The sequence below is a fragment of the Paraburkholderia phymatum genome, from assembly GCF_038900715.1.
GTDB classification, from domain to species: Bacteria; Pseudomonadota; Gammaproteobacteria; order Burkholderiales; family Burkholderiaceae; genus Paraburkholderia; species Paraburkholderia phymatum_A.
Window position 1 is genome coordinate 114,096 of record NZ_JAYMRZ010000006.1, and the last position, 57,671, is coordinate 171,766.

The 57,671-nt window shown below is 62.3% G+C and carries 45 protein-coding genes and 2 riboswitches (2 of these 47 cut by a window edge); of the genes, 33 read left to right on the forward strand and 12 right to left on the reverse strand.

The genetic code is table 11. The features are described from left to right. The 26 genes from VSR68_RS13600 to VSR68_RS13725 form a co-directional block, all read left to right on the forward strand. Positions 1–1,085, forward strand: partial view of a choline dehydrogenase gene (locus VSR68_RS13600; protein ID WP_342940345.1) — the 3' portion only. Its footprint begins 640 nt before the window's first position; 1,085 of the gene's 1,725 nt are visible here — the last part of the coding sequence; the start codon falls outside the window, past its left edge; the stop codon is at positions 1,083–1,085. A gap of 246 nt (positions 1,086–1,331) precedes the next feature. Next, the gene (locus VSR68_RS13605; RefSeq protein ID WP_342940346.1) at positions 1,332–2,111 is read left to right on the forward strand and encodes an ABC transporter ATP-binding protein; all 780 of its coding nucleotides are present in this window, start codon (positions 1,332–1,334) and stop codon (positions 2,109–2,111) included. Continuing rightward, complete coding sequence (locus VSR68_RS13610) at positions 2,108–2,863, forward strand: ABC transporter ATP-binding protein (protein ID WP_342940347.1); 756 nt, start codon at positions 2,108–2,110, stop codon at positions 2,861–2,863. Before VSR68_RS13605 ends, VSR68_RS13610 begins: the two co-directional genes overlap by 4 nt. Positions 2,864–2,911: 48 nt before the next feature. After that, the gene (locus tag VSR68_RS13615) at positions 2,912–4,126 is read left to right on the forward strand and encodes an ABC transporter substrate-binding protein (RefSeq protein ID WP_342940348.1); all 1,215 of its coding nucleotides are present in this window, start codon (positions 2,912–2,914) and stop codon (positions 4,124–4,126) included. A 130-nt stretch (positions 4,127–4,256) separates the two neighbouring features. Beyond that, entirely contained in the window at positions 4,257–5,141 is an 885-nt protein-coding gene (locus VSR68_RS13620; RefSeq protein ID WP_342940349.1) for a branched-chain amino acid ABC transporter permease, read from the forward strand. Then, the gene (locus VSR68_RS13625) at positions 5,141–6,112 is read left to right on the forward strand and encodes a branched-chain amino acid ABC transporter permease (RefSeq protein WP_342940525.1); all 972 of its coding nucleotides are present in this window, start codon (positions 5,141–5,143) and stop codon (positions 6,110–6,112) included. Before VSR68_RS13620 ends, VSR68_RS13625 begins: the two co-directional genes overlap by 1 nt. 508 nt (positions 6,113–6,620) lie before the next feature. Continuing rightward, complete coding sequence (locus VSR68_RS13630) at positions 6,621–7,787, forward strand: ABC transporter substrate-binding protein (RefSeq protein WP_342940350.1); 1,167 nt, start codon at positions 6,621–6,623, stop codon at positions 7,785–7,787. 268 nt (positions 7,788–8,055) lie between these two features. Then, the gene (locus VSR68_RS13635; RefSeq protein WP_342940351.1) at positions 8,056–9,216 is read left to right on the forward strand and encodes an ABC transporter substrate-binding protein; all 1,161 of its coding nucleotides are present in this window, start codon (positions 8,056–8,058) and stop codon (positions 9,214–9,216) included. Positions 9,217–9,436: 220 nt separating this feature from the next. Beyond that, complete coding sequence (locus VSR68_RS13640) at positions 9,437–10,492, forward strand: branched-chain amino acid ABC transporter permease (protein WP_342940352.1); 1,056 nt, start codon at positions 9,437–9,439, stop codon at positions 10,490–10,492. A 4-nt stretch (positions 10,493–10,496) separates the two neighbouring features. Then, complete coding sequence (locus VSR68_RS13645) at positions 10,497–12,281, forward strand: branched-chain amino acid ABC transporter ATP-binding protein/permease (RefSeq protein ID WP_342940353.1); 1,785 nt, start codon at positions 10,497–10,499, stop codon at positions 12,279–12,281. Then, positions 12,281–13,054, forward strand: a complete 774-nt coding sequence (locus VSR68_RS13650) for an ABC transporter ATP-binding protein (RefSeq protein ID WP_342940354.1) — start codon at positions 12,281–12,283, stop codon at positions 13,052–13,054. The genes VSR68_RS13645 and VSR68_RS13650 overlap by 1 nt, the downstream gene beginning before the upstream one ends. A gap of 175 nt (positions 13,055–13,229) precedes the next feature. After that, on the forward strand, positions 13,230–15,188 hold the full coding sequence (mnmG, locus tag VSR68_RS13655) for a tRNA uridine-5-carboxymethylaminomethyl(34) synthesis enzyme MnmG (RefSeq protein ID WP_342940355.1): 1,959 nt from the start codon (positions 13,230–13,232) through the stop codon (positions 15,186–15,188). Next, complete coding sequence (gene rsmG, locus VSR68_RS13660) at positions 15,185–15,862, forward strand: 16S rRNA (guanine(527)-N(7))-methyltransferase RsmG (protein ID WP_342940356.1); 678 nt, start codon at positions 15,185–15,187, stop codon at positions 15,860–15,862. Before mnmG ends, rsmG begins: the two co-directional genes overlap by 4 nt. A gap of 48 nt (positions 15,863–15,910) precedes the next feature. Further along, positions 15,911–16,681 (forward strand): ParA family protein, encoded by a 771-nt coding sequence (locus tag VSR68_RS13665; protein ID WP_342940357.1) that lies wholly within the window; start codon positions 15,911–15,913, stop codon positions 16,679–16,681. A gap of 38 nt (positions 16,682–16,719) precedes the next feature. Beyond that, the gene (locus tag VSR68_RS13670; RefSeq protein WP_342940358.1) at positions 16,720–17,610 is read left to right on the forward strand and encodes a ParB/RepB/Spo0J family partition protein; all 891 of its coding nucleotides are present in this window, start codon (positions 16,720–16,722) and stop codon (positions 17,608–17,610) included. 11 nt (positions 17,611–17,621) lie between these two features. Next, positions 17,622–18,770, forward strand: a complete 1,149-nt coding sequence (locus VSR68_RS13675; protein WP_342940359.1) for a sodium:proton antiporter — start codon at positions 17,622–17,624, stop codon at positions 18,768–18,770. 281 nt (positions 18,771–19,051) lie between these two features. Continuing rightward, the gene (locus VSR68_RS13680; protein ID WP_342935330.1) at positions 19,052–19,597 is read left to right on the forward strand and encodes an ATP synthase subunit I; all 546 of its coding nucleotides are present in this window, start codon (positions 19,052–19,054) and stop codon (positions 19,595–19,597) included. A 145-nt stretch (positions 19,598–19,742) separates the two neighbouring features. Next, positions 19,743–20,594: a F0F1 ATP synthase subunit A gene (gene atpB, locus VSR68_RS13685; protein ID WP_342940360.1), complete on the forward strand. Its 852-nt coding sequence runs from the start codon at positions 19,743–19,745 to the stop codon at positions 20,592–20,594. 79 nt (positions 20,595–20,673) lie between these two features. Continuing rightward, positions 20,674–20,943 carry a F0F1 ATP synthase subunit C gene (gene atpE / locus VSR68_RS13690; RefSeq protein ID WP_007180033.1) on the forward strand — a complete coding sequence of 90 codons (270 nt, stop codon included), beginning with the start codon at positions 20,674–20,676 and terminating at the stop codon, positions 20,941–20,943. 137 nt (positions 20,944–21,080) lie between these two features. Next, the gene (locus tag VSR68_RS13695; protein ID WP_342940361.1) at positions 21,081–21,551 is read left to right on the forward strand and encodes a F0F1 ATP synthase subunit B; all 471 of its coding nucleotides are present in this window, start codon (positions 21,081–21,083) and stop codon (positions 21,549–21,551) included. Between the two features lie 2 nt (positions 21,552–21,553). Beyond that, positions 21,554–22,093, forward strand: a complete 540-nt coding sequence (locus VSR68_RS13700) for a F0F1 ATP synthase subunit delta (protein ID WP_342940362.1) — start codon at positions 21,554–21,556, stop codon at positions 22,091–22,093. Between the two features lie 58 nt (positions 22,094–22,151). After that, entirely contained in the window at positions 22,152–23,693 is a 1,542-nt protein-coding gene (gene atpA / locus VSR68_RS13705; RefSeq protein WP_090870614.1) for a F0F1 ATP synthase subunit alpha, read from the forward strand. A 91-nt stretch (positions 23,694–23,784) separates the two neighbouring features. Beyond that, positions 23,785–24,672, forward strand: coding sequence for a F0F1 ATP synthase subunit gamma (gene atpG / locus VSR68_RS13710; RefSeq protein ID WP_342940363.1), 888 nt, complete (start codon positions 23,785–23,787; stop codon positions 24,670–24,672). Between the two features lie 92 nt (positions 24,673–24,764). Next, complete coding sequence (atpD, locus tag VSR68_RS13715) at positions 24,765–26,159, forward strand: F0F1 ATP synthase subunit beta (protein WP_090870610.1); 1,395 nt, start codon at positions 24,765–24,767, stop codon at positions 26,157–26,159. A gap of 161 nt (positions 26,160–26,320) precedes the next feature. After that, positions 26,321–26,746, forward strand: coding sequence for a F0F1 ATP synthase subunit epsilon (locus VSR68_RS13720; RefSeq protein WP_075155344.1), 426 nt, complete (start codon positions 26,321–26,323; stop codon positions 26,744–26,746). 203 nt (positions 26,747–26,949) lie between these two features. Continuing rightward, positions 26,950–28,680, forward strand: coding sequence for an AMP-binding protein (locus tag VSR68_RS13725; protein ID WP_342940364.1), 1,731 nt, complete (start codon positions 26,950–26,952; stop codon positions 28,678–28,680). A 792-nt stretch (positions 28,681–29,472) separates the two neighbouring features. Here VSR68_RS13725 and VSR68_RS13730 read toward each other — a convergent pair. Next, the gene (locus VSR68_RS13730; protein ID WP_342940365.1) at positions 29,473–30,264 is read right to left on the reverse strand and encodes a transporter substrate-binding domain-containing protein; all 792 of its coding nucleotides are present in this window, start codon (positions 30,262–30,264) and stop codon (positions 29,473–29,475) included. A gap of 172 nt (positions 30,265–30,436) precedes the next feature. Between VSR68_RS13730 and hemE the strand changes: the two genes are divergently transcribed. The 4 genes from hemE to VSR68_RS13750 all read left to right on the forward strand — a co-directional run bounded on the left by hemE (position 30,437) and on the right by VSR68_RS13750 (position 36,087). Next, the gene (gene hemE, locus VSR68_RS13735; protein ID WP_342940366.1) at positions 30,437–31,540 is read left to right on the forward strand and encodes a uroporphyrinogen decarboxylase; all 1,104 of its coding nucleotides are present in this window, start codon (positions 30,437–30,439) and stop codon (positions 31,538–31,540) included. Between the two features lie 444 nt (positions 31,541–31,984). Next, the gene (locus VSR68_RS13740) at positions 31,985–34,243 is read left to right on the forward strand and encodes a primosomal protein N' (protein ID WP_342940367.1); all 2,259 of its coding nucleotides are present in this window, start codon (positions 31,985–31,987) and stop codon (positions 34,241–34,243) included. 180 nt (positions 34,244–34,423) lie between these two features. Continuing rightward, a complete protein-coding gene (locus tag VSR68_RS13745) occupies positions 34,424–35,848 on the forward strand; it encodes a YeiH family protein (RefSeq protein WP_342940368.1) in 1,425 nt (474 codons plus the stop codon). Beyond that, positions 35,845–36,087 carry a hypothetical protein gene (locus tag VSR68_RS13750; RefSeq protein ID WP_342940369.1) on the forward strand — a complete coding sequence of 81 codons (243 nt, stop codon included), beginning with the start codon at positions 35,845–35,847 and terminating at the stop codon, positions 36,085–36,087. Before VSR68_RS13745 ends, VSR68_RS13750 begins: the two co-directional genes overlap by 4 nt. Positions 36,088–36,167: 80 nt before the next feature. Here the strand turns inward: VSR68_RS13750 and VSR68_RS13755 are convergent, their stop codons facing one another. Continuing rightward, complete coding sequence (locus VSR68_RS13755; protein ID WP_342940370.1) at positions 36,168–36,329, reverse strand: hypothetical protein; 162 nt, start codon at positions 36,327–36,329, stop codon at positions 36,168–36,170. Positions 36,330–36,638: 309 nt separating this feature from the next. On the opposite strand from VSR68_RS13755, the gene putA reads away from it, so the two are divergent. Both putA and VSR68_RS13765 read left to right on the forward strand, forming a co-directional pair. Beyond that, positions 36,639–40,613 (forward strand): trifunctional transcriptional regulator/proline dehydrogenase/L-glutamate gamma-semialdehyde dehydrogenase, encoded by a 3,975-nt coding sequence (gene putA, locus VSR68_RS13760; protein WP_342940371.1) that lies wholly within the window; start codon positions 36,639–36,641, stop codon positions 40,611–40,613. 88 nt (positions 40,614–40,701) lie between these two features. Next, positions 40,702–41,850, forward strand: a complete 1,149-nt coding sequence (locus VSR68_RS13765; protein WP_342940372.1) for a branched-chain amino acid ABC transporter substrate-binding protein — start codon at positions 40,702–40,704, stop codon at positions 41,848–41,850. Between the two features lie 174 nt (positions 41,851–42,024). On the opposite strand, the gene VSR68_RS13770 is transcribed toward VSR68_RS13765, so the two are convergent. The 9 genes from VSR68_RS13770 to VSR68_RS13810 form a co-directional block, all read right to left on the reverse strand. Beyond that, positions 42,025–43,725: a thiamine pyrophosphate-binding protein gene (locus tag VSR68_RS13770; RefSeq protein WP_342940373.1), complete on the reverse strand. Its 1,701-nt coding sequence runs from the start codon at positions 43,723–43,725 to the stop codon at positions 42,025–42,027. Positions 43,726–43,813: 88 nt separating this feature from the next. After that, entirely contained in the window at positions 43,814–45,202 is a 1,389-nt protein-coding gene (locus VSR68_RS13775) for an L-serine ammonia-lyase (RefSeq protein ID WP_342940374.1), read from the reverse strand. 97 nt (positions 45,203–45,299) lie between these two features. Continuing rightward, positions 45,300–46,343: an alginate lyase family protein gene (locus tag VSR68_RS13780; RefSeq protein ID WP_428983507.1), complete on the reverse strand. Its 1,044-nt coding sequence runs from the start codon at positions 46,341–46,343 to the stop codon at positions 45,300–45,302. 237 nt (positions 46,344–46,580) lie between these two features. Continuing rightward, the gene (gene gcvP / locus VSR68_RS13785) at positions 46,581–49,511 is read right to left on the reverse strand and encodes an aminomethyl-transferring glycine dehydrogenase (RefSeq protein WP_342940376.1); all 2,931 of its coding nucleotides are present in this window, start codon (positions 49,509–49,511) and stop codon (positions 46,581–46,583) included. Positions 49,512–49,575: 64 nt separating this feature from the next. Further along, positions 49,576–49,956: a glycine cleavage system protein GcvH gene (gene gcvH, locus VSR68_RS13790; protein WP_342940377.1), complete on the reverse strand. Its 381-nt coding sequence runs from the start codon at positions 49,954–49,956 to the stop codon at positions 49,576–49,578. A 112-nt stretch (positions 49,957–50,068) separates the two neighbouring features. Then, positions 50,069–51,187, reverse strand: coding sequence for a glycine cleavage system aminomethyltransferase GcvT (gcvT, locus tag VSR68_RS13795; RefSeq protein WP_342940378.1), 1,119 nt, complete (start codon positions 51,185–51,187; stop codon positions 50,069–50,071). Between the two features lie 89 nt (positions 51,188–51,276). After that, positions 51,277–51,420: riboswitch (glycine riboswitch) on the reverse strand. A 51-nt stretch (positions 51,421–51,471) separates the two neighbouring features. Then, positions 51,472–51,581, reverse strand: a riboswitch (glycine riboswitch). Positions 51,582–51,679: 98 nt separating this feature from the next. Continuing rightward, positions 51,680–52,783 (reverse strand): transposase, encoded by a 1,104-nt coding sequence (locus VSR68_RS13800; RefSeq protein WP_342940379.1) that lies wholly within the window; start codon positions 52,781–52,783, stop codon positions 51,680–51,682. A gap of 251 nt (positions 52,784–53,034) precedes the next feature. Beyond that, positions 53,035–53,391: a hypothetical protein gene (locus VSR68_RS13805; RefSeq protein ID WP_342940380.1), complete on the reverse strand. Its 357-nt coding sequence runs from the start codon at positions 53,389–53,391 to the stop codon at positions 53,035–53,037. Positions 53,392–53,641: 250 nt separating this feature from the next. Then, complete coding sequence (locus tag VSR68_RS13810; protein WP_342940381.1) at positions 53,642–54,691, reverse strand: oxidoreductase; 1,050 nt, start codon at positions 54,689–54,691, stop codon at positions 53,642–53,644. A 404-nt stretch (positions 54,692–55,095) separates the two neighbouring features. On the opposite strand from VSR68_RS13810, the gene VSR68_RS13815 reads away from it, so the two are divergent. Next, entirely contained in the window at positions 55,096–57,183 is a 2,088-nt protein-coding gene (locus VSR68_RS13815) for a UvrD-helicase domain-containing protein (RefSeq protein WP_342940382.1), read from the forward strand. A gap of 88 nt (positions 57,184–57,271) precedes the next feature. Here VSR68_RS13815 and VSR68_RS13820 read toward each other — a convergent pair whose 3' ends face one another. Further along, positions 57,272–57,671: the 3' end of a c-type cytochrome gene (locus tag VSR68_RS13820; RefSeq protein ID WP_342940383.1), read on the reverse strand. 533 nt of this gene lie beyond the right edge of the window; the window shows 400 of its 933 coding nt (coding positions 534–933); its start codon lies off the right edge, out of view; it ends in the stop codon at positions 57,272–57,274.

Consider the following 57,671-nt stretch of genomic DNA (forward strand, 5'->3'; position numbering starts at 1 on the left):
ACGCGTCGAAGGCGTTTTTGCGGCCTGCTATGAAACGGCCGAATCTCACCATCATCACAGGCGCGCATACGCAGCGCGTCGTGTTCGAAGGGAAGCGCTGCGTGGGTGTCGAATATCGCGGCGACAACGTCGAGTACATCGCGAAGGCGCGCATCGAAGTCGTCATGAGTTCGGGCGCGGTGAACTCGCCGCAACTGCTCGAGCTGTCGGGCATTGGTAACGGCGCGCGTTTGCAGAATCTGGGCATCGACGTCGTGAATGATCTGCGCGGCGTCGGCGAAAATCTTCAGGACCATTTGCAGTTGCGCATGGCCTACAAGGTTCACGGCGTGCGCACGTTGAACACGGCCTCGGCGCACTGGTGGGGCAAGATGATGATCGGCCTGCAATATCTGTTGATGCAGAGCGGGCCGATGTCGATGTCGCCGTCGCAACTCGGTGCGTTCGCGAAGTCCGATGTCGACGACGGATCGCTCACGCGTCCCGACCTCGAGTATCACGTGCAGCCGCTTTCGCTCGACAAGTTCGGCGAGCCGCTGCATCGCTTCAATGCGTTCACGGCATCCGTGTGTCATTTGCGGCCTACATCGCGTGGCAGCATTCACATCGAGTCGCGCGATCCGCATGCGCCACCGTTGATCGCGCCGAATTATCTGTCGACGGATTACGACCGTCATGTGGCTGCTAATGCATTGCGTCTCACGCGCCGTATCGCGGCCGCGCCTGCGTTGAAGCGATACAAGCCAGAAGAAATCCTGCCCGGCATTCAGTTTCAGACCGAGGAAGAATTGCAGACCGCCGCGGGCAATGTCGGCACGACCATCTTTCATCCTGTCGGCACGTGCCGCATGGGCACGGCCGATGATCCAGGCGCTGTAGTCGACAGCCGCTTGCGTGTGCTAGGTGTCGAAGGGCTGCGCATCGTGGATGCATCCGTGATGCCGACCATTACATCGGGCAACACGAACTCGCCGACGTTGATGATCGCCGAGCGCGCGAGCGACATGATTCGCGCTGACCGTCGCGCACGAAGAGACGCTGTCACGATCGAAACGCACACCGCGTCTACGATGTCCGTTGCATGACACGCAACGTTTAACGTTTCATTCGGCGAAGGTCGCATTAAACACTAAGTGCAAATCCCAATGATTGCGCTGCATCATTGGCGAGACAATGGCACCCATGCTGCGTGGTGCGGCATGGATCACCGTCCGCGTTGGTGCACCACGCCACGATTGGCTCGGGGATGTTTTCGCCAATCAACAGTCGCGCCGAATCCTCGCGCGAAATAAAACTCGTAGTGCTTCGCCTTACTTCGCATGGAAGGGAACATGATTCTCGGCGATACGATACTCGAAACGCGCGGGCTCACACGTGAGTTCAAGGGTTTTACCGCAGTCAACAGTGTGAACCTTCGCGTCAAGCGTGGTTCTATCCACGCGCTTATCGGGCCGAACGGTGCAGGCAAGACCACCTGCTTCAATCTGCTCACCAAATTTCTCGTGCCCACTGCGGGTCAGATCGTCTTTAACGGCGTCGACATCACGGGCGAGCGTCCGGCGCAGATCGCGCGCCGCGGCATCATCCGTTCATTCCAGATCTCCGCTGTATTTCCGCATCTGACGGCATTGCAGAATGTGCGCATCGGCTTGCAGCGTCAGTTGGGCACGGCATTTCATTTCTGGAAGAGCGAGCGCACGTTGAGTGAACTCGATGACCGCGCAATCGATTTGCTGACGCAGGTCGGTCTGACCGATTTCGCCGACGTGCGCACCGTCGAACTGTCGTATGGCCGCAAGCGCGCGCTCGAAATCGCGACGACGCTCGCGATGGAACCTGAACTGATGCTGCTCGATGAACCGACGCAAGGCATGGGTCACGAAGACGTCGACCGCGTGACTGCGCTGATCAAAAAAGTATCGAGCGGTCGCACGATCCTGATGGTCGAACACAACATGAATGTGATTGCCGGCATCTCCGACACGATTACCGTCCTGCAACGCGGCGAGGTGCTCGCCGAAGGCACGTACGCGGAAGTATCGAAGAATCCGCTCGTCATGCAAGCCTATATGGGCAGTGCGGACGCGGCGCTTGCCGGAGCGCATGCATGAGCACAGTGAGCGAACAGGAAAACACGGCAGTCAGCGCAGTGAACGGCGAACCGGCGCTGGAAATCGCCGGCCTGCAGGCGTGGTACGGGGAATCGCACATTCTGCACGGCGTCGATCTGACCGTGAGCCGCGGCGAAGTCGTCACGCTGCTCGGCCGCAATGGCGCCGGCCGCACCACGACGCTGCGCTCGATCATGGGCCTGACGGGGCGCCGCACGGGATCGATCCGTGTCGGCGGGCGCGAAACGATTTCGATGCCGACGCATCGAATCGCTCATTGCGGCGTCGGTTATTGCCCGGAAGAGCGCGGCATTTTTTCGAGCCTGTCGTGCGAGGAAAATCTGCTGCTGCCGCCACCCGTTGGCGACAAGTCGTTGATGATGTCCGTCGACGAGATATACCAGATGTTTCCCAATCTCCAGGAACGGCGGATGAGCCAGGGCACGCGTCTGTCGGGCGGCGAGCAACAGATGCTCGCTGTCGCGCGCATTCTGCGTACGGGCGCGAACCTGCTGTTGCTCGATGAAATCTCCGAGGGTCTTGCGCCTGTGATCGTGCAAGCCCTCGCCCGCATGATCGTGACGCTGAAAGCGCGCGGCTATACGATCGTCATGGTCGAACAGAACTTCCGCTTTGCGGCGCCGCTCGCCGATCGTTTCTATGTGATGGAGCATGGACGCATCGTCGAGCACTTCGGCGCCAAGGAGCTCGAAAGCAAAATGCCGGTGCTGCACGATCTTCTCGGGGTGTAAGCACCTGATTGCCTCTGACAACCACAACGCAGAAAGAAGGAGACAGTAATGAAAAGGAAGACACTCGCGCGACTCACGTCAATCTGTTTTGCGGCTGCCGCAAGCGTCGCATTGACGGCGGGCAGCGCGCGGGCTGCCGACGATGCAGTGAAGATCGGTTTCATCACCGACATGTCGGGTCTTTATGCCGACATCGACGGGCAGGGCGGTCTCGAAGCCATTCGCATGGCAGTGGCGGATTTCGGCGGCAAGGTGAACGGCAAGCCGATCCAGGTCGTGTATGCGGACCATCAGAACAAGGCTGACATCGCCGCTTCGCGCGCGCGTGAATGGTTCGACCGCGACGGCGTCGACATGCTGGTCGGCGGTACGAACTCGGCGACGGGTCTGTCGATGAACCAGGTCGCGGGCGAAAAGCACAAGGTGTACATCAGCGTCGGCGCGGGCGCCGATACGCTCACGAACGAGCAGTGCACGCCGTACACGATTCACTATGCGTACGACACGACGGCGCTCGCGAAGGGCACCGGCTCGGCGGTGACGAAGCAGGGCGGCAAGACGTGGTACTTCCTGACGGCTGACTACGCGTTTGGCAAGGCGCTCGAAAAGGCGACCAGCGACGTCGTCAAGGCCAATGGCGGCCAGGTGGTCGGCGCTGTGCGTCACCCGTTGTCGGCATCGGACTTCTCGTCGTTCCTGTTGCAGGCGCAAGCATCGAAGGCGCAGATCCTAGGCCTCGCGAACGCGGGCGGCGACACGATCAACGCGATCAAGGCCGCGAAGGAATTCGGCATCACGAAGTCGATGAAGCTCGCTGCGTTGCTGATCTTCATCAACGATATCCACAGCCTCGGCCTCGAAACGACGCAGGGCCTCGTGCTGACAGACAGCTGGTACTGGAACAAGGACGCCACCACGCGCAAGTGGGCGCAGCGCTACTTCGACAAGATGAAGAAGATGCCGTCGAGCCTGCAGGCGGCAGACTATTCGGCGACGATGACCTACCTGAAGGCCGTGCAGACGGTCGGTTCGACGGACGCCGACAAGGTGATGGCGCAACTAAAGAAGCAGAAGATCGACGACTTCTATGCAAAGGGCTACATCCGTCAGGACGGCAGCATGATCCACGACATGTACCTGATGCAGGTGAAGACGCCGGCCGAGTCGAAGGAGCCGTGGGATTACTACAAGATCACCGCCACGATTCCGGGGGAACAGGCCTTTACGACGAAGCAGGAAACGCGCTGCGCACTGTGGAAGTAAGCGGCGCCGAGGAGCGCCTGCCCGTCTCGTTCATGTAGACGAAGCAGGCGTCGATGTTCTGCGTGCTGGACGTGTCGGGCCTTCGCAGGCCTGACGCGTGCATGCCGCTTTCACTTTGACGACGGCTTCAATGGATATCTTTGGCATTCCGCTACCGGCGATGCTCAGCCAGCTGCTGCTCGGACTCGTGAACGGTTCGTTCTACGCGATCCTGAGTCTGGGACTGGCCGTGATCTTCGGTCTTCTCAACGTGATCAACTTCGCACACGGCGCGTTGTTCATGCTGGGCGCGATGCTCACGTGGATGGGCCTGTCGTATTTCAGTCTGCCGTACTGGGTGATGCTCGTCCTTGCGCCGCTGATCGTCGGGCTGTTCGGCGTGTTGATCGAACGCTCGATGCTGCGCTGGCTGTACAAGCTCGATCACCTCTATGGCCTTCTGCTCACGTTCGGTCTCACACTGGTCGTCGAAGGCGTGTTCCGGTCGATCTACGGTTCGTCGGGTCAGCCGTACGACGTGCCTTCGCTGCTTGCAGGCGCGACCAATCTCGGCTTCATGTTCCTGCCGAACTATCGCGCGTGGGTCGTGTTCGCGTCGTTGGTCGTGTGTTTCGCAACGTGGTTCGTGATCGAGAAGACTAGCCTCGGCGCGTACCTTCGCGCGGGCACGGAGAACCCGAAGCTCGTCGAGGCATTCGGCGTGAACGTGCCGGTGATGGTCACGCTGACGTACGGCTTCGGCGTCGCGCTGGCCGCGTTTGCAGGCGTGCTCGCTGCACCCGTGATCCAGGTCTCGCCGCTGATGGGCCAGCCGATGATCATCACCGTGTTCGCTGTCGTCGTTATCGGCGGGATGGGCTCGATCATGGGCTCGATTCTCACGGGCCTGCTGCTCGGTGTGATCGAAGGGTTCACGCGCGTGTTCTATCCGGAAGCGTCGGCGACCGTGGTCTTCGTGATCATGGCGCTCGTGTTGCTCGTGCGTCCGGCGGGTCTCTTCGGCAAGGAAAAATGATGCAGAGAAAAGCGCTCTATGGTTTGCTGCTGATCGCGCTCATCGTCGCGCCGTTTGCCGGCGCATATCCCGTGTTCGTGATGAAGGTGCTGTGCTTTGCGCTGTTCGCGGCCGCGTTCAATCTTCTGATCGGCTATACGGGCCTGCTGTCGTTCGGCCACGCGATGTTCCTGGCGACGGCCGGCTACATCACCGGCTACACGATCCAGACGGTCGGCCTGTCACCCGAACTCGGCGTGATTGCGGGTACGGCGGCGGCGACGCTGCTGGGTTTGGTCGTCGGCCTGTTCGCGATTCGTCGTCAGGGCATTTACTTCGCGATGGTGACGCTTGCGCTCGCGCAGATGGTGTACTTCGTGTTCCTGCAAGCGCCGTTCACGCACGGCGAAGACGGCCTGCAAGGCGTGCCGCGCGGCAAGCTGTTCGGCGCGCTGAGCCTTTCGTCGGACCTGACGCTGTACTTCATCGTGCTCGTCGTGATGGTGCTGGCGTTTCTGCTGATCGTGCGCATCGTGCATTCACCGTTCGGGCAGGTGCTGATCGCGATCAAGGAGAACGAGCCGCGTGCGATCTCATTGGGCTACGACACCAATCGCTTCAAGCTGCTCGCGTTCGTTCTGTCGGCGGGTCTGGCGGGTCTTGCCGGCGCGCTGAAGGTGCTCGTGCTCGGCTTCGAAACGCTCGGCGACGCATACTGGACGATGTCAGGCCTCGTCGTGCTGATGACGCTGGTCGGTGGCATGGGCACGCTGTTCGGGCCGCTGCTGGGCGCCGCGCTGATCGTCGCGCTCGAAGACCGGCTCGGCGATATCGGCGGTGCAATTGCGTCGGTGACGGGCGTCGACTGGTTTCATTCGCTCGGCGAGTCCGCGACGATCGTGATGGGCATCATCTTCATTCTCTGCGTGTTGGCGTTCAGGCGCGGCATCGTCGGCGAGATCGTTCAGCGCTTCAAACCGCTCCGGGCCTGAGCGGTGACTGAAATTGATTCGGGGTCCAGATCAATCGCAAATCAATCGTATAACTCGGCTGATTTGCGCCGAAAACGAAGCGAAACTACAGGAACGCGCCCCAATTTTGTGCGGCACTGCACCACTAGGGTAAATGCTAGTTGCCCGTGTAACCGTCCCCGTTTAATCTTCACACAGTTCTGATGCACCGAATTTTGCAGGTGGAGAACGAGGAGACAATGAGGCACTCAGTGCCCATACAAAAGCGCTGTTGGATCTAGTCCAACAGCGCTTTTTACTTTCCGCATCCGAAATCGATCGCTTTAATAGCGCATGCTCGGCCCTCGCGCCGCATTGTAATTCTGGCGCCCTCGCACGCGTTCTCCGCAGCATTTCCCCCAAAGATTCAAAGCCTTCAAACCGCTTGCCGCGCGTAGTATGCGTCCGCTACACTCGCCATTCGCTGACCATCGGGTCGGCATTTCAACGTATTCGAATCAACTCGAACATCGGGGCATAGAGGAGCGGAATGAAGTCGGCATTGCGTTGGATCAGCGCGGCACTGGTCGCGGCAGGCGTGTGCGCAACGTACAGCGGCGCGGCATGGGCGGACGTGAAAATCGGCATGACAGTGTCGGCAACGGGGCCGGCGGCCTCGCTCGGCATTCCGGAGAAGAACACCAGCGCGTTGCTGCCGAAGGAAATCGCGGGCCAGAAGATCGACTACATCGTGCTCGACGATGCAACCGATTCGACGCAAGCCGTCAAGAACGCCCGCAAGCTCACCAGTGAAGATCATGTCGACGCGCTGATCGGCTCGACCGTCGTGCCGAACTCGCTGGCGATGATCGACATCGCGAACGAAACGCAAACGCCGATGATCTCGATGGCAGCGGCGGCGACGATCGTCGAACCGATGGATGCAAAGCGCTCGTGGGTCTTCAAGACCCCGCAAAACGACATCCTGATGGCGACGGCCATTGCGCAGCATATGGCGAATCACGGCGTGAAGACGGTGGCCTTCATCGGCTTCTCGGATGCGTATGGCGAGAGCTGGTTCAAGGAATTCGGCAAGGCCGCCGACCTCGCGAAGATCAAGGTCGTCGCGAATGAACGTTTCGCGCGCAACGATGCGTCGGTGACGGGCCAGGTGCTCAAGATGATGTCGCAGAACCCGGATGCCGTGCTGATCGCCGGCGCGGGCACACCGGCCGCGCTACCGGAAAAGACGCTGCGCGAGCGCGGCTACAAGGGCAAGTACTATCAGACGCATGGCGTCGCGAACAACGATTTCCTGCGCGTATGCGGCAAGGACTGTGAGGGCACGTATCTGCCTGCGGGTCCGCTGCTGGTCGCCGATCAATTGCCCGATTCGAATCCTGTGAAGAAGGCATCGCTCGCATACAAGCACGCTTATGAAAGCGCGAATGGCGCGGGTTCGATTTCGACTTTCGGTGGCCATGCGTGGGACGCCGGCCTGCTGCTGCAACGTGCGATTCCCGTCGCGTTGAAGAAGGGCCAGCCGGGCACGCCGCAATTCCGTGAAGCACTGCGTGCCGCGCTCGAAAGCACGAAGGACATGCCGGGCTCGCACGGCATCTTCAACATGAGCGCGAGCGATCACGCGGGTCTCGATCAGCGGGCGCGCGTGATGGTGCAAATCGTCGACGGCAAATGGAAGCTTGCTTCCGACTGAGCGAGGCGAATTAACGAATTCGAATTCATTCAAAAAGACGCGGGCAGTTGACGCGTCTTTTTTATTGCACGCGAGATGAATCGAATAAAGCAGTGCAGCTTCACTCTGATTGACAGGGGAGACAACTAAAGCGGTAAAGCCTGGCTTTGACGCAATTGCAACGAGCAGGGAAAACCATGCTTGGCAGGCTTATACCCGATAACTAGATTCAGTTACCCGGTTCTCGAACTGGATTACGACACGCATTTAAAGCGTTTGGAGACATGCAATGAAAACGACAAAGAAGTGGGTCCGTTCCGCGATTGCAATGGCGCTCGTTTGCGGCGCGACGGGAGCGATGGCGCAAGTGAAGATCGGCGTCACGCTGTCGACGACGGGACCGGCCGCATCGCTCGGCATACCGGAGAAGAACACGATTGCGTTGCTGCCGAAGGAGATCGCAGGCAAGAGCGTGCAATACATCGTGCTCGACGACGCATCGGATACGAGCCGCGCAGTGCAGAACACGCGCAAGCTGATCGACGAAGATCACGTCGATGCGATCATCGGCTCGACGGTGACGCCGAATTCGCTCGCGATGCTCGACCCGATCGCCGAAGGCAAGACGCCGATGATCTCGCTCGCGGCATCGGCTGCCATCATTTCGCCGATGGACGGGAAGCGCACATGGGCATTCAAGACGCCGCAAAACGATGGCTTGATGGCCGATGCAATCGCCGACTACATGGAAAAGCACGGCGTGAAGTCGGTTGCGTTCATCGGCTTCGCGGATGCGTATGGCGAGAACTGGTACACGGTGTTCAGCCAGGCAGCGAATGCACATCATCTGAAGCTCGTGGCAAACGAGCGCTATAACCGCACCGATGCGTCGGTGACGGGGCAGGTGCTGAAAATCGTTGCATCGAATGCGGATGCCGTGCTGATCGCGGGTTCGGGCACGCCGTCGGCACTGCCGGCGAAGGCGCTGAAAGAGCGCGGCTACAAGGGCAAGATCTATCAGACGCACGGCGTCGCGAACAACGACTTCCTGCGCGTGTGCGGCAAGGATTGCGAGGGCGAATTGCTGCCCGCAGGCCCGATTCTCGTCGCGGATCAGCTGCCCGATTCGAACCCGGTGAAGAAGTCGTCGGAAGCGTACAAGAATGCCTATGAGAAGGCGTATGGCGCGGGCTCCGTCGCGACGTTCGGCGGTCATGCGTGGGATGCGGGCCAGATGCTCCAGCGCGCGATTCCCGAAGCGCTGAAGAAGGGCCAGCCGGGCACGGAAGCATTCCGCGTAGCGCTGCGCGATGCGCTCGAGAACGTCAAGGATCTGCCACTCGCGCACGGCATCATGAACACGACCGCCACCGACCACAACGGTCTCGACAAGCGCGCACGCGTGATCGTCGAAATCTCCGATGGCAAGTGGAAACTTCAGAACGACTAAGAAGGCGCGCATCTCTCGCAACGCGTGGCAATGAGGCAGCACGACGTCTCTTAAGTCACGCGGCCATTTCTGGTCGATAACAATGGCAAGCTCTGCCGCGTCGTTTTCTCAGGCGCGGCAGTTGTTTTATGAACTGCGGCTTCGCTTCACGGTTAGTGAGTCGCTCAGCCGATTCTCTCTGTTTCTCAGTTTCGATTTCGACGTTCCAGGACGAGGAAGTATGGATCTATCAATTGCGGCGATCCTCGCGCAGGACGGCATCACGACGGGCGCGATCTACGCATTGCTCGCGCTCGCGTTGGTGCTGGTGTTTTCCGTGACGCGCGCCATTTTCATCCCGCAAGGGGAGTTCGTTTCGTACGGTGCGCTGACGCTCGCCGCGTTGCAGACGCAGAAGTTTCCGGCGACCTGCTGGCTGCTGATGGCGATGGGGCTTGCATGCTTCGTCGTCGAAGTGACGGGCATGGCGCGGCATGCAGAGCGGCGGCGTCACGCGGCGCGCACGCTCGTGACGTTGGTGGGCAAATATCTGCTGTTCCCTGTCGCCGTCTATGCGATCACGCGCGGCGCATTCATGCAGCCGTTGCCGATGATCGCGCAGATCGCATTGACGCTGCTGATCGTCGTGCCGATGGGGCCCTTCGTCTATCGCCTCGCCTACGAGCCCGTTGCCGAAGCGACGACGCTGCTGCTGCTGATCGTGTCGGTGGCCGTGCATTTCGCGATGGTCGGCCTCGGGCTCGTGATGTTCGGCGCGGAAGGCTCCCGCACCAACGCGTTCACAGATGCCACGTTCAACGTCGGCAGCATGTCGATCTCAGGGCAGAGCGTGTGGGTGGTCGGCGTGGCCGTCGTGCTGATCGGTGTGCTGTACGTGTACTTCGACCGCTCGATCTCGGGCAAGGCGCTGCGCGCGACGTCGGTGAACCGGCTCGGCGCGCGGCTCGTCGGCATCGGCACGACGCAGGCCGGGCGCCTCGCGTTCACGCTTGCGGCAGGCCTCGGCGTGCTGTGCGGGATTCTCGTCGCGCCGCTCACGACGATCTACTACGACTCGGGCTTCCTGATCGGTTTGAAGGGCTTTGTCGGGGCGATTATCGGCGGGCTCGTCAGTTATCCGCTGGCTGCGGCAGGTTCGATACTCGTCGGGTTGCTGGAGTCGTATTCGTCGTTCTGGGCCAGCTCGTACAAGGAAGTGATCGTGTTCACGCTGATCATTCCGGTGCTGCTCTGGCGGAGTCTCGCCAGCCCGCACGCGGAAGAAGAGGAGGAGTGACGCGATGAAACGCATCATGCAAAGCAAGTTCTTCTGGCTGTTCCTCGTGGTGATGTTCGCGTTGCCCGTGCTGCCGCAGCCGATCCGCGTGCCTGAGTACTGGGTGACGCTGCTGAACTACATCGGTTTGTATTCGATCGTCGCGATCGGTCTCGTGCTGCTGACGGGAATCGGCGGGATGACGAGCTTTGGGCAGGCGGCGTTCGTCGGCGTCGGCGCCTACACGACCGCGTATCTGACGACGCAGTTCGGCGTCTCGCCGTGGCTTGCGCTGATCGCCGGCGTCGTTCTGACGGCGTTGATCGCGCTGCTGCTCGGGGCCGTGACGATGCGGCTGTCGGGGCATTTTCTGCCGCTAGGGACGATCGCGTGGGGCCTCGCGCTGTTCTTCCTGTTCGGCAACATGGAGATGCTCGGCAAATACGACGGGATCAACGGAATTCCGGTGCTGAATGTGCTCGGCATCAACCTCGAATCCGGCCGGCATATCTACTACCTGATCTGGATCGTCGTGCTCGGCGCGGTCGTGTCCGTTCAGAATCTGCTTAATAGCCGTCCCGGGCGGGCGATCCGTGCGCTGCGTGGCGGCGGGCTGATGGCGGAGGCGATGGGCGTCAATACGGCGTGGATGCGGGTCGTGATCTTCGTCTATGCGGCGGTGCTGGCGGCAATCTCGGGCTTTCTGTACGCGCATTTGCAGCGCGCGGTGAACCCGACGCCGTTCGGTCTCAACCACGGCATCGAGTTTCTGTTCATGGCGGTGGTGGGCGGCGTCGCGCACGTCTGGGGCGCAGTGCTAGGCGCTGCCATTCTGACCGTGCTCCAGGATTACCTGCAGACGCTGCTGCCCAAGCTGCTCGGCGAGAACGGTAACTTCGAGATCATTGTCTTCGGCATTCTGATGGTGCTGCTGCTTCAGTACGCTCGCCGGGGCGTGTGGCCGTTCGTCGCGCGGATCTTTCCTCGCGGCCCGCACGCGCATGTGCCCGATCACGCGGATGCGTTGCCGCAGCGCAGCAAGCCGGCGACGGGCGAAGCGCTGCTCGTCGTCGACAAGGCGCGCAAGCAGTTCGGTGGTCTGGTCGCCGTGAACGATGTCAGCTTCGATGTGAAGGCGGGGCAGATCATCGGTCTGATCGGCCCGAATGGCGCGGGCAAGTCGACGACGTTCAATCTGGTCACGGGCGTGCTGCAAGCGACGAGCGGCGCGATCACGTTCCGCGGCGAACGTATCGACCGGCTGAATTCACGTGAAATCGTCAAGCGCGGCATCGGACGGACGTTTCAGCACGTGAAGCTGCTGCCGGGTATGACCGTGCTGGAGAATGTCGCAATCGGCGCGCACCTGCGCGGACATGCCGGCGTCTGGCGCAGCGTGGCGCGCCTGAACGCCGCAGAGGAGGCTCGTCTGATGGCGGAAGCCGCCCGGCAGATCCGTCGCGTCGGCCTGGAAGAGCATATGTACGACGAAGCGGGCAGTCTCGCCCTCGGCAAGCAGCGGATTCTGGAGATTGCACGTGCGCTTTGCTGCGACCCGACGCTTCTGTTGCTCGATGAGCCTGCGGCGGGCCTGCGTTACCAGGAAAAGCAACAACTGGCGACGTTGCTGCGCAAGCTGCGCGAGGAGGGCATGAGCGTGCTGCTCGTCGAGCACGATATGGACTTCGTGATGAATCTCACTGACCGACTGGTGGTGATGGAATTTGGGACGCGGATCGCGGAAGGACTTCCGCAGGATGTGCAGAACGATCCGGCCGTGCTGGAAGCCTATCTGGGCGGGGTGGAGTGATGGAGAATCAAACGACGAATCAAGCCGCGACGCAGCCGATTCTCGAAGTGGGCGGCCTGTCGGTCCGCTACGGGAAGGTCGAAGCGCTGCACAACGCGAGGATTGCGGTGCATCCCGGTCAGATCGTTACCGTGATCGGTCCGAACGGCGCGGGAAAGTCGACGCTGCTCAACGCGATCATGGGCGCGCTGCCGCTGACAGGGCACGCAAAGGGCGCAATCACTTATCACGGCGAAGACGTGAGCGCTGTGCCTGTCGAAAAACGCGTGGCGCGCGGCATGTGTCTCGTGCCGGAGAAGCGCGAGTTGTTCGCGACGATGACAGTCGAAGACAATCTCGTGCTTGGCGCGTATCGTCGCAAGCGCGCCGGCGATCGCAACTATCTGGATCAGCTTGAACCCGTGTTCGAGCTTTTCCCGCGCTTGAAGGAACGCCGCAAGCAGGCGGCGGGAACGCTGTCAGGCGGAGAGCGGCAGATGCTGGCGGTCGGTCGCGCGCTGATGGGTAAGCCAGACTTGTTGATGCTGGACGAGCCGAGTCTCGGCTTGGCGCCGCTGATTGTGAAGGAGATTTTCCACATCATCAGCGCGTTGCGACAGACTGGCGTCGCGACGCTTCTGATCGAGCAGAATGCACGCGCTGCACTGCAAATTTCGGACTACGGCTACGTACTGGAAACGGGCGAGCTGGCTCTGGAAGGCGAGGCCGAAGCGCTGGCGCAAAATCCGCGTGTGATCGAAACGTATCTGGGGCTTACGAAAAAGGTAGCGTAGCCGCAGGAATTTTTGGCAGTTTCGCTGTCAAACGAACGGCGTGTTTCACGTGAAACACGCCGTTTTTTATTCCTATGCCCATTGGACGAAATTCGTGTCAAAAGCGAACCCGCTATAATTTCGCCCATATATTTTTTTCTTGAAGGCTCACGGCGGGTCCGGCGTGAGATCTGCGATGCTTTATCCCACAGAGTTTGACGTAATCGTCGTCGGCGGCGGCCACGCCGGCACGGAAGCCGCTTTGGCGTCCGCACGCATGGGCAATAAGACGCTCCTGCTGACGCACAACATCGAGACGCTCGGTCAAATGAGCTGCAATCCGTCGATTGGCGGCATTGGAAAGGGCCATTTGGTGAAAGAGGTCGACGCGCTCGGCGGCGCGATGGCGGCAGCAACCGACGAAGGCGGCATCCAGTTCCGCATTCTCAACTCATCGAAAGGTCCGGCAGTCCGCGCTACTCGTGCGCAGGCTGACCGCGTGCTATACAAGGCGGCGATCCGTCGACGGCTCGAAAATCAGCCGAATCTTTGGCTTTTCCAGCAATCCGTCGATGATCTGATGGTCGAAGGCGATCGCGTCGTGGGCGCGGTGACGCAGGTTGGCGTCCGTTTCCGCTCGCGTGCGGTGGTTTTGACGGCCGGCACGTTTTTGGATGGGAAGATTCATGTCGGGCTCAATAACTACACGGGTGGACGGGCCGGCGATCCCGCTGCAGTGTCGCTCTCGGCGCGTCTGAAAGAGCTGAAGCTGCCACAAGGCCGCCTAAAGACGGGCACACCGCCGCGTATCGACGGCCGCACCATCGATTTTTCGAAGCTCGAAGAGCAGCCGGGCGATCTCGATCCGATTCCCGTTTTCTCGTTCCTCGGACGCGTCGAGCAGCACCCGCGCCAAGTGCCGTGCTGGGTCACGCATACGAACGCTCAGACTCACGACATCATTCGCAGTGGCTTGGACCGTTCGCCGATGTACACCGGCGTAATCGAAGGCGTTGGTCCGCGCTATTGTCCGTCGATTGAGGACAAGATTCATCGGTTTGCTTCCAAGGAATCGCACCAGATCTTCCTGGAGCCGGAAGGGCTGACTACGAATGAGTTTTACCCGAATGGCATCTCAACGAGCCTTCCGTTCGACGTCCAGCTCGAGCTCGTTCGCTCGATGGTCGGTCTCGAGCACGCGCACATCCTTCGTCCCGGCTATGCAATCGAATACGACTACTTCGATCCGCGCGGGCTGAAGGCGTCGCTGGAAACGAAAGTGATCAACGGCCTGTTCTTCGCCGGTCAGATCAACGGCACGACGGGCTATGAGGAAGCCGCCGCGCAAGGGCTGTTGGCGGGTATTAACGCTGGCTTGTACGTCCAGGGCAGGGAGGCGTGGACGCCGCGTCGCGATCAGGCTTATCTGGGCGTGCTGGTCGACGATCTGGTGACGCGCGGTGTTTCCGAGCCGTATCGGATGTTCACGAGCCGTGCGGAGTATCGCTTGAGCCTGCGTGAAGACAACGCGGACATGCGTCTGACGGAGATCGGGCGCGAACTGGGTGTCGTTGATGATGCCCGCTGGGACGCTTTCAGCCGCAAGCGCGACGCTGTTTCACGTGAAACAGAGCGGCTGCGGACAACGTGGGTCAACCCGAAGACGCTTTCGTCTGAGGAAGCGACTGCGCTGCTCGGCAAGCCGATTGACCATGAATACAGCCTCGCCGACCTTTTGCGTCGTCCGGGCGTCTCGTACGACGGCGTTTGCGGTCTGCGGGAAGGCACCTGCGGCCCGGTCGAGCCGCTTGCCGACGACGAAGTGCTGCTCGCGCAGATCAAGGAACAGATCGAGATCGGCGTGAAATATCAGGGCTACATCGAGCGGCAAGCAGGTGAGATCGAGCGAAACGAAGCACAGGAAAACACGCGATTGCCAGAGAACCTCGATTACGCCGAAGTCCGGGGGCTGTCGTTCGAAGTGCGTCAGAAGCTGATGCAGTTCCGTCCTGAAACGATTGGTCAGGCTTCGCGTATTTCGGGGGTTACACCGGCCGCCATTTCGCTGCTGATGGTCCATCTTAAGCGCGGTCTCGGCCGCCGCTCGCAAAAGCCCGCCGACGCTGGCACCGACAGCACGCCGGTGGCTCAATGACGGCGCGTTCCAATGCAGTGGCCGGCCGCGAGGCGCTCGCCGGCCTCCTGGAAGAAGGTGCGCGTGAGCTGGGCATCGACCTGGGCGCGGACCAGCACAGCAAACTGCTCGATTACGTCGCGCTCCTGGGAAAGTGGAACGCCGTCTACAACCTGACAGCAATCCGTGATCCGCGCCAGATGCTGATTCAGCACATCCTGGATTCGCTCTCTATCGTTCCGCATCTCGCCAGCGTTGGGCCGTCGTCGGTACTGGATGTCGGCTCGGGTGGCGGTTTGCCCGGCATCGTGCTGGCCATCGTCTTCCCCGATTGCTCTGTCACCGTCAACGATATCGTCCAGAAGAAATCGGCCTTCCAGTCGCAGGCAAAGGCGGAATTGGGCCTAGCGAATCTGTCGGTGGTTACGGGGCGGGTCGAAAGCCTGAGACCCGGCGGCGAAGTTCCGGGAAAATTTGATGTGATCGTCTCGCGCGCGTTCGCAGACCTCGCGGATTTCGTTACACTGGCCCGTCACCTCGTCGCGGATAACGGAGCCATCTGGGCGATGAAGGGCGTGCGACCCGATGGAGAAATCGAGGGCTTGCCTGAGGGCGCGCATGTCAAGCAGGTGATTCGTCTCAAAGTGCCATCGCTGGATGCCGAACGGCATCTGGTCGAAGTCGCAGTAGGCTGATGATCAGATCCAATCTCACTAAACAGGCTGCAAAGGGGCACTAAAAAGATGGCAAAAATCTTCTGCGTTGCGAACCAGAAGGGTGGAGTCGGCAAAACGACGACCGCGGTCAATCTCGCCGCGAGCCTCGCATCGCAGGGACAGCGGGTCCTGCTCATCGATCTCGATCCGCAAGGCAACGCCACCATGGGGAGCGGCGTCGACAAGGCCGCTTGCGAGAACACGGTTTACGAAGTGCTGGTCGACGGCGTGTCGGTCGCAGATGCGCGCGTGAAGTCGGAAGCCGTTTCGTACGACGTGCTGCCTGCCAATCGCGAACTGGCGGGCGCCGAAGTCGAGCTCGTCAGCATGGAAAATCGCGAGCGCCAGCTCAGAGAGGCGCTGGCGCATGTGGTGTCCGAGTACGACTTCGTTCTGATCGATTGCCCCCCGGCGCTGTCACTGTTGACGCTGAACGGCCTGTGTGCCGCGCACGGCGTCGTGATCCCGATGCAATGCGAATACTTCGCGCTCGAGGGCCTGTCAGATCTCGTCAATACGATCAAGCAGGTCCACGCGAACCTGAACCGTGATCTGAAGATAATCGGCTTGTTGCGCGTGATGTTCGATCCGCGCATCACGTTGCAGCAGCAGGTATCGGAACAACTGAAAGAGCACTTTGGCGACAAGGTGTTCGACGTCGTCATTCCGCGGAACGTACGACTTGCCGAGGCGCCGAGTTACGGCTTGCCGGGCGTCGTGTTCGACCGCGCGTCACGCGGCGCGCAGGCTTATGTGCAGTTCGGCGCGGAAATGATCGAACGGGTGCGTGCTCTATGACGCAGCGCCATCCATCCAAAGCGGATCGAGGAACCACGATGAACGCAGTAGCACGGAAAAAAGGTTTGGGCAGAGGGCTGGAGGCGTTGCTCGGCGGCAGCGCGGAGTTCACGGAGGCCGTCAAGATCAACGGCGCGCCGCACACACTGCCGCTCGACAAGATGCAAGCAGGCAAGTACCAGCCTCGCACACGAATGGACGAGGGCGCGTTGCAGGAACTGGCGGCGAGCATTCGCGCGCAGGGTTTGATGCAGCCGATTCTGGTGCGTCCGATCTCGCCTGAAAAATTCGAGATCATCGCAGGCGAGCGACGTTTTCGCGCGGCTCGCCTGGCCGGGCTGGACGAGGTGCCGGTGCTGGTCCGCGATGTGCCGGATCAGGCTGCGGCCGCGATGGCGCTCATCGAGAACATCCAGCGCGAAGACCTGAATCCGCTGGAAGAAGCGCAGGGCATTCAGCGTCTGCTCGACGAATTCGATTTCACGCACGAACAGGCGGCCGAATCGGTGGGGCGTTCGCGTAGCGCAGTGTCGAATCTGCTGCGCCTGCTGAATCTCGCGTCCCCCGTTCAGACGATGCTGCTCGCCGGCGATCTCGACATGGGGCACGCGCGCGCATTGCTTGCCGTCGATGCCGCCACGCAGATCACGCTCGCGAATCAGGTGATCAACAAGCGGATGTCGGTGCGCGAAACCGAAAAACTGGTCACGACGACAACGAAGGTCGCGCCCGCCGTAAAGGCCAAGGTCAATAACGACGGTGGCCGCGATACGCGCCGGCTCGAAGAGGAATTGTCGGATCTGCTCGCCGCGACGGTGAAGATCAAGCTCGGACGGCGCGGACGAGGGCAGGTGCTCGTCGACTTCGGCGATCTCGACGCACTCGAAGGTATTCTTGCCCGCTTGAGGGGCAGCGCGGCCGCTGCATAAAGATTCATCCGATGCCTGCTGCCGACCGAGCGCTGAAGCCTCGTCAAAATTTGTTGCGCGCGGTCATTCGCTATGCGGCGAAAGAGCCGGTGCTGACCGTGCTCGTCGCGGCATTGATCGCGCTGCAGATACTCCATCCGCGTCCATGGGCGTCGCTCCCTGCGCTCGTCGACTGGCAAACGGTGATGACCCTCGCGGGGCTTCTGGTTTTGACGAAGGCGGTCGAACATTCAGGATTCCTGATGTGGCTCGCGCATCGCGTCGTTCATCGTATCCGTTCGCAGCGTGCGCTGGCATTTCTGCTGATCGCGCTCGCCGCCGCTCTGTCGACGTTGCTCACGAACGATGTCGCGTTGTTCGTCGTCGTGCCGCTCGCGTTGTCGTTAAACGAGTTGACACCGTTGCCGCTGAAGCGGCTCGTGATCTTCATCGCGATCGCGGTGAATGCCGGCTCGGTTCTCACACCACTGGGCAATCCGCAGAATCTGTTCCTTTGGCAGACGAGCGGCGTTTCGTTCGCGGGATTCGTGCTGGCATTGGCGCCGTTGTGCGCGGCGCTGATGGCGATGCTGTATGCGCTGACGGCGCTCGCGTTCAAGCGCATCGACCTGGATCTGTCGAAAGACACAGAACCGCATCCTGTCGATCGTCCGCTGCTCGGCGTCGCCTTGCTTTTGTTCGCCGCGTTTGTGCTGCTTGCGGATGCGCATCGTCCAGGCATAGGACTGATCGGTGTCGGCGTCGGATTTATCTTCTGGCGGCCACGAATCGTCATGAAGATCGACTGGCTTCTGCTGCTGATTTTCGTGTTCATGTTCATCGTCTTGAGAAGCCTCGCAGCATTGCCTTGGGTACACGCAGCAGTCGGACAAATGCATCTGACGACACCCCTGCGAGCCTATGCCGCAAGTGCTGTACTGTCGCAGTTCATCAGCAATGTCCCAGCAGCGATCATGCTGGCTGAGTTCTCAAAGGATTGGCGCGCATTGGCGTTCGGAGCGAGTGTCGGTGGATTCGGATTTGCGATCGGTTCGCTGGCGAATCTGATTGCAATGAGGCTTTCAGGACAGCGCGGAATGTGGCTGCAGTTCCACCTGTTTTCGGTTCCGTTTTGGGTCGTGAGCGGGGTGGTCGGCGGGTGGCTTCTGTTGCATTTTTGACACTTGTGCGAGCGACCGAAATGCGCTCGCAACGTTGTGCTCGTAACACAATTCCAGCGGCATTTCCCGGTCTGTCGCGACCGCCTTACATTTGAAGTCCGACCGCATGAAAATGGGCGTTTTCCCGCATCATGAAGCGCCATCTCATGCCTGTTATTGGCCGGGCTAAAGTCTTGAATTGCCTGCAACTATCGCTTACAATCGCCCGGATTTATTTGCTAGGCAACCCCGTAAGCGGTGCGAAAGCTCGCGGGCTAAACAGGACTTTGCGGAACACTGCGATGGCGGTCAAAGCGTCGAACCAAACGCCGCAACAACGGCACGACGAACACCGCGAAGATCGCACAGGTTCGCAAGCGTCCGGCGGTCACAGCGCAACGCATGACGACGCGTGGGATGCCGAGCAGCAAGATAACAATATCGTTCCGCTCACACGGGCCGAGGCCGAAAAACTGTTTGGTCCGAACGTGAGTCGTCCATCGCGCGTCACACCGTTCAAGGTCGTGATTGCGCAAATGGTTTTGTCCCTGGGTGCGACGCTGTTGTGGTGGCTGTTCTACAAGCCGCCGGGCGATGCTGCGCTGTCAGCCTTCCTGGGAGGAGCGATTTGCTGGGTGCCGAGCGCATTGTTCGCGGCACGTCTTAAGAAGTTGAGTGGCGCCGAAACGGTGATGAGCTGGATGATCGGTGAAGCACTCAAGATGGGGACAACGATTGCGATGTTCATTGCCATCGCATTCTGGTATCACGATGTACGGTGGATTCCGCTGCTCGTGACCTACCTGATCGCTCTCAAGACGTACTGGATCGCGCTCGCCTGGCGCTGAAGCAAACGAGACACTGGCTGACGCACGGCGTCAGCAACGAGGCGCGCGGGTTCGACAAAGGCCCGCGCTGGCGTGTTCCCGCAAGACAGAATTGCGGCGGGAGCGGCCCGGAAAGATTTTCGACAATTTGGGTGGCATTAACGATATGGCAGCTAGCGAAGGAACGCGCGCTCTGGATCCGTCCGAGTACATTGCGCACCACTTGCAGAATTTTTCCACCGCTCATCAGACGTCGGTCTTCGATCTTCACGTCTGGAATATCGATACGCTTTTCTGGTCGATCGTGTGCGGTCTCGTCACCATCCTCGTGCTGCGTCTCGCTGCGCGCAAGGCAACGTCCGGCGTTCCGGGCCGTTTCCAGTGTGCTGTCGAAATGCTCGTCGAAATGGTCGAGGATCAATCGAAATCAATTATCCACGGCAACCGTACGTTCATTGCACCGCTCGCTCTGACCGTGTTCGTCTGGGTCGCGCTGATGAATTCGCTCGACTTCCTTCCCGTTGATCTGCCTGGTCGTGTGATCGGCTGGCTCGGCCTATCCGATATCATCTCGCACCACCGGATCGTGCCGACCGCCGACCTGAACGGCACGTTTGGCATCGCGCTCGGTGTGTTCGTGCTGATGATCTATTACAACGTCAAGATCAAGGGCGCGGGTGGTTTCGTGCACGAATTGCTGTCCGCTCCGTTCGGCGCGCATCCGCTGCTGTGGATCCCGAACCTTGCACTGAACATTATCGAGTTCGTCGCGAAGACGGTTTCGCTCGCGCTGCGGCTGTTCGGCAACATGTATGCGGGCGAACTGCTGTTCCTGCTGATTGCCCTGCTCGGCAGCCTCTGGACCTTCGGCGCGGACACGACGTTGCTTGGCTTCATTGGCCATGTGATCGCAGGCAGCGTGTGGGCGGTCTTCCACATCCTGATCGTGCTTCTGCAGGCGTTCATTTTTATGATGCTGACGCTGGTGTACATCGGCCAGGCACACGACAAGCACTAACACGGCGAGTCGAACCTCTATCTGCTTTAGTTTTTTCTTAAATCCCAGTTCCAAAAAGACTTTTCACAAAGGAGTGATCATGCAAGCTTTCATCGCCAACATCCAGGGTCTGACCGCCATCGGTATCGGCATCATCATCGGCCTGGGTGCAATCGGCGCCTGTATCGGTATCGGCCTGATGGGCGGCAAGTACATCGAGGCATGCGCTCGCCAGCCGGAACTGATGAACCCGCTGCAAACCAAGATGTTCCTGCTTGCTGGTCTGATCGATGCGGCGTTCCTGATCGGCGTCGGTGTGGCAATGCTGTTTGCGTTCGCGAACCCGCTGCTGTCGAAGCTGGCAGGCTGAGGTTCCTCGGAAGTGTGCGCCTGATCTATAACTGATAAGGCGCAAAGCGGAACGGGCACTAAGGCGCTGATCGAGCACTGAATCGATGAGCGCCTTGCCGTTTCCCCCTCCGATCAAGCAACGTTTAAGGAAACACCGTGAATCTCAACGCAACCCTGTTTGCGCAAATGGTCGTGTTCCTGATCCTCGCGTGGTTCACGATGAAGTTCGTGTGGCCGCCGCTGATCAACGCCCTCGACGAGCGCTCGAAGAAGATCGCCGATGGCCTGTCGGCCGCTGAAAAGGGCAAGTTGGAACTCGAAGCCGCGCACAAGCGCGTCGACCAGGAACTCGCTCAGGCACGCAACGACGGCCAGCAACGTATCGCTGACGCCGAAAAGCGCGCAGTCGCGGTCGCCGACGAAATCAAGGCACAGGCGCAAGCTGAAGCAACGCGCATCATCGCTCAGGCGAAAGCCGACGCGGAACAGCAGGTCGTGAAGGCGCGTGAAGCGCTGCGTGGTGAAGTCGCCGCGCTCGCCGTGAAGGGTGCCGAACAGATCCTGAAGCGCGAAGTCAACCAGGCGGCCCACGCCGACCTGCTGAATCAACTCAAAGCCGAGCTCTGATCATGGCCGAACTTGCAACCATCGCCCGTCCGTACGCAGAAGCGCTGTTTGGCGTGGCCGAAGCTGGTGACATCGCCGCCTGGTCCACGCTCGTGCAGGAGCTGGCACAGGTTGCGCGTCTGCCCGATGTGCTGTCGATTGCCTCGAGCCCGAAAGTCAGCCGTGCGCAGATCAGCGATCTGCTGCTCACCGCGCTGAAATCGCCGCTCAAGGACAATGCGCAGGCGAAGAATCTGGTCCAGATGCTGGTTGACAATCACCGTCTGCCGCTCTTGCCCGAAATCGCCACGCAGTTCGAAGAGTTGAAGAACGCCCGCGAAGGTGCGGCCGATGTGCTGATCGTCAGCGCATTCCCCCTCGAAGGTGCGCAGCTGGACGACGTCGTCGCGAGCCTCGAACGCAAATTCAAACGCAAGCTGAAGCCGACGGTTCAAGTGGACCCGTCGCTGATCGGCGGCGTTCGCGCGACGGTCGGCGACGAAGTGCTCGATACCTCGGTCCGCGCGCGGCTCGCCAGCATGCAGACGGCTCTGACCGCCTGAAGCCCTCACGTGGTTGTGGCGGCTGGCACGCAACAGAATTGACTATCAGGAGCGAATAATGCAACTCAATCCCTCTGAGATCAGCGAGCTGATCAAGAGCCGGATCCAGGGCCTTGAAGCGAGCGCAGACGTTCGCAACCAGGGCACCGTGATCTCCGTGACCGACGGTATCGTGCGTATCCACGGCCTGTCGGAAGTGATGCAGGGCGAAATGCTCGAATTCCCGGGCAACACGTTCGGTCTCGCGCTGAACCTCGAGCGCGACTCGGTCGGCGCGGTGATTCTGGGTGAATACGAACACATCTCGGAAGGCGACATCGTCAAGACGACGGGTCGCATTCTCGAAGTGCCGGTGGGTCCGGAGCTGATCGGCCGCGTGGTCGACGCACTGGGCAACCCGATCGACGGCAAGGGCCCGATCAACGCGAAGATGACCGACGCAATCGAAAAGATTGCTCCGGGCGTGATCTGGCGTAAGTCGGTGTCGCAGCCGGTGCAAACCGGTCTGAAGTCGATCGACTCGATGGTGCCGATCGGCCGCGGCCAGCGTGAGCTGATCATTGGCGACCGCCAGTGCGGCAAGACGGCTGTCGCTGTCGACTCGATCATCAACCAGAAGGGCAAGGACCTGATCTGTATCTACGTCGCGATCGGCCAGAAGGCTTCGTCGATCATGAACGTGGTTCGTAAGCTCGAAGAAACGGGCGCGATGGAATACACGATCGTCGTCGCCGCTTCGGCTTCGGAATCGGCCGCGATGCAGTACCTGGCGCCGTACGCCGGCTGCACGATGGGCGAATACTTCCGCGACCGCGGCCAGGACGCGCTGATCGTCTACGACGACTTGACCAAGCAGGCTTGGGCATATCGTCAGATCTCGCTGCTGCTGCGCCGTCCGCCGGGCCGTGAAGCTTACCCGGGCGACGTGTTCTATCTGCACTCGCGTCTGCTGGAGCGTGCTGCTCGCGTCTCGGAAGAGTACGTCGAGAAGTTCACGAACGGCGAAGTGAAGGGCAAGAGCGGCTCGCTGACGGCACTGCCCGTCATCGAAACGCAGGCAGGCGACGTGACGGCATTCGTTCCGACGAACGTGATCTCGATTACCGACGGCCAGATCTTCCTGGAAACCGACCTCTTCAACGCAGGTATCCGCCCGGCTATTAACGCTGGCGTGTCGGTGTCGCGCGTCGGTGGTGCGGCTCAGACGAAGGTCGTGAAGAAGCTGTCGGGCGGTATCCGTACCGACCTCGCACAGTACCGTGAACTGGCAGCGTTCGCGCAGTTCGCATCGGACCTCGACGAAGCAACCCGCAAGCAGCTGGAGCGCGGCCGCCGCGTGACGGAACTGCTGAAGCAGCCGCAATACCAGCCGCTGCAAGTGTGGGAGCTGTCGGTGTCGCTGTTCGCAGCGAACAACGGCTACCTCGACGATCTGGAAGTTTCGCAAGTGCTGCCTTTCGAAAAGGGCCTGCGCGAATTCCTGAAGTCGAAGCATGCTGACCTGGTCAAGCGCATCGAAGACAACAAGGACTTGTCGAAGGACGACGAGGGCGCGCTGCACGCCGCACTCAAGGACTTCAAGAAGTCGGGCGCTTATTGATCCGCGAGTGATCCGCAAGGCATAAACGGACCTTGAAGCAGCGCGCGGTGCATGTAAATGCGTCCGCGCTGTTTCGATCAAGGAGCAAGCAATGGCTGGAATGAAGGAAATTCGCGGCAAGATCAAGAGCGTGCAAAACACGCGCAAGATCACGAAAGCGATGGAGATGGTGGCCGCATCCAAGATGCGCCGCGCTCAGGAGCGCATGCGCTCTGCTCGCCCGTACGCCGACAAGGTCCGCGATATCGCTGCGCACATGAGCAGTGCGAGCCCGGAATATCGTCATCCGTTCATGGTGACGAACGATGGCGCGAAGTCGGTAGGCTTCATCCTTGTCACGACAGACAAGGGTCTGTGCGGCGGTATGAACACGAACGTGCTGCGCGCTTCGCTCCAGAAGTTCAAGGAGCTGGAAGGTCAGGGCAAGACGCTCGAAGCGACGGCAATCGGCGGCAAGGGTCTGGGTTTTCTGAACCGCTTGCGCGCGAAGGTCGTGTCGAACGTCGTGCAACTGGGCGATACGCCGCACCTGGAAAAGCTGATCGGCGCTGTGAAGGTTCAGCTCGACATGTACTCGGAAGGCAAGCTCTCGGCTGTGTACCTCGCGTACACGCGCTTCGTCAACACGATGAAGCAGGAGCCCGTGATCGAGCAACTGCTGCCGCTGTCGGCGGAACAGTTCGAGCGCAAGGACGAGAAGGGTAGCCCGACGCCGAGTACGTCGTGGGACTACATCTACGAGCCGGACGCGCAAACCGTCGTCGACGAACTGCTGGTGCGTTATGTCGAAGCGCTGGTCTATCAGGCCGTCGCGGAAAACATGGCGTCGGAACAGTCGGCACGGATGGTCGCAATGAAGGCCGCTTCGGACAACGCGAAGACGGTCATCAACGAACTGCAGCTCTCGTACAACAAGAGCCGTCAGGCAGCGATCACGAAGGAACTGTCGGAAATCGTCGGTGGCGCCGCGGCAGTCTGACGCTGACGTCGACACGCGGGAGCGCCATCTGGCGAGTCCACCGAAACTGCGCCGTTGCGCGAGTGAAGAATTGAGTATCTAAAGGAAAAGCGATGAGTACTACTGCTTTGGTAGAAGGCAAGATCGTACAGTGCATCGGCGCGGTGATCGACGTGGAATTCCCGCGTGAACACATGCCGAAGGTTTACGACGCGCTCATTCTCGAAGGTTCGGAACTGACGCTCGAAGTCCAGCAGCAGCTGGGCGACGGCGTTGTCCGCACCATCTGTCTGGGTTCGTCGGATGGCCTGCGCCGCGGCGTCATGGTGAAGAACACCGCAAAGCCGATCAGCGTGCCCGTTGGCAAGCCGACGCTGGGCCGCATCATGGACGTGCTTGGCCGTCCGATCGACGAAGCGGGCCCGATCTCGAGCGAGACGACGCGTTCGATCCACCAGAAGGCGCCGGCGTTCGACGAACTGTCGCCGTCGACGGAACTGCTCGAAACGGGTATCAAGGTTATCGACCTGATCTGCCCGTTCGCGAAGGGCGGTAAGGTGGGCCTGTTCGGCGGTGCTGGCGTGGGCAAGACCGTCAACATGATGGAGCTCATCAACAACATCGCGAAGGAGCACGGCGGTTACTCCGTGTTCGCGGGCGTGGGCGAGCGTACCCGTGAAGGGAACGACTTCTACCACGAAATGAAGGACTCGAACGTTCTCGATAAGGTCGCGCTGGTGTACGGCCAGATGAACGAGCCGCCGGGCAACCGTCTGCGCGTTGCGCTGACGGGCCTGACGATGGCCGAGCACTTCCGTGACGAAGGCCTCGACGTGCTGTTCTTCGTTGACAACATCTACCGTTTCACGCTGGCCGGTACGGAAGTGTCGGCGCTGCTGGGCCGTATGCCGTCGGCAGTGGGCTATCAGCCGACGCTGGCGGAAGAAATGGGTAAGCTGCAAGAGCGTATTACGTCGACCAAGACGGGCTCGATTACGTCGGTTCAGGCCGTGTACGTCCCTGCTGACGACTTGACGGACCCGTCGCCGGCAACGACCTTCGGCCACCTCGACGCAACCGTCGTGCTGTCGCGTGACATCGCTTCGCTGGGTATCTACCCGGCAGTGGACCCGCTCGATTCGACCTCGCGTCAGATCGACCCGCACGTGATCGGCGAAGAGCACTACAACATCACGCGTGGTGTTCAGCAGACGCTGCAGCGCTACAAGGAACTGCGCGACATTATCGCGATTCTGGGCATGGACGAACTGTCGCCGGAAGACAAGCTGTCGGTCGCGCGCGCTCGTAAGATCCAGCGTTTCCTTTCGCAGCCGTTCCACGTTGCTGAAGTGTTCACGGGCTCGCCGGGCAAGTATGTGCCGCTGAAGGAAACGATCCGTGGCTTCAAGATGATCGTCGACGGTGAGTGCGATCACCTGCCGGAGCAGGCGTTCTACATGGTCGGCACGATCGACGAAGCCTTCGAAAAGGCCAAGAAGATCCAGTAAAGGCTGGGTGGGTGTATCGAAGCGGGCGCCGGCTCGCGCGCGCTGGCTGTCGCAAGACGGCCGGCGCACAAGCCCGGCGCCTCGTCCTACGCTCAACCAGCGTTGCATGGGACGAGAGTAAGCGCCAAAGCGCTAACACTCGTCGACAGGAGTCGACATAAATGGCAACCATCAAGGTAGACGTCGTCAGCGCGGAAGAGGAAATCTTCTCGGGCCAGGCAAAGTTCGTTGCGCTCCCGGGCGAAGCGGGCGAACTCGGCATTCTGCCGGGTCACACGCCGCTCATCACGCGGATTCGTCCGGGTGCGGTGCGTATCGAAGCTGAAAACGGCGAAGAAGAGTTTGTGTTCGTCGCTGGCGGTATTCTCGAAGTCCAACCGGGCGCAGTGACGGTTCTGGCCGACACGGCGATCCGCGGCAAGGATCTTGACGAAGCGAAGGCCGAGCAGGCTCGCAAGCGCGCGGAAGAAGCGCTGCAGAACACCGGCTCGAACCTCGAATATGCGACCGCGCAGGCGGAACTCGCGTATGCGACGGCACAGCTGGCCGCGATCCAGCGTCTGCGCAAGCTGCGCGGACAGCATTAAGCAGCATCGTTCGAAAAGCAGCCCTTGTGGCTGCTTTTTTTGTCTTCTACTTGACGTTTACGGAAAGGTCAGCAAAATCATACCGGCAGTGCCCGAGCAGCTAGAAAGTTGCGGGTAAGACTTGATGCCGATCGGTCTAGGACCGGGGCACAATCGGTCGCAAACTCATCTCAATACAGCGATTCACCTCTAGAGACACCACCATGGCAACGCAAGCTGCAGGAGAGGGCGCAATCATCGAGCCGAAGAACGGGCTGTCATACGTGCGGGGTTCGACGGACGTGCCGCTTAGCGAATCGACGGTCGGTCAGTTTCTTGTCGATACCGCCCGACGCTTCCCCGAACGTCCCGCCGTGGTGTTTCGCGAGCAGCAGATTCGCTGGAGTTGGACGGAGTTTTTGCAAGAAGTCGACACCTTGGCGGCGGGATTGCTGGATCTGGGCATCGAGAAGGGCGATCGCGTCGGCATCTGGTCGCCGAACCGCGTCGAATGGCTGATGACGCAGTTCGCAACTGCGCGGATCGGCGCCGTTCTCGTCAATATCAATCCCGCTTATCGCCTTGCCGAGCTTGAATACGCGCTGAACAAGGTCGGCTGCAAAGCGATTATTTCGGCCGAGAAGTTCAAATCGTCGATGTACCTGCAGATGCTTCAGGAACTGGCGCCCGAACTGGCGACTGCAACTCCCGGAGACCTCCACGCCGCGCGCCTTCCGGACCTACGCATCGTGATTCGCATGTGCGATGCAGAGACGCCGGGCATGCTGACGTTTTCTGATGTCGTCGAGCGTGGCCGAATCGCCTACGATCCCGCGAAACTTGACGCAATCGGCGCAACGCTCAACGCCAATGACCCGATCAACATTCAGTTCACGAGTGGAACGACCGGGAATCCGAAGGGTGCGACGTTGACGCACCGGAACGTCGTGAACAATGCGCGCTATATCGCGATGGCAATGCGACTGACCGAGCAGGACTCGCTTTGCATTCCGGTGCCGCTTTATCACTGCTTCGGCATGGTGCTGGCGGTTCTGGCCTGCGTGTCGGTTGGGGCCGCGATGGTCTTCCCGGGCGAGGCATTCGAGCCCGGCGCAACGCTGGCCGCCGTCGCCGAGGAAAAATGCACGGCGCTCCACGGCGTGCCGACGATGTTCATCGCCGAACTCGACCACCCCGACTTCGCGACGTTCGATCTGTCGCGGCTGCGCACCGGCATCATGGCCGGCTCGCCTTGCCCGATCGAGACGATGAAACGCGTCGTTTCGCAGATGCATCTCGCTGAGATCACGATCGCTTACGGGATGACCGAGACGAGTCCGGTGTCATTCCAAAGCTCGACGACCGATCCGCTGGACAAACGGACGACGACGGTCGGACGCATTCAGCCGCACCTCGAGGTGAAAGTGGTCGATGCACTCGGCAACATCGCGCCTGTCGGCGAAACGGGCGAGCTATGCACTCGCGGCTATTCGGTGATGAAGGGCTACTGGGGCGACGAAGCGAAAACGCGCGAAAGCGTCGTCGACGGCTGGATGCACACCGGCGACCTCGCGACGATCGACGCCGAGGGTTACTGCAATATCGTCGGCCGTCTGAAGGACATGCTGATTCGTGGTGGCGAGAACATCTATCCGCGAGAGATCGAGGAGTTTCTTTTCAGGCACCCGAAGATTCAGAGCGCTCAGGTGTTCGGCGTGCCCGATGCGAAGTACGGCGAAGAAGTGTGCGCATGGATCGTCCTGCGCGCCGGCGAGCATCTCACGGCCGAAGAAGTGCAGGAATTCTGTCGCGGCCAGATCGCGCACTACAAGATTCCGAAATACATCCGCTTCGTCGATGAACTGCCGATGACCGTCACCGGCAAGGTCCAGAAGTTCGTGATGCGCGAACGGATGATCGGCGAACTTCATCTCAAGGAAGACAAGACGGCGTGACGGCGTATCGCCATTATCCGGAACGAGGACTCAACGCCGTGTGCAAACCACACGGCGTTTTGTTTTAGAGGGGAGATGCCGGTTCGCACACGGAGACGGACGCGCAAACGTTTGGCGAGAGAAAAAAAAAGCGGGCCTGGAGCCCGCTAAAAACCACACGCTACGGGGTTAGCGCGAGGAGACCATTGGAGGAACCGATCAACCGGCGCGATCGACGCCGATCACGACTCCAGCAGAGATGCCCCTGGTAAGAGAGCTTCGGCGCTTACGCCGACCAGCCGTCGAGTTGTCCGAAGACACTACTACCCGGCCGCATCCGTGCTGAACCCGTGAAAGGCATTGTGGGCGAATTACTTCGCTCGCGCGGTAACAAAGTGTTTCAGGTTGTAACGCCCGCCAGATAAGGCGCAGCGGGATTTATTGCGATAGCGAAGCGATTTAAGCGCAATTATTACCGATACCTTTTCAGCGCATTTTGTCTCGTTTCAGCGTCTCGTTCGAGGCGTATGTTGCATTGCGTCATGGCTGGCAAGCCCGCCAATGCAATGCATCACGTTGGAGTACAGAACTGTCGACCCGAATGTTCATACCGATCCGAACTGCGCCTGTTTGAAACCTGCGTTTGCCCGCGCGACCGAAGTAGTGCTGCAATGCGGAATTAACCGACCGTCCTGCCCGGACTTGTCGCGCGCCGGGCGAACCGCAAACATTGCGCATGACGGACAGAGGCAGCCTTTCGCCTCAATAGGTAAGTACGACTGCCCGGCCGTCACAAACTTGGCGTGCTTCGGCTTACTTCAGCCACTTGTCGGAAATGGCTTGATACTCGCCACTCTCGCGCGCGAGGTGCAGCCATTGGTCGACGTATTGCTGGAACACGACGTCGCCACGGGGCACCATCCAAGCCTTCTCCCCATACTGGAACGGCTTGTCCGGATGCACGGCGCACAGCCCGGGGTTGAGCTTCTGCTGCAGGAGCGTCTCGGACGCATCCGTCACCATCACGTCGGCCTTGCCGGCAAGAATCTGCTTGAAGATGGTCACGTTATCCGGATACACGGTCAGATTCGCGTGCTTGAAAAACTGACGCGCGAAGCGCTCGTTGGTGCCGCCCGGATTGAAAATCACGCGCGTGGACTGTTGATCGATCTGCGCGACCGTCTGGTACTTGCTGACGTCGTCGCAGCGCACGATAGGCGTCTTGCCGTCCACCTGGTACGCCTCCGTGAAGAACGCGCGCTTCTGGCGGTCCAGCGTGGTCGATACGCCGCCCACAGCCACGTCGCATTTCGCGACAAAGTCGTTCATCAGATTCGACCAAGACGTCTTTACGAATTCCGCCTTTACGCCGAGCGATTTGGCCAGCGATTCTGTCATGTCGATGTCGATGCCTTCGAACTGCCCGTCCTGCTTGTAGAACGAGTACGGCTTGTAGTCGCCCGTTGTGCAGGCCCGCAGCGTGCCGCGTGCCGTGATTTCGTCGAGGCGTGACGTTGAAGTTGCGGGGACGGATGCGGCACTTTGCGCATGGGCGGCGCCGGCGCAGCACATTGCAGCGGCGAGAAGCAGGGCGTTCTTCTTCATTGAATCTCCTCTATCGTTGTTTTTTGTGAATCAACGGAACGGATAATAGCCTGCGCAACTATCTGTGACCATCGGCAGGAAGGCATAGGACAAACAGCAATTGCGGGGACCATGCAGGTTGCCGCCGACGCTCAACGGTTAAAATGCCGCTTTGCCTTCAGTTGCAAGCGACGTGGCCCATAACCTTCTCAACGACACTTTTCTGCGCGCGCTGCTGCGTGAGCCGACCGACTACACGCCGATCTGGCTGATGCGCCAGGCGGGACGCTATCTGCCGGAATACAACGCGACGCGCAGCCGCGCAGGCAGTTTCCTCGGACTCGCGAAGAATCCCGACTACGCGACGGAAGTTACGTTGCAGCCGCTCGACCGCTATCCGCTAGACGCGGCGATTCTTTTCTCCGATATCCTGACCATCCCCGACGCGATGGGCCTCGGTCTCGATTTTCAGGTGGGCGAGGGTCCGAAATTCGCGCGCCCCGTGCGCACCGAGGACGACGTCGCGCGCCTCGCAGTGCCGGATATCGACAGCACACTGCGCTACGTCACCGACGCCGTGCGTCAGATCCGCACCGCGCTCACCGACGCGCAAGGCCGTCAGCGCGTGCCGCTGATCGGCTTTTCGGGCAGTCCGTGGACGCTCGCGTGCTACATGGTCGAAGGCGGTGGCTCGGACGACTTCAGAACCGTCAAGTCGATGCTCTACGCCCGTCCGGACCTGATGCACCGCATTCTCGACGTCAACGCGAAGGCGGTCGCCGCCTATCTGAACGCTCAGATCGAAGCGGGCGCACAGGCCGTGATGATCTTCGATACGTGGGGCGGCGCGCTCGCCGACGGCGTTTATCAACGCTTCTCGCTGCACTACATTCGGCAGGCGGTGAGCCAGTTGAAGCGCGAGCACGACGGCAACCGCGTGCCTGTGATCACCTTCACCAAAGGCGGCGGCCTGTGGCTCGAAGAGATTGCGGCGACGGGCGTCGATGCCGTCGGACTCGACTGGACGGTCAACCTTGGCAAGGCGCGAGAGCGCGTCGGCGGGAAGGTCGCGTTACAGGGCAACATCGATCCTTCCGTGCTGTTCGCCCCGCCGTCGACGATTCGCATCGAGGCGCGCGCGGTCCTCGACAGTTTCGGCGATCACCCCGGTCACGTCTTCAATCTGGGGCATGGCATTTCGCAATTCACGCCGCCGGAGCACGTCGCCGAACTGGTCGACGAAGTGCATCGGCACAGCCGCGCGATCCGTGCAGCGGGCGGCAATCAACCGGCATAAGGCGGGCCCATCGCAATGTGACGGTTTTGTTGCGATGCAGCGACGTATGCTCTCGGCCAAAGGGGAAATTAGCGTTCCAAAGGCCGTCCAATGGCGCTCTCGAGGTTGTCAAGACTTGACTTATGCACATTTGTCACGTTGCGCCGCAGTAGAGGGATTGATTGTCGCACTGGCCTCGAAAGATCCGCGGATTTCTGATCAATCCCTTGAGTGACAAGGCTTTGCGGATCTTAAGACAAATGTGCGCTATCCCACAGAGAGGCCCGCGTGGCGCGGTCTTCGGCGCATTCGGACCGAGTTCTCAACAAAGTTATCCACAGGCGGGGCGGACGAGGCGCAATTGTCGATGCAAATTCAAAACTTAGCGCCGAAATTGAAGTTTTACTTTAAGTGTGGCCTCGGGGGCTGTCAGCCTGTGAATAACCGTCCCGACGAACGGTGGCTATGCGGATCGACGATCTGACGGGCACCTACGTCCGCGTCGCGCTCGATCATCCGTTGCCGACGCTCTTCGACTACCGCTGTGACGCCGCGCTGTCGCCGGCGCCGGGGATGCTCGTCAGCGTGCCGTTCGGGAAGCGCCACGTAGTCGGGCTTATCGCCGAAGTGACCGCTCACAGTGAAGTGCCGCCCGACCGGCTGAAGTCGGTGGCCGGCGTGTGCGCCGCGTGTCCGCCGCTTTCCGGACACTGGCTGCGACTCGCGCAGTTCGCCGCCGATTACTACCAGCGCGGCATCGGCGAAGTCGCGCTGCCGGCGCTGCCGCAGGCGTTGCGCGACGCGGCGCGCTGGGCGCGGCTGCTGGCGCCTGAAGAACACTATCGTCTGCTGCCCGCTGGCCGCGCCGCGTTGCCGGATGCGTTGCCCGCCCGCGCAAGCGCGCTGCGCCGTCTCGCGGCCGCGTTGGCGGAAGCGGAGTCGCTGCCTGCCGCCGATGCCCGCGCGCTGCATCCGAAGGCCACCGCGACGCTCGAAGCGTGGCAAGCGGAAGGCTGGGTCGCGCTCGACGTGATCGATCCTGCCGCGCCGCTTCCTTCGCAGCATCACGCGCCGCAGAATTCGACACTGCCGACGCTCACCGACGAACAAACGGCCGCTGTCGAAGCCATCCGCGACGCGCAAGGCTTCGCGCCATTTCTGCTGCACGGCGTGACGGGCAGCGGCAAGACGGAGGTGTATCTGCGCGCGCTGGCGGCGCTGCTGGCGGCGAATCCGCAGGCACAGGCGCTCGTCCTCGTGCCGGAGATCAACCTCACGCCGCAGTTCGAAGCAGCCTTCCGCGCGCGCTTCGCGTCGATGGACGATACCGCGATCGTCACCTTGCACAGCGGCCTGGCCGAAGGCGAACGCGCCCGCAACTGGTTCGCCGCGCACACAGGGCGCGCGCGCATCGTGCTAGGCACGCGGCTCGCGGTGCTCGCGTCGCTGCCGCATCTGTCGATCATCGTTGTCGACGAAGAGCACGACCCCGCTTACAAGCAGCAGGAAGGCTTGCGCTATTCGGCGCGCGATCTCGCCGTCTGGCGCGCGAAGCAGCTCGGCGTGCCCGTCGTGCTGGGATCGGCGACGCCGTCGCTGGAAAGCTGGTGGCAGGTCGAGCAGGGGCGCTACAAGCGGCTGACGTTGTCGCGCCGCGCGGTCGCCGACGCGGCCTTGCCGAGCGTTCGGCTCATCGACCTCGAAGAAGAACGGCGGCGCGGACGCGCATCCGTCGAAGGCCTTTCCGGGCCGCTGATCGCGGCGCTGAAAACGCGGCTCGAACGCGGCGAGCAAAGCCTCGTGTTCCTGAACCGTCGCGGCTACGCGCCGCAACTCGCGTGCGACGCTTGCGGCTGGGTCGCGGGCTGTCCGCGCTGCAGTGCCTACGTCGTGCTGCACAAGCCCGAACGCGCGCTGCGCTGCCACCACTGCGGCTGGGAATCGCGTATTCCGCGCTCGTGCCCGGAATGCGGGAACGTGGATATCGCGCCGCTCGGGCGCGGCACGCAGCGCGTCGAAGAAGCGCTGACGAGCGCCGTGCCGGGCGCGCGTGTGCTGCGTATCGATGCCGACAGCACACGCCGCAAAGGCAGCGCCCAGGCGCTTTTTTCCGACGTTCATGCCGGGGAAGTCGATATCCTGGTCGGCACCCAGATGATCGCGAAGGGGCACGATTTCCGGCGCGTATCGCTGGTCGGCGTGTTGAACGCCGATACCGCGCTCTTTTCGCACGATTTCCGCGCGAGCGAACGGCTTTTCGCGCAACTGATGCAGGTGAGCGGCCGCGCGGGCCGCGCCGGATTACCGGGCGAAGTGCTCGTGCAGACGCGCTATGCGCGGCACGCGCTGTATCACGCGCTGGCTCGCCACGATTACATCGGCTTCGCCAATTCGACGCTTGCCGAGCGCCGCGACGCGCATCTGCCGCCATTCGTCTATCAGGCGATGCTGCGCGCCGAGGGCCGCACGCTCGACGCCTCGCTCACCTTCCTGCAACAGGCCGCAGGCGCGCTCGCCGACATTCCCGCCGCCGCCCGCGTGACCGTCTACGACGCCGTGCCGCTCACCATCGTCAAGGTGATGCATGTGCATCGCGCGCAATTGCTGGTCGAAAGTGCATCGCGCGCGGCGCTGCGGGCGACGTTGCGCGCATGGCAACCCGCGTTGCGCACGATCAAAGGCGTGCTGCGCTGGAGCATCGAAGTCGATCCGCTCGACATCTAGCCGGCCATTCGCCGCTCGCTTCTTGCGCGCATCTGCGCGCAAATCCCTTCAAGTCATATCGATAGAGCAAAAGGTCGTTTCGGTTCGCGTTTTCGCTCGACTATATTTCGCCGGATCGGCGCATGTTTCATAACAATCGATAACGCCTCGCGCCGCAACCTCTTCTACCGGGGCAATGCAATGAGCGATACGAAACACACCTTGCCGGCAGGCGCCCAGCCATCGCAACCCGCCCGCACGGCGCGCGGCGGCGGACTTTTCTCGACGGAGGACTGGTGGGCCGTGTGGGTCGGCCTGCTGGTGATCGTCGTCGCGTGGGCGCTGTTCGCGTCGGGCAGCAGCATCAAATGGCTCGCGACGGCGCCCGCGAAATGGTCGGACCTCGGCGCGGCCGGGAAAGACTTCGCGAAGCATCTGCCGAACTATGTCGCGCTGTTCATCGTGTTTGCCGCGCTGTTCGGTGTGAGCCTTTCCGCGGTCAGGCAACGGGTCGCGCACTTTTTGCCGTCGTTCGCGATTCTGTTCATCGCGTCGATCCTGATTTTCGAAGTGGGCGCGTGGGCCAATGCATCGAAGTACAACCTCGAACCGCCGCTCGTCGCGCTCGCGCTGGGACTGCTGATTTCGAACGTGTTCCGCCTGCCTGAGTGGTTCTCCGCGGGATTGCGCGTCGAGTTTTATATCAAGGTCGGCATCGTGCTGCTCGGCGCGACGCTGCCGTTCACGCTGCTCGTCTGGGCGGGCCCCGTCGCCGTCGGACAGGCGACGATCGTTTCGCTCGTCACGTTCTTTGTGATCTTCTTCGCCGCCAAGGCGTTCGGACTCGACAGACGTTTCGCCGCGGTGCTCGCCGTCGGCGGCGCGGTGTGCGGCGTATCGGCGTCGATCGCGATTGCGGGCGCAGTGCGCGCGAAGCGCGAGCATGCGTCGGTGGCGATCACGCTCGTGATCCTGTGGGCGATCGTGATGATCTTCGTGCTGCCGTTCGTGTCGCGCTCGCTCGGTCTATCGACGGCCGTTGCGGGCGCATGGATCGGCACCTCCGAATTCGCCGACGCGGCGGGCATCGCTGCCGCGCAAGCCTACGGCGACTTCGCGAAGCACGCGGGCAGCGCGATCGCGGGCGCGCCGGAGGCGTCGCTTCAGGCGTTCACGTTGATGAAGGTGGTGGGCCGCGACATCTGGATCGGCATCTGGGCCTTTCTGCTGGCGATCGTCGCGACGACGCGCTGGGAATCCGGCGAAAACGGCGTTGCGGCGAAAGCCGATGCGCGCGAGATCTGGGCGCGCTTCCCGAAGTTCGTGATCGGCTTTGTGATCGCGTCGGCGCTCGTTACGTGGATCGCGAGCCATTACTCGCTCGCCGACTATCGCAAGGTGGTCACGCCGGAGTTCGTCGCGCCGATCACCGCGCTGCGCACATGGGCGTTCATCTTCTGCTTCTTCAGCATCGGGCTGACGACCCGCATCCGTTCGCTCGCGGCGACGGGCGTGAAGCCGTTTATCGCGTTCACCGTCGGCGTGGCCGTCAATATCGCCATCGGCTACGCGCTGTCCGCGCACGTGTTCGCACCGTATTGGAATAGCTTGGGACAGCGCTCGTGAGCGCACCCGCCGTTCTCGACGACAACATCGGCGCGCAGCCCGGCGCGCGCCGGCCTTGCTGCGCGGATTGCCGGTTCCGTGCCGACGATCGGCATTCACTTGAGCAGAGCATTCCGGGTCTCGCTGTATTCGGTTCGGGATTCGGCGCGAGCGTCGCCGACAGCCGGCTGTGCGTCGTGCGCGATCGGCTCGTCGCGCCTCGCGACAGTTGCAGCCGGTTCTCGCCTCGTCACTGCTGATCTGTCGGGCGCGAGAACTTTCGGTCCGTCAAAGGCGCGCTCGCGTCATATGAGTCAACGCTTGAAAGACGCGCCGGCCGTCAGACCCGAAACGACTCCGGCTGCTTCGCGTCGCGCTCGCCGTCGTTCACTTCGACGGGCCGCAACTCGTTGCGCGACGGGCCCGTGGCGCCACGGATGAACAGCACCATGCACGACGCGAACATCATCCAGATCCCTGTTATCACGATCCACTTTTCCATTCCGGCCACCCTGTCTTAGCGAGACGTCGAACCCCGTACCGTGCGTCGCTGCGCACATGATGACCGGTATAACGGCGCGATTCGGCTTTCGATAAGGGTGTGTCGGGATAAAACCGATCCAGGGAAAACACCGAGCGCAACCGCGTGCATCGGAACGGTGCACTCCGACCGCAAACCCTTGTGCAGCAAGGCTCGCCGACGGGTGCAACCGATTCGTCGAACTGGTTGCACCTTTTTATTGAGAGGGGTACGATTCGCCCAACTTTTTAGTCTTTGGCCGGCGTCCGTCCGGCACATGAAGAAGGAAACATGGCGAGCACCACCCTTGGCGTCAAGGTCGACGACCTTTTGCGTACCCGGCTGAAAGATGCCGCCACGCGTCTCGAACGCACTCCGCACTGGCTGATCAAGCAGGCGATCTTCGCTTACCTCGAGAAGATCGAGCACGGTCAGCTGCCCGCCGAACTGTCGGGCCATCAGAACGCAACCGAGCTGGCCGACGGCGTCGCCGCCGATTCCGACGAGAGCGACGCATCGCATCCGTTCCTCGAATTCGCGCAGAGCGTGCAGCCGCAATCGGTGCTGCGTGCGGCGATCACGGCGGCTTACCGTCGTCCGGAGCCGGAGTGCGTGCCGTTCCTGATCGGCCAGGCGCGCCTGCCCGCGAACATCGCGAGCGACGTGCAGGCAATGGCGACGCGTCTCGTCGAAGCGCTGCGCGGCAAGCGTTCGGGCGGTGGCGTCGAAGGGCTGATCCACGAGTTCTCGCTGTCGAGCCAGGAAGGCGTCGCGCTGATGTGTCTCGCAGAAGCGCTGCTGCGCATTCCCGACCGCGCGACCCGCGACGCACTGATCCGCGACAAGATCAGCAAGGGCGACTGGCGCTCGCACGTCGGCCACGCGCCGTCGCTGTTCGTGAACGCGGCGACGTGGGGCCTGATGATCACCGGCAAGCTGGTGACGACGAATAGTGAAACGGGTCTGTCGTCGGCGTTGACGCGCATGATCGGCAAGGGCGGCGAGCCGCTGATCCGCAAGGGCGTCGACATGGCGATGCGCCTGATGGGCGAGCAGTTCGTCACGGGCGAGAACATCTCCGAAGCGCTCGCGAACAGCCGCAAGTTCGAAGCACGCGGTTTCCGCTATTCGTACGACATGCTCGGCGAAGCCGCAACGACGGAAGCCGACGCGCAGCGCTACTACGCGTCATACGAGCAGGCGATCCACGCGATCGGCAAGGCGGCGGGCGGCCGTGGCATCTACGAAGGTCCGGGCATTTCGATCAAGCTGTCGGCGCTGCATGCGCGCTACTCGCGCTCGCAGCATGAACGCACGATGAGCGAGTTGCTGCCGCGCGTGCGCGCGCTCGCGATCCTCGCGCGCCGCTACGACATCGGCCTGAACATCGACGCCGAAGAAGCGGACCGCCTCGAAATCTCGCTCGATCTGCTCGAAGCGCTGTGCTTCGATCCGGAACTGCAAGGCTGGAACGGCATCGGCTTCGTCGTGCAGGCGTATCAGAAGCGCTGCCCGTTCGTGATCGACTACATCGTCGATCTGGCGCGCCGCAGCCGTCACCGCATCATGGTGCGCCTCGTGAAGGGCGCGTACTGGGATACGGAAATCAAGCGCGCGCAAGTGGATGGCCTCGAAGGCTATCCCGTGTACACGCGCAAGATCTACACAGACGTGTCGTACCTCGCGTGCGCGAAGAAGCTGCTCGGCGCGCCCGATGCCGTCTATCCGCAGTTCGCGACGCACAACGCGCACACGCTCTCGGCGATCTATCACCTCGCGGGCGGCAACTACTATCCTGGCCAGTACGAGTTCCAGTGCCTGCATGGCATGGGCGAGCCGCTGTACGAAGAAGTCACGGGCCGCGACAAGCTGAACCGTCCGTGCCGCGTGTATGCGCCCGTCGGCACGCACGAAACGCTGCTCGCGTATCTCGTGCGCCGTCTCCTGGAGAACGGTGCGAACACATCGTTCGTGAACCGCATCGCTGACGAGAGCGTGCCCATCAAGGACCTCGTCGCCGATCCTATCGAAGAAGCGTCGAAGATCATGCCGCTCGGCGCGCCGCACGCGAAGATTCCGCTGCCGCGCAATCTGTATGGCGCGGAGCGCAGCAATTCGATGGGCCTCGATCTGTCGAACGAGCATCGTCTCGCGTCGCTGTCCTCGGCCTTGCTGGCAAGCGCGAATCATCCGTGGCGCGCTGCGCCGATGCTCGAAGACAATGAGATCGCCGTCGGCAATGCACGCGACGTGCGCAATCCGTCGGATCACCGCGACGTCGTCGGCACGGTTGTCGAAGCGACGCCGGAGCATGTGAGCGCCGCGCTCGCGCATGCAGTCGCCGCTGCGCCGATCTGGCAGGCGACGCCCGTCGAAGCGCGCGCCGATTGCCTCACGCGTGCCGCCGATCTGCTCGAAGCGCAGATGCACACGTTGATGGGCCTCGTCGTGCGCGAAGCGGGCAAGTCGCTGCCGAACGCGGTCGCTGAAATCCGCGAAGCAATCGACTTCCTGCGCTACTACTCGGCGCAGATTCGCGACGAGTTCTCTAACGATACGCATCGTCCGCTCGGTCCCGTCGTGTGTATCAGCCCGTGGAACTTCCCGCTTGCGATCTTCATGGGCCAGGTGGCCGCCGCGCTCGCGGCGGGCAACACGGTGCTCGCGAAGCCCGCTGAACAGACGCCGCTGATCGCCGCGCAAGCCGTGCGCATTCTGCGCGAAGCGGGCGTGCCCGCAGGCGCGGTGCAGCTGCTGCCGGGCGACGGCGAAACGGTCGGCGCTGCTCTGGTGGCCGACGCGCGCACGCGTGCGGTGATGTTCACCGGCTCGACGGAAGTCGCGCGCCTCATCAACAAGACGCTGTCGAACCGCCTCGATCCGGAAGGCAAGCCGATTCCGCTGATCGCCGAAACGGGCGGCCAGAACGCGATGATCGTCGATTCGTCGGCGCTCGCAGAACAGGTCGTCGCGGACGTGCTGCAATCGTCGTTCGATTCGGCCGGTCAACGTTGTTCGGCACTGCGCGTTCTCTGTTTGCAGGACGACGTCGCGGACCGCACGCTCGAAATGCTGACGGGCGCGATGAAGGAACTGGCTGTCGGCAATCCGGACCGTCTGTCGATCGACGTCGGTCCCGTGATCGACGCCGAAGCGAAGCGCGGTATCGATGCGCACATCGCTGCGATGCGCGAGAAGGGCCGCAAGGTCACGCAGCTGCCGGCGCCGGACGGCTGCGCGGCCGGTACGTTCGTGCCGCCGACGCTGATCGAGCTCGATAGCATCGACGAACTGAAGCGCGAAGTGTTCGGTCCGGTGCTGCATGTCGTGCGTTATCGCCGCAGCGCGCTGGACAAGCTGCTCGAACAGATCCGCACGACGGGTTATGGACTGACGCTCGGCATCCACACGCGTATCGACGAAACGATCGCGCATGTGATCAGCCGCGCGCACGTGGGCAACATCTACGTGAACCGCAACGTGATCGGCGCAGTCGTGGGCGTGCAGCCGTTCGGCGGCGAAGGGCTGTCGGGCACGGGTCCGAAGGCGGGCGGCGCGCTGTATCTGCAGCGTCTGCTCGCGACGCGTCCGGCGGGTCTGCCGAAGTCGCTCGCGCAGACGCTGATCGTGGATGCCTCGCAAGGCGCGCAGAATGCTGCATCGAGCGGCGCATCGAATGGTGCAGCCGACGGCGCGACAAGCGATAATCCAGCCGCTGCGCTGACGGCGCTGCGCGACTGGCTGATCGCGGAACGCGAGCCGGTGCTCGCCGCGCGTTGCGACGGCTACCTCGCGCACATTCCGGCGGGCGCGACGGCCGTGCTGTCCGGTCCGACGGGCGAGCGCAACACGTACACGCTCGGCGCGCGCGGCGCGGTGCTGTGCGTTGCGTCGACGGCAAGCGGCGCACGCGTGCAGTTCGCGGCGGCGCTTGCGACGGGCAACAAGGCACTGTTCGAAGGCGCGGCGGGCGAGCAACTGTATGCTGCGCTCCCCGCCACGCTGAAGCAGTACGCGAGCGTGAAGAAGAACGCGGAAGCATCGTTCGATGCCGTGCTCTTCGAAGGCGACAGCGACGAGCTGCTGACGCTCGTGAAGGATGTCGCGAAGCGCGCAGGGCCGATCGTCTCGGTGCAGGGCGTCGCGGCGCGCGCGCTCGAGAGCGGCGATGAGGATTACGCGCTCGAACGTCTGTTGACGGAACGTTCGGTCAGCGTGAATACGGCAGCAGCAGGCGGTAATGCGAATTTGATGACGATCGGCTGAGCGAACCTCGTTTGATCGATTCAAAAAAATGGCGCGAGACGGCGACCCCGATCACCGCGCCGTCCACACCTGGTACCAAGGAGAAGATATGCAAAACACGATGAAAAAGCTGGCAGGCGCGACGCTGTTCGCGACCATGTCGCTGGCGGGGACTGCGCACGCTCAGCAGGTCGAAGACGTGAAAATCGGCTTCGCCGGCCCGATGACGGGCGCACAGGCGCACTACGGCAAGGACTTCCAGAACGGCATCACGCTCGCAGTCGAAGACATGAACGCGACGAAGCCGATGATCGGTGGCAAGCAGGTTCGCTTCGTGCTCGACGCAGCCGACGACCAGGCTGACCCGCGCACGGGCACGACGGTCGCGCAGAAGCTGGTCGACGACGGCATCAAGGGCATGCTCGGCCACTTCAACTCGGGCACGACGATCCCGGCATCGCGCATCTACGCGAACGCGGGCATTCCGCAGATCGCGATGGCGACGGCTCCGGAATACACGCAGCAAGGCTTCAAGACGACGTTCCGCATGATGACTTCGGACACGCAGCAAGGCTCCGTCGCGGGCACGTTCGCTGTGAAGAGCCTGGGCATGAAGAAGATTGCGATCGTCGACGACCGCACGGCTTACGGCCAGGGTCTCGCCGACCAGTTCGAGAAGGCAGCGAAGGCTGCGGGCGGAACGATCATCGACCGTGAATTCACGAACGACAAGGCCGTCGACTTCAAGTCGATCCTGACGAAGCTGAAGTCGGTCCAGCCGGATCTGATCTACTACGGCGGCGCCGATTCGCAGGCCGCGCCGATGGTCAAGCAGATGAAGACGCTGGGCATCAAGGCTCCGCTGATGGGCGGCGAAATGGTGCACACACCGACGTTCCTGCAAGTCGCAGGCGATGCGGCTAACGGCACGGTGGCTTCGCTGGCGGGTCTGCCGCTGGAAGAAATGCCGGGCGGCAAGGACTATGTCGCGAAGTACAAGAAGCGCTTCGGTGAAGACGTTCAGACGTACTCGCCGTACGCGTACGACGGCGCAATGGCAATGTTCGACGCAATGAAGAAGGCGAACTCGACCGATCCGGCCAAGTACCTGCCGATCCTCGCGAAGACGAACATGCCTGCTGTGACGACGAAGGATCTGGCCTACGACACGAAGGGCGATCTGAAGAACGGCGGCATCACGCTGTACAAGGTCGTCGACGGCAAGTGGACGACGCTGCAAAGCGTGGGCGGCAAGTAATTGCCGTTAAGGCGTGTGGCGCCTGGCGGTTGTTGCTGGCTGAGCGTCGCAGCCTGATCGATTGACGAAAAAAAGCCTCGCAGAGTTTTTGCTCTGCGAGGCTTTTGTTTTTATGCCGCGTATGTCGCGCATGTCGCGTATTCCGCCGGCAGTGCGCGCTTGTACGCGCCTGTCTCACTCCCCGCGCAGCTTTCTACCCTGCGCGCGAATCTGCTCGAGCGTCGCGCCTGGCGTGCTCGCTTCCTGCGGCAGGCGGATTTCGATGACGGCCGGCTTCTTCGATTCTTGCGCGCGCTTGAACGCGGGCATGAAGTCTTGCGTTCGCTCGACCGTTTCGCCGTGCGCGCCGAACGACTTCGCGAATGCGGCGAAGTCCGGATTCGTGAGGCCCGTTCCGTGGACGCGGTTCGGATAGTGCCGCTCCTGATGCATCCGGATCGTGCCGTAGTGGCTGTTGTTCACCACGATGAAGATCACGGGCAGCGCGTACTGTATCGCCGTCGCAAGCTCGGACGACGACATCATGAAGCAGCCGTCGCCTGCGAACGCAACGACTGTTCTGTCCGGATACATCGACTTCGCGGCGATCGCAGCGGGAACGCCATAGCCCATCGCGCCGCTTGTCGGTGCAAGCTGCGAACGGAAATGACGGTACGCGAAATGCCGGTGCAGCCACGTCGCGTAGTTGCCCGCGCCGTTGGTCAGGATCGCGTCCTTAGGCAGATGCTCGCGCAGTTGCTGCATGATCTCGCCAAGCTGAACGTCGCCGGGGATCGCGCGCGGCTTGCGCCATTCGAGGTACGCGTCGTGCGCCTCTTTTGCCGTGCCTTCCCAGGCCAGCTTCGCCGATGGCTTGAGCGCCGCGAGCATCGATGCGATCTCCGGCATGCCGGAGACGATCGGGAGATCGGCGGCATACACGCGGCCCAGTTCTTCCGCGCCCTGATGAACGTGGATCAGCGTCTGCTTCGTCTTCGGAATGTCGAGCAGCGTATAGCCGCCCGTCGTTGCTTCGCCGAGGCGCGGGCCGAGTGCGAGCAGCACGTCCGCATCCTCGATGCGCTTCGCGAGCGCGGGATTGATGCCGAGACCCACATCGCCCGCATAGTTCGCGTGCTCGTTGTCGAGCGTGTCCTGAAAGCGGAATGCGAGGCCGATGGGCAGTTGCCAGTTTTCGACGAACGTGCGCAAGTCATCGCACGCTTGCGGCGTCCAACCACTGCCGCCAGCGATGACCACCGGCTTCTTTGCGCCTTCGAGCAAACCGCGCAGACGCTCGATCTGTTGCGGCGCCGGCGCAGCAGCCACGCGCTGATACGCGGGCGCGCCCGGCATCGCGGCGCATGCTTCGCTCAGCACGTCTTCAGGCAGCGACAGCACGACGGGACCGGGCCGGCCCGATGTCGCCGTATGGAATGCGTGGCTCATGTACTCGGGAATGCGGCGCGGGTCGTCGATTTGCGCAACCCACTTCGCCATCTGCCCGAACATGCGTCGATAGTCGATTTCCTGAAACGCCTCGCGATCGAGATGCTCGCGTGCGCATTGGCCGATCAGCAGGATCATCGGCGTGGAGTCCTGAAACGCCGTGTGCACGCCGATCGATGCGTGCGTCGCGCCCGGGCCGCGCGTGACGATCGCCACGCCGGGACGGCCCGTCAGTTTGCCGACGGCTTCAGCCATGTTGGCCGCCGCTGCCTCGTGACGGCACACGACCGTCTGAATTCGCGAGGTCTCGTCGTGCAGCGAATCGAGCACCGCCAGAAAACTTTCGCCGGGAACGCAGAACACGCGCTCGACGCCATGCGTCAACAGCGCGTCGACGATGAGCCGCGCGCCGGTCGTCATAGATGAAGCATCGGAAGACAGCGACATTGCGAAGACACCTCCAGTCAGAAGAGCTTCGACAGCTTACGCCGAGACTCGCGCCGATGTCATTCGTAAAAGCGGCATCAACATGCGATCAACATTCGATGATATTCACCGCGAGCCCGCCGCGCGAAGTCTCCTTGTACTTCGTCTTCATGTCGGCGCCCGTTTCGCGCATCGTCTTGATGACGGAGTCGAGCGACACGTAGTGGCTGCCGTCGCCGCGCAACGCCATGCGCGCCGCGTTCACCGCTTTCACGGAAGCCATTGCGTTGCGCTCGATGCACGGAATCTGCACCATGCCGCCGACGGGATCGCACGTGAGGCCCAGATTGTGCTCCATGCCGATTTCGGCGGCATTCTCAACTTGCAGCGGCGTGCCGCCCATCACGGCCGCGAGCGCGCCCGCCGCCATCGAGCACGCGACGCCCACTTCACCCTGGCAGCCCACTTCCGCGCCGGAGATCGACGCGTTCAGCTTGTACAGAATGCCGATGGCGGCCGCCGTCATCAGGAAGTCGAACACGCCTTGCTGGTTCGCGTTCGGCATGAAGCGCGTGTAGTAGTGCAGCACGGCCGGGATGATGCCCGCCGCGCCGTTGGTCGGCGCCGTGACCACCCGTCCGCCCGCTGCGTTCTCTTCGTTCACGGCGATCGCGTACAGGTTGATCCAGTCGACCATCGAAAGCGGGTCCTGCAATGCGCGTTCCGGATTGCCCGTCAGCGCGCGATACAGTTGCGGCGCGCGGCGCTTCACCTGGAACGGGCCGGGCAGGTTGCCGTTCGCGTCCGGGTTGTTGATGCCGCAGCCGCGCGCGACACACGATTGCATCACGTCCCAGATCTTCAGCAGGCCTGCGCGCGTCTCTTCTTCCGTGTGCCATGCGCACTCGTTTTCCCACATCAGCTGCGCAATGCTCTTGCCCGTCGCCTTGCACATTTCGAGCAGTTCCGTGCCCGTGTGGAACGGATGCGGCAACTGATCGACGGCCGACAGCACCTTCGTGTTCGCCGCGCCCGCCGTCACGACGAAGCCGCCGCCCACCGACAGATACGTCGATTCGCGCAGCGTCTCGCCGTTCGCATCGAAGGCGCGCAGCTTGAGGCCGTTCGGATGTTCCGGCAGCGCCTGCCGGTAGAACGAGATGTGCTCCTTCTGCACGAACGGAATGTCGTGCTTGCCGAGCAGCGCCAGCGTGCGCGACGTGCGAACGTGTTCGAGACGCGCGGCGATCGTATCGGGATCGACGGTATCGGGCGCATCGCCGAGCAGGCCGAGCATCACGCCGCGATCGGTGCCGTGGCCCTTGCCCGTTGCGCCGAGCGAACCGTACAAGTCCACTTTCACCGATGCCGTGTTGTCGAGCAGCCCATCGCGCTCGAGCCCTTGCGCGAACATCAGCGCTGCACGCATGGGACCGACCGTGTGCGAACTCGACGGACCGATGCCGATTTTGAAGAGATCGAAAACGCTGACTGCCATGACTGCTCCTGCTAGCAAGAATTTCGTTTGTGCTGCACTGCGTGGGTAACGCGGCAGCAGAATGTGCCGAATTCGGCGACCAATACGCGACGCGTGATCAACGCGCCGGCAACGGCAGACACACGGCGAGCCACGCGGGCGGCGTCGGTGCCAGTTTCAGCGCGACGGGCGTGTAGCGTCCGTCGAGCCGCGCGGCGAGGTGATACAGCTCGGCCGCATTCTTCGGGTCCCACTGTCCGCTGTAGCCGGGTATGCCGGCTTCGCGGCGCTTTGCATCGAACGGTACGCTCGAATGCACGAATTCGTCATGTGTCTTCGCGCCGCTCGCGTAAGGCGTGAGCCAGTTCAACGCGGCGGCGAGCGTCGCGCCGCCCGGCGCGCGCTCGTTGAGCCAGTTGCGGTTGTGGCGGCGCGCCGCGAGCGCGGCCGTCACGAGCGGCTGAAGATCGTAGGTCACGTAGTGCAGTGCATCGCGTTCGCCGAAATCGACGGTCATGCCGTCGGGTGCGATGTTGTCGTTGATGTGCTCGACATACAGACGCTGCGCCGCGTCGATCATCTTGCGGTTGTCGAGCGTGAACGCCGCCATCGCTATCAGTTTGACCCGATGACTCTGCCAGTTGTTTCGGAACGTGCCCGTCAGCGGACGCTTTTGCGCGTCGATCTGCGCGATGTAGCCGTTGGCGAGTTTCGTGAGGAAAGCCATCGTCGCGTTGCGCGTCTTGACGGGCAGCGCGCTCGCCGTCATGTCGTACGCGAGGATCAGCCCTTCGAGCGGCGTTTCGTCGATGGGATTGAACGACGGCTCATAGGTCGTCACCCATGCATACAGCAGACGGTCGACGAGCTTCAGATAGCGGTCGTCGCTGGTTGCGCGCCATGCGAGCGCGGCGTCGCGCAGCAAGTCGAGATCTTTCTCCGCGTCCTTGCTCTGATCGTAGATGCCTTCGTGCGGCAGCGTGCCTTCCGTATGCAATTGACGCACCGCGTGCGCGGGCTCGGTCAGGTGCGCCTGAACGTTGCTGACCAGTGCCCTGACGCCCGGATCGGCGTTGGTGCGCTCGCTGGTTTGCAGCGCGGGCGCGGCGCACAGGTTCATCGCGGCATGTGCGCTTTGCGCGCAGAACGCGGCGACCATCATCAACAGCGCCGCAAGCGGCGAGGGGGAAAAGCGTTGTTGCGGCGCACGCGTACGATGTGTCCGGAATTGCATCATTCGCACCTGTCGCACCATGCGAAACTCCTTTGGGCTGAGTCGGTGTGTGATGGTAACGGTTTGACGCGCCAAGCAACAGGACAATGGACAGAACCGCGCGACACGCTTCGACGCGACGCGCGGTTCACATTACTTCAACATATCGATGCGCTGAATGCGGCCTTATTCGTAGTCCGCCATCGGCACGCACGAGCAGAACAGATTGCGGTCGCCATACGCGTTGTCCGCGCGGCCGACGGGCGGCCAGTACTTCTTCGCGACGAGCGTGGGCAGCGGATACGCCGCCGTCTCGCGTGCATAACCATGTGCCCACTCGTTCGCGACGACGACAGCCGCCGTGTGCGGCGCGTGCTTCAGCGGATTGTCTTCGCGATCGCTGCGGCCTTCTTCGACAGCGCGGATTTCATTGCGAATCGCAATCATCGCCTCGATGAAGCGGTCAAGCTCTTCCTTCGATTCCGATTCGGTCGGCTCGACCATCAGCGTGCCCGGCACCGGGAAGCTCATCGTCGGCGCGTGGAAGCCATAGTCCATCAGACGCTTCGCGACGTCGTCGACGCTGATGCCGCTCGTTTCCTTGATGGGGCGCAGATCGAGAATGCACTCGTGCGCGACCAGTCCGCCCGGGCCCGAGTACAGCACCGGATAATGCGGCGCGAGCTTCTTCGCGACGTAGTTCGCGTTGAGGATCGCGGCTTCCGTCGCGGCCGTCAGGTTCTTCGCGCCCATCATCGCGATGTACATCCACGAGATCGGCAGGATCGACGCCGAGCCATACGGCGCAGCGGAGACCGCGCCGATCCCGTTCGCGTCGCGCTCGTAGCCCGTCGACGTCTGGTTCGGCAGAAACTTCGCCAGATGCGCGCCGACAGCAACAGGACCGACGCCCGGTCCGCCGCCGCCGTGCGGAATGCAGAACGTCTTGTGCAGGTTCAGGTGCGAGACGTCGCCGCCGAACTGGCCCGGCGCAGTGAGGCCGACCATCGCGTTCATGTTCGCGCCATCGACATACACCTGGCCGCCGTGCGCATGCACGATCTCGCAGATATCGCGGACGTTCTGTTCAAAGACGCCGTGCGTCGACGGATACGTGATCATGATCGCCGCGAGTTTCTCGGCGTGCTGCGCGGCCTTCTTCTTGAGGTCTTCGATATCGACGTTGCCTTGCGCATCGCACGCGACGACGACGACCTGCATGCCCGCCATATGCGCGGACGCCGGGTTCGTGCCGTGCGCCGAAGCGGGAATCAGACAGACGTCGCGATGACCTTCGCCGCGCGACTCGTGATACGCGTGGATGATCAGCAGGCCCGCGTACTCGCCTTGCGAGCCCGCATTCGGTTGCAGCGACACGGCCGCGTAGCCGGTGGCCGCGACCAGCATCTGTTCGAGCTGATCGATCATTTCGCGGTAGCCGACCGTTTGCTGGGCGGGCGCGAACGGATGGATCTGACCGAACTCGGGCCACGTGACGGGCAGCATTTCCGACGTGGCGTTGAGCTTCATCGTGCACGAGCCGAGCGGAATCATCGAGCGGTCGAGCGCGAGGTCCTTGTCCGCGAGGCTGCGCAGATAGCGCAGCATTTCCGTTTCCGAATGATGACGGTTGAACACGTGATGCGTGAGGTACGCGCTTTCGCGTTCGAGCGTCGCGGGGAACGTGTTCGATTGGCCGAGCTTCGCGTCGAGTTCATCGATTTGCGGCACGTCGCTGACAAACGCGGCTTGCGCGAATGCGGCGAGCAGATCGGCGAGATCGGCGCGCGTCGTGGTTTCGTCGATCGAAATGCCGACACGCGTGTCGCTCACGTGGCGCAGATTGATGCGCTTGGCTGTCGCTGCGTCGTGCAGCGCCTGCGTGCGCGTGCCCGTTTCGAACGTCAGCGTGTCGAAGAACGACTCGTTGACGAGCGTGTAGCCGAGCTGCTTCGCGCCTGCCGCGAGCAGCGCGGCGATGCGGTTCACGCGCTGCGCGATCGTCTTCAGGCCGCGCGGGCCGTGATAGACCGCGTACATGCTGGCCATGATCGCGAGCAGCGCTTGCGCGGTGCACACGTTCGACGTCGCCTTTTCGCGGCGGATGTGCTGTTCGCGCGTTTGTAGCGCGAGACGCAGCGCGGGGTTGCCCTGCGCATCGACGGTGACGCCGACGAGACGCCCCGGCATCTGACGCTTGAACTCGTCGCGCACGGCGAGATACGCAGCGTGCGGACCGCCGAAGCCGACGGGTACGCCGAAGCGCTGCGAGTTGCCGACGGCCACGTCCGCGCCCCATTCGCCTGGCGGCGTGAGGATCGTCAACGCGAGCAGATCGGCGGCGGCGACCACGTGGCCGCCCGCTGCGTGGATCGCGTCGGCGAGCGCGCGATAGTCGAGCACGTCGCCGTCGACGCCCGGGTATTGCAGCAGCACGCCGAACGCATTCGCGCTGGCGGCATCGGCGGCCGGACCGACCTTCACTTCGATGCCGACGGGCTTCGCACGCGTCTTGATGACTTCGATGGTCTGTGGCAGCACGTCGTCTGCCACGTAGAAAATGTTCGACTTCGGCTTGCCGACGCGTTGCAGCAGCGTCATCGCTTCGGCGGCGGCCGTCGCTTCGTCGAGCAGCGAAGCGTTCGAGATCGAGAGACCCGTCAGGTCGACGATCATCTGCTGGAAGTTCAGCAGCGCTTCGAGACGGCCCTGCGAAATTTCCGGCTGATACGGCGTATAGGCCGTGTACCACGCTGGATTTTCGAGCACGTTGCGCAGGATGACGGCGGGCGTGTGCGTGTTGTAGTAGCCCTGGCCGATGTACGAGCGGAACACCTGGTTCTTGTCCGCGAGTTCGCGCAGCGCGGCGAGCGCTTCGGCTTCGCTCTTCGGCTGGGCGAAGGGGCCGAGCGGCAGCGCGTCCTGGCGGCGGATCGTCTTCGGAATCACCGCGTCCATCAACGCGGCGCGCGATGCGAACCCGAGGGCTTCGAGCATCGACTGCTGATCGGCCGCATCGGGGCCGATATGCCGCTCAGCGAAGGCGTCGTGCACTTCGAGCGCGGCGAGCGAGAGGGGAGTGCGGTTCATCAGATGATCCGGGTGTTCGAGCTTCATTGAATGTTCCTGCCGGCGCGGCGCTCGCCAGTCGTGAACGCCGCGCCTGTCGTGGGTAGATGACTTATTCGCCGATCGACTTGCCGTATGCGGCGGCGTCCATCAGCTTGTCCTGCGATGCGTCCGCAGCCGGCTTGATCTTGAACAGCCAGTTGTCATACGGCGCGCCGTTCACGGCATCGGGCGTATCGGTGACGTTCGTGTTCGCCTCGATGATCTCGCCCGAGACGGGCGCGTAGATATCGGAAGCGGCCTTCACCGATTCGATGACGGCGACGGTATCGCCTGCCGAGACAGTTTGGCCCAGTTGCTGCACTTCGAAGAAGACGATGTCGCCGAGCGCTTCCTGCGCGTGGTCGGTGATGCCGACCGTCAGCGTGCCGTCCGCTTCGGTGCGGACCCATTCGTGCGATTCGGTGTATTTCAGATCGGCCGGGATGCTCATCGGATGCTCCTAAAACGGTTTGATTCGGTTGACTTGATGGATGGGACGCACGCGACGCTTTAGTGTCTGTCTGGTGACTGTCTCGTGACGCTCATCGCGAGCTCGGTAACGATCAGCTCACGAGCACTTTGCCGTTGCGCACGAATGGCAGTTTAACCACGCTGGCAGGAAGTGCCTTGTCACGTACCTGCACGTGTACGACGTCGCCCGGCTGCACGCCTGTCGGCACGCGCGCAAAGGCGATCGATTCCTGCATGGTCGGCGAGAACGTGCCGCTCGTGATTTCGCCTTCGCCGCGCGGCGTGACGACCTTTTGATGCGCGCGCAGCACGCCCGCCGCCTTGCCGTTGTCCTTGTGCAGGATCAGGCCGACGAACGCCGACTTCGAGCCGTCCGCTTCGAGCTTCGCGCGGCCGATGAAATCGCGCGGCGCGGACAGGTCGACGGTCCATGCGAGACCGGCGTCGAGCGGCGACACGTTGTCGTCCATGTCCTGGCCGTACAGATTCATGCCTGCTTCGAGGCGCAGCGTGTCGCGCGCGCCGAGGCCAGCAGGACGCACGCCTTGTGCCTGCAGCGCGTTCCACAGCGCTTCGACGTGAGTGGCGGGGACGATGATTTCGAAGCCGTCTTCGCCCGTGTAGCCGGTGCGCGCGACGGTCAGCTCGCCGAACGGCGTATCGGCGACGCGCGCCGCATTGAACGGCTTGAGGCCTTCGCTGGCGGCGCGGGTGGCGGGCGCCGTCGCCCAGACTTTTTCGCGCGCGTTCGGGCCCTGCACGGCGACGATCGCGTAGTCGCGGCGCGGCTCGATCGTGAGGCCGAAGCCTTCCGAGTCGTTGAGCTTGCTGAACCACGCGACGTCTTTTTCGGCCGTGCCGGCGTTCACGACGACGCGGAAATGGTCTTCTGAAAAGTAGTAGACGATCAGATCGTCGATCACGCCGCCTTGCGGATTCAGCAGACAGGAGTAGAGCGCCTTGCCCGGCGCTTGCAGCTTGCCGACGTTGTTGGCCAGCGCGCGCTCGAAGAACGCGCGCACGCGTTCGCCGGTTAAATCGACGACGCACATGTGGGACACGTCGAACATGCCGGCGTCGGTGCGCACGGCGCGATGCTCTTCGATCTGCGAGCCGTAGTTTACAGGCATGTCCCAGCCGCCGAAGTCGACCATACGGGCATTCAGCGCGCGGTGCGTGGCGTGGAGCGGGGTGTGTTTGAGTTCGGTCATCGGGGCCTCGGGCGTCGCTAAAACAGGAAAGGCCATGCGGCGAAACCCCTCGCGGCCTGATCCGACTGTGGCCCAACGAGCGGTTACTGCATGCCCCCTCTGTCCTCGATACCTGAGAGATTGCGCCGCCGTCAGCGGAGTGCTGGCTGGCATAGCGCGCGCCCCTTCGGTGGGCAGCCTGCGCGTGCAGCATGTGTGCATCGGCGCTACTGCCGCTCTCCAGAGTGCGAAAAACGCGCGCTCATTCGAATGAGGTCGTTACGACCGGATGACGAGCGGGTTTTTCGACGCGTTCGGTCCTTTTGCCTGAGAGTTTGCGGGTGTGCCCCTTCGGCGGCGCTGGCTGCTGTGTGCTCAAGACGACAGCAGGCGGCGCGCTCTCCCGACGCGTGCGGCGAATGTACGCGAGGGTGGGAGGCTTGTCAATTGACGTCCTACCCGGCTTGAAAGGCCGAGGATTCCTACTGCTAGACGGCCACGTCCGGCCGCGGTTCAGACAGAGCGAGGCCCGTATGGTACGCCCAGCGTCGCGCCGCCCCTGTTCAACCTGTCCAACCCCGTAGCGAGGATGTTACGGGCTGCATTGACGTCGCGGTCGTGGACGACGCCACACCCGGAGCACTGCCATTCCCTCATTCCAAGACCTGCGACACCTTTCGGCCCCGTGCGGCTTGCGCAGCACGAACAGGTCTGGGTAGAAAACGCTTCATTGACTTCATCGAACCACACGCCTGCGTCTGCGCACTTGTACTGCAGCATGGTTCGGAATGTACTCCACCCCGCATCGAGCACGGACTTCGCCGCGCGCGTTTGCGCCAGACCGGAGGCATTCACGTTGCCAACAAATATTGCCCCGTACTCGCGTACGAGGGTGGTACTGAGCTTGTGCAGGGCATCCTTGCGCCGGTTTGTCACCTTCGCATGGAGCGCCTTCACGCGCTGCGGCTTGTTCGCCCGCTGTGCTACGGCAATGCCCTGCGCCAGGTCGTGATAGAAACGGTGAGCGTCGGCCTTGTCGCCGTCACTCGTCGCAAGGAAGTCCTTCAGCCCCAGGTCGATGCCGACGGCGCGCGTCGCCGCGCTCTTCTCCGCGGTCCTTACCTTCACGGTTACATTGAGATACCAGCGGCCACGACTGTCTTCGCTGAAGCTACCCGCGCCCAACGCGTACTGATGTAGGCCATAAGAGTCCCACAACGAAAGTGGCTGCCCGCAATACCAAACCTGTCCGCCCTTGTAGCGCAGGGCCGATGCCTTCACGGGAATCCAGCCGAGCGAGCGGCGAACGCCGCTGCTTTTGCGCCACGCCAGGCGCCGTTTCTTAGACTGCCAGCGCCGCGAAACGTATTCCTCATTAACTGCCTGTACGGTCTGTGAATGCAGCGACAAGCCTTCATTTGTCGCACCAGCCGTATAGCGATGCAGGTCATATGCCGTGCAGAATCGACCTTCGCGCTGCAGTATCTTCAGACCGAGCTCGTTGACGTAGTTCCAGACGAAGTTCACTTCCCGTGATTGCGCGCGCAAAAAAGCCGCGTGCCTGTCCTTCAGCCGCACGCGCAAGGTTCGGGTCGTTTCGGTTCGGGTACTGTTCATATGTACAGTGGTATATAGCCAGTTTCCTTTGGAAAGCTTCACCTTTCTACGTCACTGGCCTGAAATGCCGGGTTTTCGCAGAGCTTTAAAGACTTGTACTCCATGCACAGGGCACTTCGTGAAATGGGGGCGTGCGCCGGGCGTCAAAAATGCGCGTGGAGAACCATGCGCCACCGGGCTTTGATCGACCTGAAACAATGCAAAAAACGCTGCCGCTCGAGTAAGGTGCCGCGCTTTCTCTTCGTAGACAGTCATCGATTGATGGCCGCTGCCGCCGTATCGAGTTCCTGATTCAGCACACGCTGCTCGTCGCCCGTGAGGCCGCCGCCGTGTTGCGCCGCCATGTCGTGCGCTTCCTGGCGGATCGCGTCGAGACGCCGGTGCAGCGCGCCGCCCTCGGGTGGCGGATAGTGGCCCTCGTCGACGCGGGTGTCGATGTGATGGCCCATGTTGTCGATACGGCCGTTGACCTGCTCGAAGCGGTGTGCGGCCAACTCGTGCGGATTCGGCGCGGGACGCGGCTGGGCGCTCTGCTGGCGCGTGGTGACGCACGCGGCCAGCGACGCAACCACTGCGCAGCAGCCCAGCGCACGAACGATACGTTGCATAGGTTCTCCTGTTGAAAGGGTGTCGATCCGGAAGGTGTCGATCCCGTCACGCAAGCAACGGACGACGGACGGCACGCGATGACTCGGCGCCGTCGTGGTTTCGTGACCGTCGGTTGCCGGCGGGGCCGCCGGGCCGGCGGCGGCAGGGGTTCCGCGCGACGCGGAACGCTTGAAGGCGCCAAAGCCAAAGGCCTGAGCGAAATCGTCGGGACTAAGGCAAGACGCGCAGGCGGGGAGCGCTATCCCGCTCTCACGCGCCGCGCCGGAATGGCAACCGCACGCCTTCCTTGTCGCTGCGAGCCGCGAGTTCGATGACCGTCATCACGTCGACGGCGTCCTGCGCGCTGACCGGGAACGGCGCGCCGTCGCGAATCGAAGCCGCGAGCGCGCGGTAGAACTCGACATAGACGCCGTCGCTCGTCGGCAGTTCGCGCTGCACTTCCTGTTCGCCTTCGAGCACGCGCAGCATGCCCGCCTCGTTGCCGCCGCCGAAACCGGCGTCGCCGGGCCGCAGGCCCGCTTTCAATTGATCTTCCTGCGTATCGAGACCGTTCTTCACGTAACTGCCGCGCGTGCCGTGGATCGAGAAGCGCGGCGCGACGATCGCCGTCAGCGCGCTGGCGTGCAGCACGACTTCGTGGGTCGCGTAGCCGAGCAGCACATGCACGTAGTCCGGCGCGCTCGCGTTGTCGCGATACGCCTTCACCGATGCATAAACCGTCTCGGGCGTGCCGAAGAGCGTCAGCGTCTGGTCGATCAGATGCGGCCCGAGGTCGAGCAGCAAACCGCCGCCGCGCGATGCCTCCTCGCGCCAGCGCTGCCGGATGCCCGGACGGAAGCGGTCGAAATGCGATTCGAAATGCGTGATGCGGCCCAGCTCTCCGCTTGTGATCAACTCGCGCACGGTCAGGAAATCGCCGTCCCAGCGGCGGTTGTGGAACGGCGCGAATAGCAGGCCCTTGCTCTGCGCGAGATCGGCGAGCGTGCGCGCGTCGGCGGCCGTGAGCGTGACGGGCTTGTCGACGACGACGTGCTTGCCCGCTTCGAGCGCGCGGCGCGCGAGGCTGAAGTGCGTGTCGTTCGGCGTCGCGATCACGACGCATTCGATGTCCGCCAGCGCGAGCAGCGCGTCGATATCGGCGACGATGCGTGCGTTCGGATAGTCGGCGCGAGCCTTGTCGGGTTGCCCCGTGGCGATTGCGGCGACGCTCGCGCGTCCGCAGTGTTCGATCACCGGCGCGTGAAAGGTGGCGCCGGCAAAGCCATAGCCCATCAAGCCAATTTTCAGCGATGAAGACATGCGTGTTCCCTGCAAAAAGCGGCGCGCGGCGGGGGCGGCGCGCAACGGCGCAATTGTGGCACGGACGCGCTTGCGCTCGCGGCGCGCGGGTTACGCGCACGCCGCGTCGCTGCTGTCCGGAAGGCATGAGCCGGGGCATTCGCGAGAGCATTCGTGTTAACATCGCTCTTCTCACGCGAACGGCAAAAAGCGCATGGAATCAAGTGCGTGGCGCACGCGATAGATGCAAGACGGATGCAGGACGGGATGCGAGGCCGAGCGTTCGGCAAGCGCCATGCACCCGCCTCTTGCACCCGTCTCTTGTACCCATCCGACACGATGCGCCATTCGAGCCGTCTCGCTGCATGTTCCCGGGACGCTCGTTCGTCAAGCAGCGCCCTCAATTCATTTCTCATCCACACACGATGTCCGCAGGCCTGAATGCCGCTCAAAGCGAAGCGGTGCGCTATCTCGACGGTCCGTGCCTCGTGCTCGCGGGCGCGGGCAGCGGCAAGACGCGCGTGATCACGCAGAAGATCGCGCATCTGATCGAAAACAAAGGCTTCGAGCCGCGCCATATCGCTGCCGTCACCTTCACGAACAAGGCGGCGGCGGAAATGCGCGAGCGCGTCGGCAAGCTGCTCGAAGGCAAGACGTTGACAGCGCCCGGCAAGGAAGGCCGCAAGGTGCCCGTCAATCAGTTGACGGTCTGCACTTTCCACTCGCTCGGCGTGCAGATCCTGCGCCAGGAGGCCGAGCACGTCGGCCTGAAGCCGCAGTTCTCGATCATGGATTCCGACGACTGCTTCGGCATGATCCAGGAGCAGGTCGGCTCGACGGACAAAGGCTTCATCCGCAAGATCCAGACGATCATCTCGCTGTGGAAGAACGGCCTCATCATGCCGGAAGAGGCGATGGCGATTGCGTCGAACGAGGACGAGCATCAGGCCGCGATCGTCTATCGCAATTATGTTGCGACGCTGCACGCGTATCAGGCCGTCGACTTCGACGATCTGATCCGCCTGCCCGCCGAGCTCTTCAAGAAGAACGAGCCGGTGCGCGACCGCTGGCAGAACAAGCTGCGCTATCTGCTGATCGACGAGTATCAGGACACCAATGCGTGCCAGTACGAACTGGTGAAGCTGCTGGCCGGCCCGCGCGCCGCGTTCACGGCCGTCGGCGACGACGATCAGGCGATCTACGGCTGGCGCGGCGCAACGCTCGAAAACCTCGCGCAGCTCGGCAAGGACTTCCCGAAGCTGCACGTGATCAAGCTGGAGCAGAACTACCGCTCGACGGTGCGCATCCTGACGGCGGCGAACAACGTGATCGCGAACAATCCGAAGCTCTTCGAGAAGAAGCTGTGGTCCGAGCACGGCATGGGCGACACGATCACCGTCACCGGGTGCAACGACGAAGAGCACGAAGCCGAGTCCGTCGTGTTCCGGCTGTCGGCGCACAAGTTCGAGCGCCGCACGCAGTTTCGCGATTACGCGATCCTGTATCGAGGCAATTTTCAGGCGCGTATCTTCGAACAGGTGCTGCGCCGCGAGCGCATTCCGTATGTGCTGTCGGGCGGCCAGTCGTTCTTCGACAAGGCCGAGATCAAGGACATTTGCGCGTATCTGCGGCTGATCGCAAACGCCGACGACGATCCCGCATTCATTCGCGCGATCACGACGCCGCGCCGGGGCGTCGGCAACACGACGCTCGAAGCGCTCGGCGCGTTCGCGGGCCAGGCGAAGGTGTCGCTGTTCGAGGCGGTGTACATGGGCGGCATCGAGGCGCGGTTGTCGGCGCGACAGGTCGAGCCGTTGCGCGTGTTCTGCGATTTCATGCAGCGTCTGCGAGACCGCGCTGAGAAAGATGCGGCGACGTCTGTGCTCGACGACATGATGGAAGCGATCCACTACGAAGCGTATCTGTACGACGCATTCGACGAACGCCAGGCCCAGGCGAAGTGGCAGAACGTGCTGGAGTTTCTCGAATGGCTCAAGCGGAAGGGCACGAAGCCTGAACCCGAAGCCGGCGCGGAGCAGACCGGCTACGACACCGCCGACGGTCTCACCGACACCGGCAAGAATCTGCTCGGTCTGATTCAGACGGTCGCGCTGATGTCGATGCTCGAAGGCAAGGACGAAGACCCGGATGCGGTGCGTCTGTCGACGGTGCATGCGTCGAAGGGGCTCGAATATCCGCACGTGTTTCTGGTGGGCGTCGAGGAAGGCATCATGCCGCATCGCGGCGGCACCGAGGACGACGGCCCGATCGACGATGCACGCATCGAGGAGGAGCGCCGGCTGATGTACGTCGCGATCACGCGCGCGCAGCGCAGCCTGCACCTGAACTGGTGCAAGAAGCGCAAGCGGGCGCGCGAGACGGTGGTGTGCGAGCCGTCGCGCTTCATCCCCGAAATGGGCCTCGATGAAGCGCCGCCGCCGACGCCGGAAGAAGCGCCGATGACCCCGAAAGACCGGCTTGCGAGTCTGAAGGCGCTGTTGCAGAAGGCGTGATGCGCGGGCCGCGCATGCCGCATGAATGAAAAATCCCCGGTCGAGGCGGGGATTTTTCGTTGCGGCCGAGGCTGAAGATGCGTGCTGCTTACTTTGCCGCGCCGACCATGTAATCGACGGCGGCTTTCACGTCCGCGTCCGATGCGTTCGAGCCGCCCTTCGGCGGCATCGCGCCCTTGCCGTGCAGCGCGTAGTTGTAGATCGTGTCGATCGGGTCTTTCAGGCGCGGCGCCCAGGCTTCCTTGTCGCCGAATTTCGGCGCGTTCAGGACGCCCGCTGCGTGACAGGCCTGACAGACCTGCTGATACAGCGCCTTGCCCGCCTGCGATGCATCCGCGCTTTGCGCGCCCGATGCCGGCGCGGCGCTTTGGGGCACGTTCTTCATCGCGGCAATCGCGGCGGCGGCCTGCGCACTGGCGGTGTCGGACGCGCCTGCTGCTGCGCCCGATGCCGCTTCGGCGCCCGAAGCGGCCGCTGCACCGGATGCG

Excerpts from the sequence above, each read along its gene's own strand:
- VSR68_RS13650 (WP_342940354.1), top strand. The coding sequence starts at position 12,281 with ATGGAGAATCAAACGACGAATCAAGCCGCGACGCAGCCGATTCTCGAA.
- atpB (WP_342940360.1), top strand. The coding sequence starts at position 19,743 with ATGGCAGCTAGCGAAGGAACGCGCGCTCTGGATCCGTCCGAGTACATT.
- VSR68_RS13815 (WP_342940382.1), top strand. The coding sequence starts at position 55,096 with ATGTCCGCAGGCCTGAATGCCGCTCAAAGCGAAGCGGTGCGCTATCTC.
- VSR68_RS13765 (WP_342940372.1), top strand. The coding sequence starts at position 40,702 with ATGCAAAACACGATGAAAAAGCTGGCAGGCGCGACGCTGTTCGCGACC.
- gcvP (WP_342940376.1), bottom strand. The coding sequence starts at position 49,511 with ATGAAGCTCGAACACCCGGATCATCTGATGAACCGCACTCCCCTCTCG.
- VSR68_RS13620 (WP_342940349.1), top strand. The coding sequence starts at position 4,257 with ATGGATATCTTTGGCATTCCGCTACCGGCGATGCTCAGCCAGCTGCTG.
- VSR68_RS13730 (WP_342940365.1), bottom strand. The coding sequence starts at position 30,264 with ATGAAGAAGAACGCCCTGCTTCTCGCCGCTGCAATGTGCTGCGCCGGC.
- rsmG (WP_342940356.1), top strand. The coding sequence starts at position 15,185 with ATGACGGCGCGTTCCAATGCAGTGGCCGGCCGCGAGGCGCTCGCCGGC.
- putA (WP_342940371.1), top strand. The coding sequence starts at position 36,639 with ATGGCGAGCACCACCCTTGGCGTCAAGGTCGACGACCTTTTGCGTACC.
- atpE (WP_007180033.1), top strand. The coding sequence starts at position 20,674 with ATGCAAGCTTTCATCGCCAACATCCAGGGTCTGACCGCCATCGGTATC.
- mnmG (WP_342940355.1), top strand. The coding sequence starts at position 13,230 with ATGCTTTATCCCACAGAGTTTGACGTAATCGTCGTCGGCGGCGGCCAC.
- atpD (WP_090870610.1), top strand. The coding sequence starts at position 24,765 with ATGAGTACTACTGCTTTGGTAGAAGGCAAGATCGTACAGTGCATCGGC.
- VSR68_RS13605 (WP_342940346.1), top strand. The coding sequence starts at position 1,332 with ATGATTCTCGGCGATACGATACTCGAAACGCGCGGGCTCACACGTGAG.
- VSR68_RS13770 (WP_342940373.1), bottom strand. The coding sequence starts at position 43,725 with ATGTCGCTGTCTTCCGATGCTTCATCTATGACGACCGGCGCGCGGCTC.
- VSR68_RS13640 (WP_342940352.1), top strand. The coding sequence starts at position 9,437 with ATGGATCTATCAATTGCGGCGATCCTCGCGCAGGACGGCATCACGACG.
- VSR68_RS13665 (WP_342940357.1), top strand. The coding sequence starts at position 15,911 with ATGGCAAAAATCTTCTGCGTTGCGAACCAGAAGGGTGGAGTCGGCAAA.
- VSR68_RS13700 (WP_342940362.1), top strand. The coding sequence starts at position 21,554 with ATGGCCGAACTTGCAACCATCGCCCGTCCGTACGCAGAAGCGCTGTTT.
- VSR68_RS13670 (WP_342940358.1), top strand. The coding sequence starts at position 16,720 with ATGAACGCAGTAGCACGGAAAAAAGGTTTGGGCAGAGGGCTGGAGGCG.
- atpA (WP_090870614.1), top strand. The coding sequence starts at position 22,152 with ATGCAACTCAATCCCTCTGAGATCAGCGAGCTGATCAAGAGCCGGATC.
- VSR68_RS13780 (WP_428983507.1), bottom strand. The coding sequence starts at position 46,343 with ATGATGGTCGCCGCGTTCTGCGCGCAAAGCGCACATGCCGCGATGAAC.
- VSR68_RS13745 (WP_342940368.1), top strand. The coding sequence starts at position 34,424 with ATGAGCGATACGAAACACACCTTGCCGGCAGGCGCCCAGCCATCGCAA.
- VSR68_RS13675 (WP_342940359.1), top strand. The coding sequence starts at position 17,622 with ATGCCTGCTGCCGACCGAGCGCTGAAGCCTCGTCAAAATTTGTTGCGC.
- VSR68_RS13645 (WP_342940353.1), top strand. The coding sequence starts at position 10,497 with ATGAAACGCATCATGCAAAGCAAGTTCTTCTGGCTGTTCCTCGTGGTG.
- VSR68_RS13800 (WP_342940379.1), bottom strand. The coding sequence starts at position 52,783 with ATGAACAGTACCCGAACCGAAACGACCCGAACCTTGCGCGTGCGGCTG.
- VSR68_RS13805 (WP_342940380.1), bottom strand. The coding sequence starts at position 53,391 with ATGCAACGTATCGTTCGTGCGCTGGGCTGCTGCGCAGTGGTTGCGTCG.
- VSR68_RS13810 (WP_342940381.1), bottom strand. The coding sequence starts at position 54,691 with ATGTCTTCATCGCTGAAAATTGGCTTGATGGGCTATGGCTTTGCCGGC.
- VSR68_RS13630 (WP_342940350.1), top strand. The coding sequence starts at position 6,621 with ATGAAGTCGGCATTGCGTTGGATCAGCGCGGCACTGGTCGCGGCAGGC.
- atpG (WP_342940363.1), top strand. The coding sequence starts at position 23,785 with ATGGCTGGAATGAAGGAAATTCGCGGCAAGATCAAGAGCGTGCAAAAC.
- gcvT (WP_342940378.1), bottom strand. The coding sequence starts at position 51,187 with ATGACCGAACTCAAACACACCCCGCTCCACGCCACGCACCGCGCGCTG.
- VSR68_RS13615 (WP_342940348.1), top strand. The coding sequence starts at position 2,912 with ATGAAAAGGAAGACACTCGCGCGACTCACGTCAATCTGTTTTGCGGCT.
- VSR68_RS13775 (WP_342940374.1), bottom strand. The coding sequence starts at position 45,202 with ATGGCAGTCAGCGTTTTCGATCTCTTCAAAATCGGCATCGGTCCGTCG.
- gcvH (WP_342940377.1), bottom strand. The coding sequence starts at position 49,956 with ATGAGCATCCCGGCCGATCTGAAATACACCGAATCGCACGAATGGGTC.
- VSR68_RS13720 (WP_075155344.1), top strand. The coding sequence starts at position 26,321 with ATGGCAACCATCAAGGTAGACGTCGTCAGCGCGGAAGAGGAAATCTTC.
- VSR68_RS13755 (WP_342940370.1), bottom strand. The coding sequence starts at position 36,329 with ATGGAAAAGTGGATCGTGATAACAGGGATCTGGATGATGTTCGCGTCG.
- VSR68_RS13725 (WP_342940364.1), top strand. The coding sequence starts at position 26,950 with ATGGCAACGCAAGCTGCAGGAGAGGGCGCAATCATCGAGCCGAAGAAC.
- VSR68_RS13635 (WP_342940351.1), top strand. The coding sequence starts at position 8,056 with ATGAAAACGACAAAGAAGTGGGTCCGTTCCGCGATTGCAATGGCGCTC.
- VSR68_RS13610 (WP_342940347.1), top strand. The coding sequence starts at position 2,108 with ATGAGCACAGTGAGCGAACAGGAAAACACGGCAGTCAGCGCAGTGAAC.
- VSR68_RS13680 (WP_342935330.1), top strand. The coding sequence starts at position 19,052 with ATGGCGGTCAAAGCGTCGAACCAAACGCCGCAACAACGGCACGACGAA.
- VSR68_RS13740 (WP_342940367.1), top strand. The coding sequence starts at position 31,985 with ATGCGGATCGACGATCTGACGGGCACCTACGTCCGCGTCGCGCTCGAT.
- VSR68_RS13625 (WP_342940525.1), top strand. The coding sequence starts at position 5,141 with ATGCAGAGAAAAGCGCTCTATGGTTTGCTGCTGATCGCGCTCATCGTC.